Origin of the sequence: Fibrobacter succinogenes (genome assembly GCF_902779965.1) — a bacterium.
Classification (GTDB): domain Bacteria; phylum Fibrobacterota; class Fibrobacteria; order Fibrobacterales; family Fibrobacteraceae; genus Fibrobacter; species Fibrobacter succinogenes_F.
Map to the genome: position 1 here is coordinate 1 of NZ_CACZDK010000001.1, position 56342 is coordinate 56342.

Consider the following 56342-nt stretch of genomic DNA (forward strand, 5'->3'; position numbering starts at 1 on the left):
CGGACAGCTTCTTTCATGACTTCGGGGCCGATACCGTCGCCCGGAAGCACTGCAATCTTGTAATTCTTGCTCATTGTTAATCCTTGGTTTATAATTTGAACGGCTCAAAAATAGCTTTTTTAGCTAGAGTGAAAGGTTTCTTCGGGGGAAAGATTCTATTTTAAATGAGTGTTTTGGAAGAATGGAGACCTTATGCACATGTTGTTCCGTTTTTCGATGCTGCTTTTGCTTGCATTTGTCTTAGCCGGCGCGGCACCGCAGTACCCGTTCCCGCAAAACAAGCAGTACGCCTATGGGCAAATTTTCAACCCCGACCTGAAAAAAACGGAAACTGCCATTCAACAAAAGTTTGCAGACTGGCGCAAAAAATGGGTGACCGAGAACGTCGAGATAGACGGTGTCAAAACCGCATACATCAAAATGTCGGATTCTAAGATACTCCGCATTTCATCTAGGGATATCGCTTTTGGTATGTTGCTCTCCGTGTATATGGCCGATGCGTCCAACGACGCCCAAGCGCTATTCAACCAATTCATGAACTTCTACCGTTGCTTCGCTCTCGAGAACAAAGAACCGAAAACCTGCAAAAGTCAAAACTTCAAAATTATGGCAGGCGAGGTTTCCGAAAATGATTCCAGTTTAGTTCGTTTTATGGGCGTGTCCAACCCCATTGCCGACATGGATGCCGCTCTTGCACTTCTCTTGGCCGACAAGCAGTGGGGTTCCGAAGGTGCAGAAAAATACGCGACCTATGCAGAAACGCTATTGCAGGACATCTACAACAATGATGTAGATGCCAGCGAAAAGACACATATCAAGGCTTATTCGGACAATGATCCCGCATTTAGCCCTAGTTATTCCGCCTTTGCCAACTTTAAAATTTTTGCTGAATCTAGAGCGGCACTCAAGGATGCATGGAATACATTGGCAAATAATACCGCTGCAGAACTTTTCGCATGCCAAGATTCCTCGACGGGACTCGTTCCGCTCTGGTGTGATTATAGCACGCATAAACCGGTGAAGGTTATGGATGATTATTCTTATGAAGAAGGCCCTGGTTTCATTTACGATGCTTTGTTGGTCCCATGGAGAATGGCTACGGCGTATTATTGGTACGGCGACGAAAACGCCAAGAAAGTTAACGATAAACTTACCAAGTGGTTGTCATCTGCATCGTATGGACATGCTAGCTATATCAAAACCTATTATAAATTGGATGGTTCAAACTCGATTTACGGCAAGAAGGACGTCGCAGAAGCTAGCGGCGTTGGCCTAGCGTTTAGTTCTACGGACAAGTACGATCCCTATCTAGAAACGGTCTACGAATCACTGATGAACCTGAATACCAAAACGGCAAGAACGGAGACGGAACGTATTTTGGAACTGTTGCTCTTGACCGGAAACATGCCGGACTTGACACATATGGAAAATACGAAAAACATCGTAACCGCATCGGTTATGCGACAGCCTCAGATGCCTAAGGGTACGCAGGATTCTACGCTCAAGGTTTCCGGTTTCGGGAACTGGGTTACCAAATCGAACGGCTTTAACAAAATCACCATCTTCCCCGATTCCACCAAGAAACCGCTCTTTGCCGATAACGGAAAGGCTTTTGTCAAAGCCGAAATGCGTGCGGAGTCTAGCGTAGGCAAGGATTGCTCAGGAGCAGATTGTTACGTCTTTAGCGGACTCGCTCTTTATCTGGACGACAAGTACCAAGACCTGAGCGATGTAGATACCATCCGCATGACACTCAAGACGCAAGGCGTAATCGAAGTTTCTGCACTTTGCTACGGCAAAAACGAAGATGGGCTCGGGATTCCCTGTTGGAAAGGGGGCCCCATTAACCCCAGCGAAAATTTTACAACCTTAAGCTTCTGGATCGACAACCATGAAATAGAAAAAGAAACCATGGGCAAAGTCAAGGGCTTTGCTTTCGAACCCATGATGACTCCGGGTGGATACGCCTCTATCGAAATCCAGGATATCAAGTTCTTGAATAAAGATGGCAAGCTCGCCAAGGTTTACGATGAACTTAAAATCGATACCACGGCGTCGGAAATCAAGACCGTCACCGTGAAGCCAGTCCCTTCAAATAGCTTGAAGGCAAAGGTCCATGTTGCAGGGCATTTCGTGAGCGTCTCGAACGTGCCCAACGCTTCCAGAGTGCAGTTGTTCGACCTGCAGGGGAAGGTTGTTCTCGAAAGGGTCGTGAACGCAAACGAGGCTATCGAGATACCCCGCGCCGGTTCTTACCTGCTGCGGGTTGACGGCCGTTTTTATCCGGTAAGGATTAACCGTTAGCGCCGCGGCCCGAGTGTGCGGGCCCAATCTCCCTATTTATTTAGCCTGTGCAATCCGCACTTGCTTTACGGTGCCGTTCCTAGCGGAGCATGTAGATGCCCTGGACTTTGATATCACTTATCATGCTTATCCTAAACGCGGATATGTGCAACGGAAGTCCAGTCTTGTCGTAAGTGTCCCGAAATCGGAGAGAATTTCGCCTTCTATTTCAAAAAAGAATGTTTAATATTGACAAAAAACAATAATGATGTATCATCTTGATGTAAAATTAGGCAATTGGGATACATTTAATTCAAAAAATGATAGACTTAACTATTTTTTATTGCAGTTGTTGGATTAGGATCATGAAGATATTTTTTATGAAAAGAAACATGCATGCTATGGTTGTGGCATGCGGTATCACCCTTGGTTTGGCTGGGTTTTGTATGGCAGAAACTCCTCTTAAAACAATTCCCTGGAATGGTCATGTTGGGGCTGTAAGTTTTACCTTTGACGACGCTTACGCAAACCAGGTGCAGAACCTTAAACCGATATTGGAGGCGTTGCCGGATGTCCACGTGACATTTTTCCTCACGAGTATGGGGAATGGCTTGAAACAAAACGCTGCTGGGTTTGCCGCACTTGCAAAAGCCGGAAACGAAATGGGGAACCATACGCAGTCGCATCCGCACTTGACCGGAGTTGGTGATAGTCAATTGGAACAGGAAATTGTCAAGTTCGCAGACGAAATTGAAAGCGTTCTTTCGGAGCAGGGCGCAGATGTGAAGGTGGTTTCGCTGGCGACACCGTTTTGCGAGAACAACGACAAAATTAAAAGCGTGATTGCCACAAGACATTTCATCAATCGCGATTGCGGATGGCATGGACGCAACGATTGGGATACGGAACCGGACTGGATGAGCCTTCAGGCAAAAATCTGGACGCGCTCGGGGGCGACTGTTTCCGAAATGCTTTCGTCGTTGGACACGGCTGCGTTTATCGGCAATTTTGGGGGTGCGCAGCCTTGGGAAGTCCAAGTGAAGGGCGGTTCATGGCTTGTCGTGCTGAATCATGGTGTTACGGATGATGCGGGGGATGACTACGCCATCAATCCGTCGGACATCAAGAAAATTTTTGAACATGCTATTGAAAATAAATTATGGATTGCACCGTTCGGGACCGTTGGGGCTTATCACCGGGCTCATTTTGTGATCGATGCTGCAACTTCGATTGCAACGGAAGACGGCTTTACTGTGAATTGGAAAATTCCGAACGAACATATGCCGAAAAGTGTCCCGTTGCGTGTGAAAATTGATACGAAGAGCGTTGGTGAGAATGCCGTTGTGGTGCAAGCTGGTAAAAAGTTGATTCCTGAAAGCGATGGTTCCTATATCATCGAGTTCATGGCGAAAGAGCTCAAGGTGAGTAAATCTAATACGATTGACATTCCTCGCGATTCTTCAGCCGTGGGCGATTCGACGAATTCTCTTCCGAAATCAACCTCTGCAAATCGCGCTTACTCGAAATATACCGTATTCGACATGAACGGAAATTTCCTCGGCGAGACGACAGGTTGGAACATCCCTGCTAGTATTCCAAAGGGCGCCTACATTGTCCGTGCTGAAGCCGCGGGGCATAAAGCGGTAACGAAAAAACTGGTAAAGTAGTTTTGCTATAGCTCCAATTCCGTTTGCTCGTTCAGTAGCGCTTTGGGGATAGGCTTGTGAAGCATCCTGTAGGCGTTATGCGTTGCTACGCGGCCACGTGGGGTGCGAGAAATCAAACCTTTTTGGATGAGGTACGGTTCATAGACTTCTTCGAGCGTATCCGGTTCTTCGCCCATGGCTGCACTGATGGTGCCGAGCCCCACAGGGCCACCGCCAAACTTGTCAATCATCATGGCTAAAATCTTGCGGTCGGTGGGGTCGAGGCCTTCGCTATCGATGCCGAGCATTTCGAGCGTTTTGATGGCGGCGCGTTCGTCGATGATTCCTGTGCCGCGTACTTGCGCCACGTCTCTGCAACGTCTGAGAACTCGGTTTGCTACACGAGGTGTTCCGCGGCAGCGCCCACCGAGAATCTTGGCTGCATCTTCTGAAAGCTCAACGCCTAAAATTCGTGCGCTTCGCATGAGAATCTTGACGATATCTTTTTCGTTATAAAGTTCTAAGCGGTATTGCAAGCCAAAGCGATCGCGGAGCGGTCCGGTTAAAAGCCCGCTGCGTGTTGTGGCGCCAACGAGTGTGAAATGCTTGAGCGGAAGGTTTACGCTTCGTGCTGCCGGGCCTGAATCGAGCATGATATCAAGCCTAAAATCTTCCATAGCAGGGTAGAGGTATTCTTCGACAACGCGGTTTAAACGGTGGATTTCGTCAATGAATAAAATATCGTTTTCTTGTAAACTTGTAAGGAGCCCCGCAAGATCGCTCGCCTTTTCGAGCACGGGACCGCTTGTGATGTGGATGTTCACGCCCATCTCTTTTGCAATAATGCCCGAAAGCGTTGTTTTCCCGAGTCCCGGAGGGCCTGCGAATAAGCAATGATCAAGTGCGTCGCCGCGTTGTCTAGCTGCTTCAATGGCGATAGATAGGCTTTCTTTGATGTCGTCTTGGCCTGTAAATTCGCTCAAGCTAGGCGGTCGTAAGTTGCGGTCGGAATCGCCTTCGTCAAAAGAACATTTTTGCGGAGAAATTATACGTTGATCATCCATGGGGGAGTAGTTAGTGAGTAGTGGTTAATGATTCGTCTAGTTGCTAATTACAAATACTTGAGAGCTTCTGGGATAAGTGCTGCGGCATCTGCCGCATCTCCAAGAACCTCTACTGCCTTGACAACCGCCTTTTCCGCCATCGGGTCCTTCACGCCAAGCGTATGCAGAGCCAAAACAGCTTCCATCTTTGCTCCGGTGAGTGCGCCCATGCTGGTGATGCCTGACCCTTCGACGTTTCCGAGAGCCTGTAACATGGTTCCTGCTTTTTCTTTGAGCGTGAGCGTCATCTGTTCGCAAGTCTTTTTGCCTAGTCCCTTGATTTTGCCTAGCGCCGCCTTGTTGTCACTAGCAATCATGTTCAGTAGATCAGCTGGAGTGCTTCCGCTCAAAATTCGTTGTGCTAATTTTGGGCCCACGCCATTGACGTCGAGCAGCATGATGAACGTATCTTTTTCAGTCTTGTCGGCAAAACCGAAAAGCGTCATGGAATCTTCGCGCACTACAAGGTTCGTGTGCAAAATGACCTCAGTGCCCTCTTCGGGCAGCTTGCCTGCGGTGTACGCTGAAATGTTGATTCCGTAACCGACTCCTGCACATTCTACAACGATAAACGTGGGGGATTTCTGTACCAGAATGCCACGGATCCGCTCTATCATAATTTCTCCAAATTGCTCTTTTGTGCTACTGCTCAAATATACACTCTTTAAATAGCTCTGTCAAGTCAAATTGTATTTTTTCTCGAAAATTACGGTTCCGCTGCATTCTAACTGCGTTCTCGCTGCAAAAATAGCCTCGGCTCTGTCAAGTTTGGTCGTATGTTTGCGAACCTGCTACGGTTATGCTGCGGCGGTCAAATTGCCCTTTTTAGCCAAATTTCTGCAATTCTGCAGTAAAAAATAATTTCCGATGGGCTTACAAAATGGCTTTTTTGGCTATGGCGCCGAGACCGTATAAAATGGCCCGACAGAGCCCTTTAAATAGTTCTGTCAAGCGAATTTGTTTTTTACGAAAAATGCGTTTCCTTTTTATTTTTATTATTGCTTTGAGCAGACTTCGTTGTTTTATAGTGGACTGAATTTTTTTCACAAATAGATTTTTTTGTGAAATTTCGCAAAAGTTTTTAATTGCTATATGTGAGTATTTGCAAACGATTTTTTGAAAATTTGATAGTGTGATTTTTGTGATACTGTTTTTTCGGGATGATGTATTATATTTCGAAAAGTCCTGAATTTATATTGGGTGTGGTAAGCAAAAGTGGAATTGTTAGGGTGAAAATATGCTGATTATACGAATAAAGTTGTTTATGCAGCGTATTTCACGCCTGTATCGGAAATTATTTTTCTAAACAAAAATGTGCAAGTAAAAATACTTGCACATTCAATTTTTTTGTGAGCTTGCTGCTCAAACTCTGCGTTAGCAATTACTTATAAAATAAAGCGAACCCGCCAAAACGGAGCTTATAAGTAGTAGAACTTTTATGGCGAAAGAGAATAAGTCGCAAAGCGAACAATTCCGCACCGAAGGGAGGACCTGTGAGCGTGCGAGCTTATTCTCTGAAGCCTAGCAGTACTACTTATAAAGCAGTGCGAAAACCATGCCCGGGCGGAAGTACTTACCTGCGGTGTACTTCAAAGCCGTGCTGTGGAGCAGCGTGAAGAGCTCGTTCACATCGACCTTGTTGCTCTTGGCAATGGCGCCGAATGCCTTAGTGAAGGCGGCGAGATTGCGCGGGAGCTTCGGGCTGATGCGGGAGTCGGCGAGGAGTGCGCCCTTCTTCAGAAGTTCCTTGTGCATCTTGTCTGCGGCAGTTGCGCTGAGGCCGAACTTTGCAACGAGAGCTTCCGGGTGGAGGCGGCAAGAACCGTTGAATCCTTCCGGAGCAGCAAACGGCACGCGTGCTTCGTCATAGAGGTTTCCGATCATGGAGTTGGCGAGCACGGAGGCTTCCTTTTCCAAACCGTGGAACATCATGGCGGTCATGATGCTGTACTGAATGCCGATCCAAACGTCGTGAGCCTGGAAGTTGAATTCATCCAGCGGAGATCCGTCTTTATGGACAAGGTTTGCGGCACCGATGAGCGGGCTGTTGGCCTTATAGTTCGTATTGAAAATTCTGAGCAAGTTAGACTTTGCCTTTGCGCTGTCGGTAATCGGTTCGAGGTCGAGCAAGCGGAGGTAAGTGTCGGCAAGCATCGTATCGGCGAACACGTCGTCGCAGTCGTTGGCGATCTTTGCTTCCCAGCTCTTGGTGAAGGCTTCTTTGCACTGAGCTGTAATCCAAGCCTTCTTGAGGCCGCGGAGCTCGTTCTTGGAGAGGTCTTCGCCGTCCGGGATTTCGCCTGCGCAGAGCCATTCATTGATGGCCTTCACGCCAGCGTTCGGATCTTCCGGGAGTTCGAGCGATACCTTCACGGCTTCGCGGAGTTCAGCGTACTTTTCGACGTTCAAGTCTTTCATTTCCATCGGAGTGATGAAGAAGCGGAAGTAGCCTTCGTTTTCGTCCCAGAGCGATTCGGTGAATTCCTTGTTGGCGGCTTCGGACTTGGCGTTCCACTTGGTGGCCTGATCGTTATCGCCGAGGAGTTCTGCAATTTTTGCGGCTGCGCGGAGGCCTGCAATCCAGAGGGAACCGCAGTAAACGGAAATACCGTAGCTGCAGAGGTTGTCGAACGTGTCGTCCGTACCGTGGGTGAGCGGGAAGTTTTCGCCTGGGTTCACCATCTTTTCGAGGTATTCCATGGCAGCGTAAACAGCTTCCTTGCAGTCGGCGAGGCACTGCATGTCCTTCGTCTTGTGGTAGTGACGGTAGACCATGAGCACGTATTTCGGAGCGAGGTCCTTCCATTCCTTCACGTTGTGCCAGTCGTAGGCATCCGGTTCTGCGTCGAAGGGGCTACCGAGGTCGTGGATCACGGCGCCACGTACTGCGCGCGGGCCTTCGAGCTTCGGATCCGGGAGATCGGCGTAGGGGAGGTTCACAAATTCATGGTGGCGGCGACGGTTGTCGTTCACGGCGAGAATGGCATCGCCAAAGCTCTTCATCACGACGCCATCGAGACGCGGCATGAGGGCGAGCAAGCTAAAGCTGCCGTAGAAGTAAACGTCGAGAGAGTTGAAGAACGGATAGTCAGCGCATTCGCGAACCAAGAAGCGGTCTTCCTTGTCCCACACGGTGGCTTCGGCGAGGAAGCTGAGCGTGTTGATGGCGAGGCTCTTGAATTCAGTCTGCTTGGCGGCGGTCTTGTAGAGCTTTGCAACCGGCTTCTTCGGAACAAGGTTTTCAAATGCCTTGAGGCGATCGTCAAAAGTCTTGTCGGCGGCGAGAGCTTCCGTGAGGAGGGCGACCACGCGGCCATATGCTTCCGGGTAGAATGCTGTATATTTCTTGGCGGAGGTGAGCTTGTTCAGCTTGATTTCCGGGAAGTCGAGCACCATGTTGAACTGGAAACTGACCTTCTGCTTCGGCTTGAGCACGGCGGTAACGGCGATGGCGCCTGCAATTGTTTCACGTCCGCTATAGACATTCTTGACCCAGGAATTGGCAACGCGACCGCTTTGGAGAGCTGCCTTCAAGACGGACTTTGCATCGTCCTGGTAGAACATCGGCTTCACGGAAACGTTGAGGTTGTCCTTCTTGTTCCAAGCCACGCTCACGCCCATGCAACCGTTGAAGTCACTTTCGGCGAGAGCCTTTTCGTTATAAAATTCGATACCGCGAACGGAGCGGCCATCTTCGAGTTCCTTGTCGAACTGCACACCCTTCGGGAAACGTGCGGCCGGAACGAGAACAAAGCTAGAGTCCTGAACGCCCTGGCGGTCCTTCTTGGCCATGTAGCCCGTGATGCTGTCCTGAATCTGGACAATCGTCACTTCGCGGGTTTCCTTGGTGTTGTTTTCAAGTGTGAAGACGGTAGCGTTCACTGGGAGGCTGGAGAGACGTTCGTCGCCCGGAGTCACGTAGCTGGACTGCGTTTTGGTGATGGCGACACCCTTGCCTTCGTAAACGGTTTCGCTAACCGGATAGAGGGCGGTGTACTTCATCTTGGCGGCGTCATAGCCCGGCTGGCCGAGGAATTCGCTGTCGTTTGTCCAAGCGGCGGTGAGAGCGCCTTCGCGGGCAGCCTTTTCGCCAACCATGCCGTCGAAGAAATCGATGAGCACGGCGCGGTTGAGGGCGGCAACGTCCTTGCCTGCGGCAATCAAAGCCTGGGTGCGGTCGCTGAACTGGATGTGCCAGCGTTCAAAAGCGGCCTTGTTCGTTTCGAAGAAAGTCTTGTCGGCGAGAACCTTGTTGAGCTTGGCTTCGGCCTTCTTCTGGTCCTTCATGTCGGCATCGCCGAACACGCGTGTGCCATTAGCGTCGAGGAGCGGGAAGTTGTTGTTGTAGATGCCGAATGCGGCGAAGTTGCCAATCACGAGCGCAGCCTTTGCGCTGAGCACAGCTTCCTTGAAGAAGAAGTTGTTGAAGCGGAGGTCAGATGCCTTTTCGGTGCGAACCTGGACGCCCGGCATCACGTTCATCACGGGAGTCGTGCCGGCAGGCGTTGCGGTAAACGTAGAACCGATACCGCCCACGGCAATACCAGTCGTAGAAGGCGTGGTAGAAAGCGGGGTGTACCACGGCTGAATGAATTCCACAGCGAGACCCGGGGTCATCAGCTTCTGGACGGAGCCGGACATTTTTGCACCGGCAAGATATTCTTTAATGCTCATAATGAGGTCCGATATTTAAAGGTTTATACGGGGGGAAAGATAGTATTTTAGAGCTTAGAACTTAGAACTTAGAGCTTAGAAATTGGTTGATAGTTAATGCTTCCCCGTCATTCTGAACGGAGAAGGCGGAAGACAACCTCGAAAGGCGAGTGTTGCAGCCATGCTTGCATGGATATAACCGAGCCGAAGAGGTTGGGGCTTGCCCCATCCAGTAAAGTCTAGTATTGAAAAAACGAGAAATAACTGGGTCCTTCGTCACGTAGTTCCTCAGGACGACGTAGAATTTTCAGTCTTTTTACATGAAATGTTTTTGATTTGAATTATCTTTAGGGTATGACTAAGTTGATTGCACATATGCTCCCCGGTGTTTTCCTCATCGTAGTGTTTTCCCTGTTGAAAGCCTACGTTATTCCTGCACACTTGACCTTTGAATCGTGGTTCGTCTACGTCAACTTTTTCGTTTGGGTCGTCTGCATAACAGTTCCGTGCGTCATCTATTACCTCCGCACCCCACCTGGAATCGATCATAAGTAGGCTGTTTTTGGTAAACTATATTTGGCGTATGTCTAAATCTTGCGCCATGGTTGTTGCCTGCATCTTTTTTTGTGCATGCAGTGATATGTCTATGTTAAAGGGCCGCTTTGATGTTCCGGTCCAGCATAATTTCATCGGTGTAGGGAAGGAACTCCCGCAAAAATCATCTGTTAGCAATGTGGCTGTTTCTGCAGTTTATGTTCAGGAAGATTCCCTGCGGATTCGCGATCTTTATAACGAAAAAGATGTAAAAGATGGTTATTCAAACCCTACTAAAATTGATTTTGTATATAAATTAAATAACTTCCCAATTATGGTGTCTTATACGTACATTTATAAGGGCGAGTTGTGTGTTGCTGGTGTTAGTGCTAGTATCGGCAGGTACTTATTCGGTCGATTTATATTTGGTGTAAACGATAAAAACTATGAAGTCGGAATGTATGGAGACCTAGGCTATGGATTTGATCAGGGCTCCTATGATTATCGTTACGATAGTGGTGGCTTATTTGGTGGTGGACCTTATGGTGACTCGACATATTCGGACAAGTATATCGGACATTATGTGACTTCATTTGGTTTGTACGCGTCTTATTATTACGGACCTTTGGGCGTGACGTATTCTCCATCGGTTTATGCCCCATGGCAACGTAGAGATCTTCCTGTAAATGCTAAGGGTAATGTTGAATCTGAAGGCGCTTACGATATCAATTTTAAGTTTCCGCAAATCGTGAGCCAATATGTAGGTTTGTCGTTTTGGATTACGGATCATTGGAAAATTTCTGGTGGCGTGACGTTCTTGACTCCCGTTGATTTTAATGATTTTGCTATGACTGGGAATACCTCGGTTGGTTTTTGGTTTTAGGGGGTGTTTATGGCTCGTTTGCTTACCTTGTTTGTTTTTCTTTGCTCGATGTTTTTTGTTGGATGTGCAAGTACGACGACTGGAATTCTCAATGTATCGACGTCATCTGATGACGATGAATTTGTGGTACAAGTCGATTCCGTTGTTAAAATTGTAAAGGGCTCTCGCAGCGAGGTAAAACTAGATACAGGTGACCACTTTGTAACAGTTTCGTTTGCCGGAAAAACTGTGGTTGATACCCTGGTCCATGTGGAGGGACGTAGCCCGGGGGACTTGTTCCTGGCTTGGATGGGGGGGGGCTGCTGTTGGTGCGGGTATTATGACATTTGCCTGGAGTAAAATTTGGTTAGTTGTTGTTCCTGTAGCTGTGGGAATATCTACGTTATTTACAACATCGCCGGGAAAAGTTCAATTGCATGCCGTAAAACAGAACGATGAATCTCCTCAATTATATCAATCGGATCGGTTGTTTTTGCATATTTGGGACTTACATCCAAATTTGGGCATTTCAGAAAAATTTGGGGTTTCAAACGTGTTGCGTCCTGATGGATTGTGCTACGATCGCAAAGTGAAAGTTGTGTGGGTACAAAGTGAGGTGAATTCTCGTATATATCCTCTGGATTTAGGGAAGGATATTGAAGTTTGTTTACTAGATGTTGATGGGGAACACCTGTCTTGTGAGTCTTCTGATAATACAATGCTTGAAAAATATCCCTGTCGATAGATAATTAAACTATATTTGGCCCATGTTTAAAATTGGCGTCATGGCTTCCGGCGGTGGAAGCAACTTCAAAGCGATTATTGATCACATTGGTTCGGGTGACCTCGAAGCTCAGTGTAAGTTCTTGATTACGAACAACGCGGGTTGTGGTGCTGTGCATCATGCCGAGGAATATGGAATCCCGGTTTACCACATCTCGGGCAAAACGCATCCGGATCAGGCGGCATTTGAAGCGGCCATGCTTGAAGTTCTCGACAAGTACGATGTGGATCTTTTGATTTTGGCGGGTTACATGAAGGCGCTCCCGCTTTGCATGCTCAAGCGCATGCCGGACCGCATTTTGAACATTCATCCGTCGCTGTTGCCGAAGTTTGGCGGTAAGGGCTTTTTTGGACATCACGTTCATGAAGCTGTGCTTGCCGCGCACGAAACGGAATCTGGCCCGACGGTGCATCTCGTGAGCGAAGAAATCGACCGCGGTCGCATTTTGGCGCAAACTAAAGTTCCTGTGATGCCGGACGATACGCCCGACACGCTTGCCGCTCGTGTGCTGGTGCAAGAACACGCTCTGTACTGGAAGACTATTCGCGACTACGCCAAGTCGCTGGGTTTGCGTTAATGTCATCCTGAGGGCTTCTTGAACCGCGTCATGTTGAGAGGCTTCGCCTGTAGCGTCATCCTGAGGGGCTTGCCCTGAAGGATCCAGTAAAGTCTTGAAATTGCGAAACAAGAAATAACTGGATTTCTCACTACGTTCGAAATGACGAATGCAAATCGCAGAAAATGACGATGAAGCGTTTCGTGTTGCCGCCCGCGTCATCCTGAGCAACGCGAAGGATCCAGTAAAGTTTTAAAATGAAATTTAAACTGCCCGCATTTTTGGAAAACATTGAATCCCCGGTAGAAGGGGAGGTGGCGCTGCGCAAGTTTGCTGCAAATCCACTTGCGTTTGGCGGTGACTTGGACTTGTTTTCTGCGAGTGCGAATGGAGCGCTTTCTGGAAACGCGACGGAAAATTCTGCAATTGTTGTGGGCATTGACGAAGTAGGCCGAGGACCGCTTGCTGGCCCTGTTGTGGCATGCGCTGCCGTGCTTAAGTCCCCCGATGCGCTCTTGACGCTGAATGATTCCAAGAAGCTTTCTCGCCCCAAGCGCGAAGCGATGTTTGATGCGGTTAAGGATGCTTGTGCTTGCTATGCGATTGCTAGCGCGAGCGTCGAAGAAATCGACGAGATGAACATTCTCGAAGCGGATTTTTTGGCCATGCGCCGTGCGTTGCAAGCGCTCGGATTCCCGGGCCTCAACGAATCCGCCCCCGAAATCCCCATCGAAGTCAAAGGCTCTTTCGCCGAAGCCGCGGCTGCCGCTCGCAACGCCATCCGCGTCATCCTGACGCCGAAGGCAGAAGACAACTCAGAAGGCGAGTGTTGCGACCATGCTTGCATGGGCATAACCGAGCCAAAGAGTTGGGGCGTAGCCCCATCCAGTGGCGGTTTACCAAAAATTCTCATTGCCGTTGACGGCAACCTCAAAATCGACAAGATGCCGCAAGACATCCAGATGCCCATCGTCAAAGGCGATGGCCGCATCGCAAGCATTTCGGCTGCCTCGATTCTTGCGAAAGTTTTTCGTGACCGCTATATGGATAAATTAGAAGAACTTTATCCGGGTTACGGCTTTGATAAGCATGCCGGTTACGGCACCAAGGCTCACCTCGATGCTATCCGCCGCCAAGGCTTTACGCCTGCACACCGCAAAAGCTTCCACCCCAAAAGCCTGTAACGCATTTGGCTGAGCGCTGTTGCTTATCGCGTCATCCAGAGGGGTATGCACCGAAGGATCCAGTAAAGTCTTGTATTGTGAATACGAAAAATGACTGGATTCCTCACTTCGTTCGGAATGACGGGCGTGAGAGTTTCTCGTACAGTGTCATCCAGAGGGCTGAACGCCCGAAGGATCCAGTGAAGTCTTGTGTTACGAAACAAAATATAACTGGTTCCTTCGCGTTGCTCAGGGTGGCGAGTGCGCGGAATGTCCAGAGTGACTGAGACGCAATCCGAGAAATGACTGGGTCCTTCGTCACTGCGTTCCTCAGGACGACGATGATGATACAAAAGAAAAGAGACTCAGCTTTCGCCAAGTCTCTTTTTCTGCGGGTGCCAGGACTCGAACCTGGAGCAGTATGAAGACCGGCCGAGCCAACATTGCGATAAGAAAGTCTTGGCTCGTCCTCTCGCCAACACGACCGGTTGATACCGGTCGCTTATGGCTCACGGCGGCTCCAGTTTCTCGTGAAAATAAAAACAGAAAAGGCTAGTCTTTCGACTAACCTTTTCTTCTGCGGGTGCCAGGACTCGAACCTGGAGCCTTTTGGTTCGTAGCCAAACGCTCTATCCAGTTGGGCTACATCCGCGTTTTGTTTTGTTGTCTTCTCTCGTTGACGGGTCCAAATATAGAATAATCGAGAATAATGTCAAGGGTAAAAGGCAAAAAAAGTGAAAAAAATTAAAAAAAGTTTTTAGAGCGTGATTTAGACCCTGTTTTTGGTCCAATTTAACTCCATATAATTGAATTGAAATTGTTCTTTAGCTATTTTTGTCCCCAAACTTTTTTAGTGTTGATGAAAATGAATAAGTTCAAAGCATTCATGAAAACTTTTGGGTCGCTCGTCAAGAAGTATGGAGCTATCGTTTGGCTGAAAATTTGGAGCGTAATAAAGATTGCGTTCGCGAATAAGGTCTTCCGATGGTTCTTTATTTTTATGTGCCCGATTATCGTGGCGTTCATTGCGGCTTTTGTCGTCTATGTCCATTATTCGCCGCAATTGCCGTCGCTCTCGCAGCTCGAACAGATCAATCCGAGGCTGGTGACCAATATTTTTGACAAGGATGGTCAAATTGCTCATGAGTATTTCGTGGAACGCCGCGAATGGACTTCGATTGACTCGATTCCTCTGGATGCAATTCATGCGGTGATGGCGACCGAAGACCGCGCTTTCTATAAGCACTGGGGTATGAACGTTTGGGCGATCCCGTCTGCTATCATCGAGAGTGCCATGTCTGGCAACAAGCTTCGTGGTGCATCAACGCTCACGCAGCAGCTCACCAAGCTCTTGTTCCTCACGCCGGAACGTTCTCTTTCCCGTAAGATCAAGGAAATGATGACGGCTATCCGCATCGAACAGACGTACACGAAGGAAGAAATTCTTGAATTCTACATGAACGAAGTTTACCTCGCTGGTGGTAACTACGGTTTCCAGGCGGCTGGCAAGTTCTATTTTGGCAAGCCTCTCGATAGCCTTTCTATCCCAGAATTTGCGGTGCTTGCTGGTATGTTGCAGCGTCCGGAAACGTACCGCCCTGACCGTCACCCAAAGAATTCTCTCCGTCGTCGTAACACGGTGCTTTTTGCCATGTACGATGCTGGTTATATCACTCGCGATGAATACCACAAGTATGTTAGCACTCCGATTGAACTTGCCAAGAAGGAAGATGTCACCGGAACGGGTCTCTATTTCTTCGAAGAAATCCGCAAGTACATGGAAAAGAAGTATGGTGAAAATTCGCTTTATGCCGATGGCGTGTCCGTCTATAGTACGATTGACCCGGATATCCAGGCCTTCCTTGATAGTGTAGCCTATGTTCAGGTCGAAAAGGTGCGTCGCCGTATCAAGTACCGTGCTACGCGTAGACTCCAGCTCACGAAAAAGTACGACATGCCCGAAGATAGCATCGTTGCTCACTTCGACAGCGTCTATACGCTTTTCAAGAAGGAATATCTTTCTGCGGATACGGTGAAGAATAGGCGTGGTCAGTTTGCCCGTTTCCCGGACAGTATCCGTTATCACCATGCCGAAGTTGCTGCTATTATCATTGAAAACGAGACGGGTGCAATCCGTGCTATGGTAGGCGGTAGTGACTTTAACAAGTCCAAGTGGAACCGCGCTGTGCAGTCTTTGCGTCAGCCGGGGTCTTCGTTCAAGCCGATTGTCTATTCGACCGCAATGGACAATGGTGCAAGCCCTTGCGACTCCGTGAACGACCAGCCGGTGACAATCCCGGATCCGGATGACAAGAACCCGAACAAGGTTTGGCGCCCGGGTAACTTCGAACACGATTTCGAAGGTATGATGACGCTCCGCCGTGCGCTCTACAAGTCCAAGAACTTGCCTGCAATTTTGACTGGCATGAAGTATGGCCTTAGCAACGTGGTGAACTATGCCCGCAAGTTTGGTATCAAACGAGCCCCGCTCCAGGCCGTGCCGAGCTTGGCTCTTGGCTCTGTGGGGGCGACTCTTATGGAAATGACTTCTGCTTACACGGTGTTCCCGAACGGCGGTAACCGCATCGAACCGTACATGATCGAATCGATTGTAGACCGCAATGGTGAAATTCTCGAAAAGAATTCAAAGGTTGAACACGAAGTGTTGCGCCCGGCATCGGCTTACTTGATGGTCGATATGCTCAAGGATGTGAACATTCGCGGTACGGCGGCTCGCGTTTGGAATTCGGGCTTCCGCCATCCGAGCGGTGGTAAGACGGGTACGACGAACGACTACACGGATACGTGGTACATCGGCTTTACCAAGCAGTACACGATGGGTGTCTGGGTGGGTTCCGATACGCCGGGGACCATGGGTGCCGGTCATACGGGTACCGAAGATGCTCTCCCGATCTGGATGGCTACGATGTCCAAGCTGCATAAGGATTTGCCGAAGCTTCCGTTCCCGGTTCCGCCTGGCGTGATTAGCCGTGGTATTTGCAACCATACAGGCCTTGTTGCCGGTGAGTTCTGCTCCGAAAAGACCTATTGCCTTTACACGGCGGGGTATGGCCCGACGGAACGTTGCGATGGAAACCACTTTGGTTCTCAGACAAAGTCTGCGGATAACGCTACTTTGTTCAGCAACAAGGGCGTCGTAGAAAATAACCGCTACGAAGCTCCGCAGCCCAAGAAAAAGAAGGGCAAGAAGGATCCGGAACCGCAGCCTAAGCGCAATACGAGAAAGATGTTCTAGAGGTGGTGAGGTCGCCGATTCACGGCTTTGAGGTGTGAGGTCGGCGCGTCGTGCCTTTGAGTCTAGGACTTAAGTTTGAAATTTGTTAGTACAAGAGCCCGCCTTTGGCGGGCTCTTGTCATGAAAAGCAGCGGCCTTGCGCCGCATTTTTTTTGTATGTCGTAACCCCGGTTTTATACTGAGGTCGTCTTTGTACATCGTCATTTTGATGCTCTCTGCTCGTCATTCTGAAGGGCGTAGCCCTGAAGAATCCCCCGAAAGGCGAGAGTCGCAGCCATGCTTGCATGGATATGACCGAGTCGAAGGGGGAGGGGCGTAGCACCATCCAGTTAAGTCTTGATTGTACAGTAACTAGATCCTTCACGTTGTTCAGGATGACGTCTAGTGGGTTCTGTGACTGGATCCTTCGTCACTGCGTTCCTCAGGATGACGTTTGAAGGGGACTTCTGGATGCTGTCATAAGGTGACCCCGCAACAAGTGCTGGGGGACAGTGAGAGTACAAAAAATCCCGACTCATTGTTGTGAGTCGGGATTTCTGTGGAGTTAGAATATGAAATTCTAGTTATTAAATGCGCTATGTTCGCGCATTTAACATTCGCACCTAGCGGTCGTAGATTACATCATGCCGCCCATGCCCATGGACGGATCCATAGCCGGAGCTGCCGGTGCCTTCTGTTCCTTCTTTTCGGTGATCACGCAGTCAGTCGTGAGAATCATCGAAGCGATGGAGGAGGCGTTCTTGAGGGCCGTGCGGGTCACCTTAGCCGGGTCGATAACACCAGCCTTGATGAGGTCTTCGTAAGTGTCGGTCTTAGCGTTGTAGCCAAAGCCGTCCTTGCCTTCCTTGACCTTGTTCACGACAACAGAGCCTTCGAGGCCAGCGTTCTGGACGATCTGGCGGAGCGGTTCTTCGATAGCGCGGCGGATAATTGCTGCACCCGTCTTCTGGTCGGCATTGTCGAACGTGAGAGCGTCGATAGCCTTTTCTGCGCGGATGAGGGCAACGCCACCACCCGGAACGATACCTTCTTCGACAGCAGCGCGGGTTGCATGCATAGCGTCGTCGACGCGGTCCTTCTTTTCCTTCATTTCAACTTCGGTAGCAGCACCGACCTTGATCACAGCGACGCCACCGGCGAGCTTTGCCAAGCGTTCCTGGAGCTTTTCGCGGTCGTAGTCGCTCGTAGTAGCTTCGATCTGCTTCTTGATCTGGCCGATACGGGCCTTGATGGAAGCGGCGTCGCCAGCACCTTCGACAATTGTGGTGTTGTCCTTCGTGATGGTGATGGACTTTGCCTTACCAAGCACTGTAACCGGAGCGTCTTCGAGCTTAGCACCCGTGTCTTCGGAAACGAGCATACCGCCTGTGAGGATTGCGATATCTTCGAGCATTGCCTTGCGACGATCGCCAAAGCCCGGAGCCTTGACTGCAGCAACCTTCAAGGTGCCGCGCATCTTGTTCACAACGAGCGTTGCGAGAGCTTCGCCATCGACGTCTTCGGCGATGATGAGGAGAGACTTGCCCTGCTTTGCAACGTGTTCGAGCATCGGGAGCAAATCCTTCATGGTAGAAATCTTCTTGTCGTACAAGAGAATGTACGGATTTTCGAGAGCGACTTCCATGCTGTCCGTGTTGGTGACGAAGTACGGAGAGAGGTAGCCACGGTCGAACTGCATACCTTCGACAACGTCGAGGACTGTTTCTGCAGTCTTGGATTCTTCGATGGTGATGACGCCATCGTTGCCGACCTTTTCCATAGCGTTGGCGAGAAGTTCGCCAATTTCCGGGTCGTTGTTGGCAGAAATCGTTGCGACCTGGGCGATGTGTTCCTTGCCGTTGATCTTGACGGCCATCTTGCCGACTTCCTTGATTACGGCTTCGACAGCAGCGTCCATACCGCGCTTGATGTCCATCGGATTTGCACCGGCAGCGACGTTCTTCAAGCCTTCGCGAGTGATTGCCTGAGCGAGAACGGTTGCAGTCGTGGTACCGTCACCAGCAGCGTCAGAAGTCTTGTTGGCGACTTCCTTGGCCATCTGTGCGCCGAGATTTTCGTATGCGTCTTCGAGTTCGACTTCCTTAGCGACAGAAACGCCGTCCTTAGTGACGTTCGGAGCACCGAAGGAGCGTGCGATCATGACGTTACGGCCCTTAGGACCGAGAGTAACCTTAACTGCATTGGCGAGCTTGTCAACGCCCTTCATGAGGGATTCGCGTGCTGCCACATCAAACTTCAATTGCTTTGCCATTTTTGATTGTCCTTTTTAAAATTTTTGATTTAGTTAGAAGTTGGAAGTAGGAAGTTAGAAGTGAATTTTTCGCGGCTTCGCCGCCCGTTTTAGATGTGCCTACGGCACCATTTTTTATCCTGTCTACTGCCTACTGTCTACTACAAAGTAGCGATAACGTCGGATTCCTTGACGATGAGGTAGTTTTCGCCATCGACGGTAACTTCGGTACCACTGTACTTGCCGTAAAGCACCACGTCGCCAACCTTGACTTCCATAGCGACGAGTTCACCCTTGTCGTTCTTGCGACCCGGACCTACGGCCACGACCTTACCTTGCATCGGCTTTTCCTTTGCATTATCCGGAATGAAGAGACCGGAAGAGGTCTTCTGTTCGGCTTCTGCCGGCTTGACAACGATTCGATCTGCTAAAGGCTTGATCATTATTTTTATCCTCTTTTGGGCTTTGCCCTTTGTTAAATTGCTTGGTCCTATTGAATTTGGTTATGTTCCAATTTGGACCGTTTTTGTTTTCGACCCTTTTAGAGCAATTTCCGTGCCAAAGTTCCAATTCTATAGAATATGTGTGAAGAATGGTGCGCGACAATTAAAAACGTTTTGTTTTGAAACTGGAACATGCGACACTTTTTTTTGATGTGTTTAAAAATGAAACTTTATCATTTTCCCCGTGAGGGAAAAAATTGAGGTGTAAGGGGCCTAATTGGAGTTGTTTTCTGATTTCAAATGATTATAAATGTGTTTTTTTGTGTATGATTTTTTTATCTTTCACCTTACGTAAGGGTGTTTGAAAGCACTAAAATGTAAAAGGGTTTTTGAATGAAAATTGTTCTTCCTGTTGCTGGAAATGGCGTTCGCCTTCGTCCGTACACGGAAAATCTTCCAAAATGTTTGCTTCCTGTTGCTGGAAAGACAATCATAGATTGGATTGTCGATGATGCTCTTTTTTTGAAACCTTCCGAGACTATTTTTATAACGGGATATAAAGCTCCAGTTGTTGATGAATTCTTGAAGCAGAAACCTGAATGGGGTGCCGTTCGTACTGTTGTTCAGTCCAATCCGCAAGGTTTAGGAGAGGCTATAAGTCTTTCTCTTCCGTATGTTAACGATGACGAACCGCTTTTAATTATTCTTGGCGATACGCTGTTCGAAGCTGACTTGTCAATTCTTAGTAAGGCTTCTGAAAATATTCTCTATACGTTCAAGGTCGAAGATCCCAAGCGTTTTGGCGTTGCCGTGACGGATGCTGATGGCCGTATTGAACGCCTTGTGGAAAAGCCGCAAGAATTCGTTTCGGACGAAGCTATAGTTGGAATTTATTACATCAAGGATGTCAAGGCCCTTAAGGAAGCCTTGAATTACCTGATGCAGAACGATATCCGCACGAAGGGCGAGTTCCAGTTGACGGATGCGCTTGAACGTATGATTCAGGGCGGTTGCAAGTTCCGTACGGCTCCGGTTCAAAAGTGGTTGGACTGCGGCCTCGTTGAAACTTTGCTTTCGACGAATGCGCATATCCTTAAACGTAATGCTGAATCGGTTCCGCAGTTCGAGGGGTCCGAAATTATAGAACCCTGCCATATCGGAAAAAATGCGGTTATCAAGAATTCCAAGGTCGGTCCTAATGTGTCGGTTGGGGATAATTGTGTGATTGAAAATGCTGAAATCAGCAACGCAATCCTTTGGGATGGTGTTAAGGTTGCTAATCAGAAGCTTGCGGGCACGGTGGTTCACGAATAATTTTTGAAAGGCCTTTGCACAAACTGTGCGACCCGTACGAATCGCATTTAAAAAGGACATCGCAGCGCGATGTCCTTTTTGCATTCCTCTAGTAACTATTAACTAATAACTATTAACTAGTTACTAGTAACTGCGCCTCCGGCGCTACTGCACGTCTACAGTGACTTTGTACATCGACTTGTCCTTGAAATTGCGGAGGGCGTCTCTCGGAGCCGTGATGACCTTGAGGTTCTTCTTGGTGATGCCCGGCTGTGCGCGTAACACCTTGAGCAAATCGGCGTTTCGCTTTGCCGCCATTTGCGGAAGAACCTTCATCATGTAGTTCTTGTCGATTTCGGCGGAATGTTCCTTGACGTAAGCCTTGAATTCCGAATCCTTGTCCTTGATTTCTTCGATGGCTCTGTAGTCGAGTTCGTTCAGTTCGGTCTTGTTGTTTTTTTGTTTGTAGAAGTCAATCTTGAGCTGCTTGACTTTGTATTCCTTAGCCGTCTTTCTCGGGTTGTAATACTGCGTGAAAATCAACATGAGGTTTTGATCTTTCTGGATCATTTCCGTCATCTTGATGGCCTTGGCGTACTGCTCGCTTGTGAACGATTCTGTGTTTGCATCAATTAGCACTTCGTCGTTCTTGCCGAGGTCAAAGCCAAGGGCGCTTGCTCCTGCCATGGCGAGGTTTCCAACGAGTCTAAACGGAGACACGGCGACCTTCACGAGCAGGTTCACGACGGTCTTCCAAATAATCTTGCCGTAGGAAAATTCTGGGTCATCGAGGTTGCCTTTAACCGGCACGTCGAATTGAATCTTGTCATCCTTATCCTTCAAAATGTAAAGGCCTATCTTCATTGGAACGGTGTATTCCGGATCGATGTCATCGACCTTGTTGCCGACGGTGATATTGTAAATGTCGATAGTGTTCTTGCTATTGAGATTGCGTTCGACAATCTTGTTATCGCTAGCGAAGGCGAGTGTTCCGGCCTTAATGGGGTAGGCCGTGTAGTGTAGCGAGTAGTTCGAGAAATGCTTGAGCGCAAGGTTCTTGACGCTGATGTAAATGTCCATCGTGTTGAGGTTGCTGAGTGCGCCGTGGTACTTGAGCGCGAGGCTTCCGCCTTCGGGGAACGAGGCTGCGACATTCACGTTGCAAGGAGTATCGTAATTGATGTTTTGGCCGGTTACGGTAATGGCGCTCACTTTATAGTTAAACGGACGGATAATGGTGTGGTCGGTTGCTGTAATGTATGTGTTTTTGACCAAAAGCTTGTTGATTTTTGCCTTGAGTTTTTTGGCCTTGGCGGGCTTTTCGTTAGCGGCTTTGGCGACTTTCGTTGTGTCACTTGCGGCTTCATTTGCAGCTTCTGCAGGTGGTTCGGCGCTGGGTTCTGCTTTGGGTTCGGCCTTGGGCGTTGCTGCAAGGTTTGCGGTTTTATCAGCCGGAGTTTCGTCCTGGGTGATGGTTGAATCCGATGCCGCGGAATCGGCACTTGTCTTGCTCTTGCTCATCGGGGTAAGGAGTATGTCAAAATTTGTCTTACTATCCTTGTACAAGTCGATGTGGGCAAATGCGCCGTCTACGATGACAGAATCGATGAGGTAAGCGTTTTCGGTCAAGTTGGCCTTGTTGATGCCTACGATAACGTTTTCGGCGCCGAGTTTGCTTCCGCTCTTTTCGGTGAGGTCAATTTTATCGAGTGTAACTTTACCCTTGACATTCGAGGAGAGAATGCTGTTGATGTTTCCGGTGATGGTGATGTTTGCTGAAAGGTAACCCGAAAAGTCTTTGTATGTGATAAAATCGTTCAGGTACGGCTTGATGCAAGCGAGTGCGAATCGATGGAGGTTCAAGTAAATGTCGAAATTGTACGTGGCCATGTTGGCATCGACTTTTACGCTCAGGTCACCACCGTCTGCGAATTTGAGGCTTACATCGACGCCAGTGGCGTTATCTTCGAGGTAGACTGCCGGAATGTTGATCGAGAAATCCTTGAGGTGGAACTTGGAGCCAATCTTTGTGTCTTGGTAAATGATGTTGCCTTTTTCGAAGATGATGTTGCGGAGGCTGAGTTTGACTGGGAGGCCGGCTGCGATTTCTGCGGCACTTTTGCCTTCGCTATCCTGAACTTTCTTTTCTTCGGGGTGCTCGGCATAATAGATGCTATCTTTCTGAGCAAGAAAATCCAGAATGTCGCTGAAGTTGAATCGTGCGCCGTGCTGTGTGGTGCGCACATAAAGCGCTTTCATGTAGATGTCGCTAATATCTAGTGTTCCCGTGATAAGTTTCAGCGGATTGATGTTTATGCTGAACTTGTCGAATGCGACAAATTTTGTCTTGTCGTCGGCTTCCATGACTGCGAGTGTATCGACATCGAGAACATAGGTGAACGGGTTCAGGCTGATATCCTTGATGGTGATGCTTCGACCAATCATTTCTTTGGAATGTTCTTCGATGTAGCTGCGGGCGATTTTTGGCCCAATGAGGAGTGCTGCAAAGTAGAGGACGACGAGTGACCCCAAAACGATGAGGGTGATTTTGACGGGCTTTTTCAATTTCATAGTTGTAATCCCCTTGGCGTCCAAAGCCATGGTTAAAATTTCAACATAAAATAAAATAGCAAAATCGTATCTTTTGGCATCTTGTTGCAAAATATTGTATGTTGTTTACCGTAATAAACAATAAGGTTGCTTTTTTTAAGATTGTCCTAGACTAAAAAAGTTATTCTTAGGTTATGGACGCGAGAATACATTATTGCCAGCCGGGTTACGCCCTTTCATCACCCAAGACTTTTTTGATAGCTTTGGGAGAGAACGCCTCTTTTGCAGAGGTGAAATTCAAAATTTTGGACGCTTCGTCAAAGTGCGTTTTTGAAGGTGCTGCTGAAAAATTTTGCCAATGCAATTATACGGGTGAATTTTTGTACAAGGGTGATTTTTCTGCGGTTCGTGCTCCGGGGCAATACCGGATTGTTCTCGAAGATTTTAATGTTACTTCGCATGTCTTTGATATTTCGAATGAATGGCTTGCGCGTGAGACGAAGGCTAATATCAAGTCGTTCTATTATCAGCGGAGTGGCGTGGAATTGCCTGCAAAATTTGCAGGGGCTTGGGCACGCCCGGCGGCGCATTTGGACGACAAATTGGAATTCCACCCGACGATGAATCGTTCCGGAATTTGGAATGCTCACGGTGGCTGGTACGATGCTGGCGATTATGGCAAGTACATTGTGAATGGTGGCGTGAGTGTTGCTACGTTGATGCTTGCTTGCGAACTGCGAAAAAATTCTGATTTTGTTGGTGGCGCCTCGTTCAAGGAATCGTTTGAACAGCCTGTGAGTTTGCTCGACGAAATCCGTTTTGAACTCGATTTTTTCTTGCGTATGCAAGATGATGATGGTGGTGTTTTTTTCAAGGTGACTCCGTATCGTTGGGATGGCTTTGTGAGCCCAACGGAATCTGATGCATCGCAAAAACGCTACATTCTCGGAAAATCGACTTCATCGACTTTGAATTTTGCGGGCGCGCTTGCGCAGGCGCATCGCGTATATGCGAATGTCGATGCTGAATTTGCAACAAAGTGCTTGAAGGCGAGTGTTCGTGCATACTTGTGGGCCGAACAAAATCCCGAAGTGGATTGGCCGCACAACACGGAAGGTAGCGGCGGCTATGGCGATCCCGATTTAGGCGATGACTTTTTCTGGGCACGTGCAATGTTGTACCGCGCACTTGTTGATCGTAATGCTGCGGGGAATGCCGTTGCAGGTGATGATGCCGCTGGTTTTGCAGTTGATAATGCCGCGGATGGAAATGCTGCGGATCTGCTCAAGCGGATTGAATCGCAAATTCCAGCGGATATGGAAGCGTATTTGCCAACATATGGATTGCAATGGCGTTCAATGCAGAATTTGGCTTGGTTTGCGCTTGCAACAATGGATTGCAAGTGGACGGAAAAAGCGCGTATGGCGTTTAAGTACACGGCCGAAGAAATCCTCAAGTTGCAAAACGAAGATCCGTATAGCCTTTCGATCCGCAAGTTTATCTGGGGTAGCAATGGCGATATTGCAAACCATGCATTGACTTTGTATTTAGCGTATGAATGGTTTGGTGATGCAAAGTATCGCATTGCCGCCATGGAGCAAATTGAATTTGTTTATGGCAAGAATCCTGTGGATGTCTGCTTTGTGACGGGCTCTGCGTGGAATTCTCCGAAGTTCCCGCACCACCGCATTAGCCATTCCGATGGGGTAGTGGAACCTGTGCCTGGGCTTGTTGTAGGTGGCATCAATATAGATCGTCAGGATGCACATCGCAATCCGCATTATCTCGGGGATGCTCCGGGAATGTCTTATGCAGATGAACAATGCTCTTTTGCCAGTAACGAAGTCGCTATTAACTGGAGTGCGCCTTTGACGGCAGCCTTGTTGTTGTCTATTTCTTCTTTGCCTTAGCGTCTTTTCCTTGAGACTTTTCTAAGGCCTTGATAGAATCTCTAACAGCTTCTTTTTCTGATTCTGTCTTTATCTTGTCTTCAATTTTCGGAAGCAATTTTTGGAAATTGACGTTTGAGCGCATTTCACGCTTGTATTCTGCGTAAGATTTGATCGGCTTGTAATAAGAGGAATCGACGGCTTCGAGCGTGTCGACGTTGAACAAGTCGATATACGACATGAATAACGCTGCCCAACTGCGGAGCCAATCCTTGCGCGATTCTCTGTTGCTGTACCAGCAAGAGGCGTTATAAGTGACATGCTTGATATCTTTGGTCAAATAAATGGGGCTGTTCCCGGAAAGCTTTTGGAAAATTCTCTTGACGCGGTATGTGGAGGCGGCATCGGTCAAAAGAAGTACCGTGTCGGCCTTGTGTTTTTTTAGCCACGGGACGATTGAATAAGCTTCGCTAATTGTTGAAGGATCGTTATGCGGAACGAGGAATACGGCTTTTTCGCTAAACGAACCCAGCTTCATAAAATCTTCGGCGTAGAATTCGGAATTGCTTCTATCGCGGTAAACGCGGCGGCCAAGGAGTAGAACGGAATCGGCTTTGCCTTCTTTTAAAAGGTTGGCTGCAAAGTCGCTGCGTTCGAGGTCTGCGGTTTGCCCGTCAAGTACAGCAACCCATTTGACGTGTTCGAACGTGTCATCTTCGACAAGCCAATGGCCGCTCTTTTCGAAGATGGTGTACGTGATGATGGCGATTGCAAGTAAAACTAGCAGCGCAATTCCTACGCTGAAATTCTTTTTCTTTCGATCGTTCTTATCGGATTTTAGAATGTTTGACAAATTTTTACCTGCTTTTTCGTTACTATTATAGAAAATAATCGTTGTTGAAAATTTAATTTACTTGATATTTGCTAGTAACTTTGAACTCTTGAAGTGTTTTCCTAACTAGCAACTTCGAACACGTAACTTACCTCTTTAATTTAACCGAATACTTGTATAAAGCGGCGTCTTCGCCATCGGAATAATATTTTTTGCGGGAATTGTATAACACAAAACCGTGCTTCTCGTAAAAGGCGCGAGCTTTGGTGTTCCCAACACGGACTTCTAAGAAACATTGATCGCCGTCCTCTGTTAGCTTGTCCAAACCCGCCTGTAATAGCTGAGTGCCAATGCCCTTGCGCTGTTCGGATTCTTTCGTGGCAATGCTCAACAGTTCGGAATCAGAACCAAGCAAGTGGAAAATCGCGTAACCCAGGAGTTCGCCATGGGAATCGACTTTGCCGCATTCGCCGTCTCCATCTTCGCAGACAACGCAGTAGGCATAATTTGCTCGAATTTCAGAAAGGAACTGCTTTTCATCCCAATCCTGAAATGCAAGTTCTCCTTGCAATTCGAGAACTTGTGGCAAGTCGGATTCTGTCATCTCGCGAATTCGCATAGTTTTTCCCTGTTTACTAACCACCAATCACTAACCACTTCCTACTTCCTACTGACTACCGTCTACTGTCTACTAAACCTTCAACTTCTCGAAGTACGAGGGCTGGATGTAGTTTGCTTCTTGAATAAGCGAAGGCTTCACGGTTTCGAAAAGCGGAGACCACATGCTAAGCGGCTTATCGGTATCGAGTGTTGTCGCGATGTTTTTCTCTGCGAATGTTGCAGAAAGAAGTTCGTCGGCGAGGGCGGCTGCATCAACAACGGCGGTCTTCACAGAACTTTCTTTGAGTCGTGCGACGACTTCTGCGGTTTCGATAAAGCTTTCTTCGTTGTTCAGACGCAAATACCAGAATCCATTGCGCGCGCGAATGACCACCGCAACAGAATCGTCGGCAGAACCAGCAAAGCAGGCGAGGGCCTGTAATGTTGTCACGCCGTAAAGGTCGCGCTTTCCGCTAAAGCAAAGCCCTTGGCAGAACGCAACACCAGTACGCAGTCCGCTGAACGAACCGGGCCCGACTGTTACCATCACGCGCTTTACGTCGTCCAGTGTTGCACCGACTTTAGCGAGCAGAGAATCCAAGCTTGCGCTCAAGACTTCGCCTTTGCCAGACGGGTCCACGATTTCCTCGTAAACCGAGTCCGCACAAAGCGCCATTGAAATTCCCTTGCGGGAGGTGTCTACTATTAAGTTATAGTTCATAGTTACTAGTTCGTAGTTACTAGAACTTAGAGCTTGGAACTTAGAGCTTAGAAGAATGGTATTAGATAACAGGTATTAGGTGCTAGTTTCTTTATAATCGCGCCGTAAGTGCCTAACTAACCTGAACCCTAAAGCCTACAACCTATAACCTATCTAAGTTCTAAGAGCGAAGCGGTCTAAGTTCTGCCAACTGCGGCAACGCCGCTAACGTTTAATCTCCAAACTCTTGTCGATAATCAAATCAATGAGCTGGCTGTATGTGATGCCAACGCAGGCGGCCTGTTGCGGCAAAAGCGACGTCGGAGTCATGCCCGGGAGTGTGTTCGTTTCAATCGCAAAGAGTTCGCCGTCCTTCGTGATGCGAACGTCTGTGCGGCTGTAGCCTGCGCCACCCAAAGCGTAGTGGGCATTTTTCACGAGTTCCTGGATGCGGGCGGTGAGTTCTGGTGCAAATTCTGCCGGCGTGACTTCCTGGCATTCGCCGTTGTACTTCGCTTCGAAGTCGAAGTATTCGCGAGTGGTCATGCGCATTTCGGTCGGCGGCAACGGCTTTTCGCCTTCGATGTAGCCGCAGCTTGCTTCGCCACCTGCAATGAATTTTTCGCAGAGCAAACGGTTTGAATCTTTGAACAAATCCTGGGCAATCTTGCCGGCTTCGTCAATGTTCTTTGCAATACCGATGCCGATAGAAGAACCGCCCAGCGGGTCCTTGATGACAAGCGGGAATCCGAGTTCGTCTGCAACATTCACGAGCGTATCGCCAGTAAAGTCGTGCTTCCAGATGACGCGGTAAGGCGGTGTGGGAATTCCGTTTGCGCGGTAAATTTCTTTCGACTTGATTTTGTCCATTGCAAGAGCAGATGCCAAAAGACCGCAACCCGTGTACGGGATGTTCCAGTTTTCGAGCATGGCTTGGATGTGGCCGTCTTCGCCCCATTTGCCGTGCAGCGCAAGGAATGCGATATCGGCAGACGGAAGTTCCGAAAGCGCCGGGGACTTCTTCTTGTTTGCGGCAGTTCCTTCAAGGCTATGGAAATAGTTCGCAGAAAAATTTGCTTTCTGGTACGGGGAAAGTTCGCGGGAAGACCAGTGCCAGGTGCCGTCCTTGTCGATGAGGACCGGGTGGATGTTATACTTTTCCGGATCCATGGCGCGGACAACGCCGGTGCCGCTAACCACTGAAACATCATGTTCTGTAGATGGACCGCCCATCAAAACCAAAACGCGTAAACGGGACATAAAAACCTCTTTAAAATCTTTGCGTTTTAATCTAGTAAATTAGTTGTTGGTTATAGGTTATTGTGTTTTTACCATGAAAGATTTCTCTATCGAGTAATCTCAAAATGGAACTAAAAAATGATAAATAAAAGATTATTTTCCTTGCCGAAATGAACTAGCAAAATCTATATTGGAAAAAATACGTGTTTAAAGGAGGACTTATGAGAGTCTTTGTTACGGGTGGTACGGGATTTATTGGTCATTACGTAGTGAAAGCTCTTTTGGAAAAGGGGCATGAGGTTGTTGTTGCCACACGCCATCCGAACAAGGTGCCTACATTGAGGGCAAATGCAAATGTTTCGTTTGTCGAAGCGGCATTGACGGATTTTGAAAAAATGGGCGAGGGCCTGGTTGGCTGTGATGCTTGCATTCATGTAGCTTTGGGTTGGGGCGATACCCCGAGTGCCATGCTCATGAACGATACACGTGCTACGGTTATTCTTTTGGAAATGTCTGCTCGTGCTGGTTGTGAAAAGTTTATCATGACAAGTAGTACGTCTGCGATGGGGCGCGTTCGTTCTGAAATGCGCGAAACGACAAGCAACATGCCGATAGATTTGTATGGTGCAACGAAGGCAGCCGGCGAAGCTTATGTGCTTGGCTTTAGTCATGGTTACGGCAGCCAGTTCCCTGAAGTCAAGATGAAGCGTAATATCATTCGTCCGGGTTATACGTTTGGCAACCCGGCGTTCCCCGATGGCTGTTCGCAGCCGGATCGCCGCTTCTTCGAAATGGCTTACGCAGTCAAGGAAAATCGTGACATCCATATCATCAAGAATGACGGAACGCAGTTTATTCATGCTTCGCAGCAGGCTCAAATTTATATGAAATTGCTGGAGTCCGATTACAATGAAGAAATTTTCCTCGGCCTCGGTTCAGAATGGATTAGCTGGAAAGAAATTGCACAGAAGATGATTGCCCTCAAGCCGGGCTGTACGTCCAAAATTGTGGAAACCGATATGGGTTGGGGCGAAGAACCGATGCTTTACGATGTCCAGAAAATCAAGGATAGCTTTGGACTTGTGTTTGATGCCCATGACTATTTGGACGATCACATCCGCTGGACATTCGAAAATGTATAATTGAATCCACGGGACATATTGCATATAAAAAAGCGTCGCTTTTGAGAGCGGCGCTTTTTGCTTATCTGTAAAATCTTTTAGCGGCAAGCAATTAAGGCTATTAATCCCAAGACCATTGCAACTTTTATAATAGACTGTGCACGATGGTAATTCTTACGGTGGGCGCTAATGATTGCTATGGCAAAACATGGAGTGAGTGTGATACCCGTGATAATGAGGAATAAAGGCGGGTAATTGAATTGGTAAATCTGGTCCATGAAATAAACGGGAATCGGAAGTGCAAGCCAGGAGAGGATTATAAGGACTCCTGCAAGTCGGCGAGATTTCTTGCCGCCGGCGATAAGCGGGAACGTCATGATGCCAGCCTTGCGGTCGCCAGTCTTGTCTTCGAGATCCTTATATATTTCGCGAGCAGTTGTGAGTAGGAAAGCAAACGGAATTGCCGGGACGATGGCCCACATGTGTTCATCTGGATAAGCGCGTCCGGAGAAGTTGAAGTAATATTGTACTGCAAAGAGTAGCGGAGTGGCGCAGAGAAAACCGACAGTCATGTTTTTGACGAGTGGAGTGCGCTTGAGCTTGCGGTTGTAGGTGATGAGCAATGCGCAGAGCCCTGCGAAGAACCACAGCGGGAATGTTAAGATGACGGCACCCATCCAGCCGAATGTGAGGGCGTGGTCCCAATCTTTGACAATCCCCATAAATTTGACGCATTCAATAATGGTATTGGTAAGACCGCAAAGAAGCGTGAATATCGCAAGAGCTTTCCATGCCCTTCTGGCGTCTCTAATTTTTATTTCGCCAGTGACAAGCGGTCGCTCAGGGCGGTTTATCTTGTCGCTTGGTAAATCAAGAACGTCGTTCTCGATGTTGGCGAAACCGATTGCTGCTGCAAATCCCAATGCTTGTATAATAAGAATGGGGATGGAGGGGATATCGTGAAGCAAAATGTAGCCCACGATGAGTGTTGTGATAGCTATCACAATGTTGATGGGACGAACCATCTTGAATAGAGTATGTAGTGTAGATCGCATAGAGCTAATATATATAAATCGTGTTAGGAAGTAAAATTTTAAAGCATATAATTATTCTAAATACATCTATAAAAAACATAACTGTGATCTAATATCTATCTTTGGGGTATGCCTTTTTTCACTAAAAGTAATTTAGAAGATCTGAGAAAGGAAGCGGACCAGCTTTCTATTTGCGTTGAGCATTTTCTGTATGCGGCAGAACACATTCCCGAAAGCGACTGGAAAACGAAAGGTTTTTACGACAATTGCATCGAAAAATGCAATGGAAGACTCAAGGCTATCCATTTTTTAATGGAATCTATTCGCCGAGGCCGTCCGGTAACTGAAGAGGAACTGGAAGAATCTAGGGAACTCGAAGACGAAAAACTTTCTAAATTGACAAAAAATGCGAAGTAACGATTTTGATTCTCTCGAAAATGAAGATGCTCCGTTGAAGAGCGTTCGTACGTCGCGGCGCGAACACAGAAGCCGCCGTATTGACGTGATGCGGGAATTGGAATCGGGGGTGGTGGATGAACGCCCGATTAAGGAACGTTTCAGCCGCGAATTCAAAAAGGCAAAAATCAAGCGCATCAAGAATCCGGTCGAAAATATCGGTGAAGAAAATTGCGTGGAAGGCCTCGTGCTCGAAGTGCACCGCCGCACCTGCGAAGTGCGGTTAGACGAGAGAACGGAGCTTCGCTCCTACAGACTAGAGATGAAAGATTATAATCAGAATGAAAACTCTCTCTCGTCTCTCGTCTTTCCACCCCAAATCGAAGCAACCTCACTTCCTATTTCCGACTTCCTACCGTCTACTGTAACAGCCATGTACCGTGCGACGACGTCCAAGACGCTTGGGGAATTCCCTGCGGTGGGCGACCGTGTTTTGCTTGGACTTGTGAACGATGGCGATGATGAAGGCGACGGTGTCGGTTCGCAGAAGTATTGCGTTGTGCGTGTGCTCCCGCGAAAGAGCGAACTCAAGCGCCCGGGACCGCGCGATAGCTTTTACAAGCAGCAGACGCTTGCGGCCAACATCGACCAAGTTGTGATTGTCGCCAGCGTGACTCAGCCGGATTTCAACTACGGCTTCATGGACCGCTTTTTGCTTGCCGCCAACTTGAACGACTTGCCATTTGTGCTGGTGCTTACCAAAATGGACTTGCTCCCGAATGGCGAAGCTGACCTTTCAAGCGACATCCGCGACTTTATGAAAATCGTCGACAAGGTGATTCCCGTGAGCGTTAAAAGTGGCGATGGTCTTGAAGTCTTGCGCAATGAACTGGTCGGGAAGTCTTCAGTGTTTAGCGGAATGAGTGGTGTAGGCAAATCGACGCTCATTAACGAACTTGTTCCCGATGCCGAACTGCGTACGGGGGATGTCCGTGAACGCGACGGCAAAGGTCGCCATACGACGACGTCTTCGAGCTTGTTTGATTTTCCCGGTGGCGGTTACGTCATTGACACTCCGGGCATCCGAAGCATAGGCCTCATGGATTTGGAACCGGAAACGCTTGCCAAAATTTTTCCGGGATTTTTTGATGACGACCACTTTACATGCAAGTTTAGCAACTGCAAACATCTCAAGGAACCGGGTTGCGCGGTGCGTGCTGCCGTGGAATCGGGTAAAATTTCTGAAGCGCGTTATGCAAGTTACGTACGAATCTTAAATTCAGGAAAATAGTTTTATGTCAGAAAGTGTGGTGAAAATAACGCTCATCGCTTCGATCATTTTGATGGGCTATAATATTTCTGAGTTTGCGACCAGCTTTAAAACGGTCAGTGAAAAGATTAGCGAGTTCTTGAGCTTGGCTAAGGAAAATGCAGCTTCGGATAAGGATTTGCGCTTGACCAATATCGTCTCGTCTTGCTTGTTGTCTATTGGCTATGTGACTCTTGTTTATTTCTCGGATATAGTGATTTGGATTGTCGCTTTGGTAGTTCTCAAGCTGTTTTTTACACTGCTTCTTTCCGATAAGCTTTTGATTCAGGTCTTGCGCGAAGGGACTCTTTCTAAAAAGAGCTATCTCGTCTCGAAATTCGATGCACTTTTTAATGCCGTTATGGGCTTTGCTTTTGCTGTAATATTGGTACTCTAAGGTAAAAAAATGAACGTTATTTCCTCGAAATTGTTTATGCGCGTAATGGCCATCATTGCGTTTGCGCTTGTGGCTGCTACATCGTCGTTTGCTCAAGGGCTTCCCATGGGTTCGGCCAACTCTTCGACGGGGGCGTTTAATCCGCTTGGGCAACCGTCTGGCGGAAGTGCCATGAGTATGCGACTTCCTTTGATTTTGGGCGGTTCCTTTGGTATCGGTTCTGGTGCCGGAGTGGGCGATGGTCATGATGTTGGAATTTGCCAAATCAAGCCGATGATCGGGGCTTGGATTCCGGGAATTGCGTTCTTGCGTTTAGGCTATGGATTCTCGGGTTACGAAGAAACGGATAGCGAAAACCATAAGAACGAAGTTGAAACATCGGACTTTAGCGTTGATTTGGGCGCTCATCTTTTTAGCGAATTTTATGTGATGGGTTCTTATTCCAGAGTCAGTGCACTTAGTGAAAATGGTGACATCGCTTGGAATGAATGGAGTGTTGGCTTTGGCACATTCTGGATTGTTTTTTCAAGAACGTTCTTAACGCTTGATATTGGCTACCATTGGGTTCGTGAACATTATGATCCGTTCATCGATAAAAGTGTAAAGGGTGGGCGTTTCCAGATGAATCTTGGATTTGCTGTTTTTGTGTATTAGTTTGTTAAAAATATTAACGAGTTTGTGATGAAGAATGTTGCTGTTTTAGGTGGTGCTTTTGACCCAGTCCATAAAGACCACATGCGTGTGGCTAGAACTTGTCTGGATCGTGGATTTTGTGATGAAGTTTGGTTTATGCCGAGCCCCGATCGTTGGGATAAGACGCTGAATGCAAGCCCCGAAGACCGCTTTGCCATGCTCGAACTTGCATTTTCGGGGGACAAGCGATTGGTGCTTTCGGACTTGGAAATTCAGCAAGGCGATTACCGCGGTTCTTACGTTTTCTTGATGAGCCTCAAGGAAAAATTTCCGGATATCAATTTCCGCTTGCTGACCGGAGCCGACACTTACGAAGGCATTCCGCATTGGCGCGACCCGCTTAATTTTTACGGAACGAACTACAATGGTCATTTGTTGCTCCGCGATATTGAATTGATCGTGTTTGCCCGTAACGGCTACCCGCAACCGGATGTAGAACAACATAATCGTAAAGGGTATGCTCCGCTTTATTGGCTTGGGCCCGAACAGGGCTTTAACGGCGTTTATTCGAGCACGGCTATTCGCAGGGAACTTTTGCTGAATCGTAGCGTTTGTCCGCAAGGACTGGAACCCTCGGTCTATGATTATATCATCAAGCACGATTTGTACAGGGAATAAAAATGGGCAAGGCTCCATCGGACATGTTCTTTGAAAGCGAGGTGCGTCCGGAATACGAAGGGCGCCTTTTGCTTGATTCCCTCAGCGACCGCTTCACGTATCACAGCCGCGAAGACTGGATTGACCGCTTGTCGCGCGGGCTCGTGACGATTAATGGGGTTGTAGCGAATGTGGAAACGATTGCGCATCGCGGCGACAAGGTTGTGTATCACGTCGAAAATTACAGCGAGCCCGAAGTCCCGACGGATTTCGAAACCGTTTTTGAAGACGATGAATTTATTCTAGTTGCAAAGCCTGCGGGTGTTCCTGTGCACCATACGGGCCGCATTTTCTACAATACGTTTGCTGCAATTATCCGCCGTGAATTTGATTCTGAAACGGCAACTCCTATGCATCGCCTGGACCGCGATACGGGTGGACTTATCTTGTTTGCAAGGTATGGCGAAACGGCTGCTCGATTCCAGAAAAATCTCGACCGCATTTTGCTCCGCAAGTTCTACCTTGCTGTGGTGCGCGGAAAATTTCCAGAAGGTGAAGTTGAATGCCATATGCCATTGCGCGAAGATCCGGAAGACCCAATCCGCTTACGCATGCACCACCGTGAAGGTGGCAAGGAATGTTTTACGCGCTTTAAGCTCGTGCGTCATTTGGATTGCCCGGAAATTGCCCCCGAACTTTCTCTTGTCGAAGCGGAACTCATTACGGGCCGTAAGCACCAGATTCGCGCCCACCTCGCTGAGATGGGTTACCCGATTGTGGGCGACCGCTTGTACTATCGTGATGGTGAATTTTATCAGAAGCTCGCGCAGGGTGGAGAACTCACTGACGAAGACTTGAAGGTGTTGGGTGCACGAAACCAAATGCTTTTTGCATACAAGGTCGAACTCCAGCTCCCGTATTGGAACGAACCGCGCACCTTCGAAAGCCACGCGTTCCCTGCTGATATGGCTAAAGTGCTTGCGGAATAACGCGCTCTACGTGTCATCCTCCGTTAGGAGGATCCATACAGTTCTGTTTACGCTTGTATATTCTTTGAACCGAGTCAATGAGCTTGGGCCCCGCCCGCAAGAATTTTTCTTTGCTTTTTAAAGCTTTAAATATTGATTTTAAGCTAAAAATCTCGATTTTACGTTATTTTTATCAAAATTCTAAATTTTTTAGTCCAACTTCTTTGTATCTTATTGCACATGAATTTTTCATTCCTTCCTAAAGTATTGTTGTGTCTAGGGCTATCGGGCGTTTTTGCCGTGGCTCAAGAAACGGTCGAAAGCGTTCGCCGCCAAATCAAGGCGGTTGAAGCCGAAACGGCCCGCGAAAAATCAATGCACGACGCCGAAAAAAAGCGCCATGCCGAATTCGTCGAAGTCGGTCGCAAAAAAGTGCAGAACCTCTCGGCGCAGAATAAGACCTTGAAGGCCGAAATTGATTCGCTCAAGGTCGAACTCAAGAAGATTTCGAATGCGCGCGCCAAAACAAATGGCTCGATCCGTTATTTTGAAGGTCGCAAGACGAAGTACGCAGACTCGCTTGCTACCGTTATCGATTCGCTTGTGCCGTTCTTCGAATCGGATTTCCCGTACCGCACGGATGAGGCTGTCAAGAACATTCAAGAAATCGCAAGCATGCTGCACAAGGGCGTTATCGAAACGGATGATGCTTTGAACCGTACGATGGAAGTCTTTTACGACCGCATCCGCCTGGGTTACACCACCGAAGTTTGGAAGGGCTTTTTGCAGGTGGATACACGCAACGTGGCAGGAACGTATTTGCGTTACGGCGCAGTCGCTTCGATTTTCGTGAGCAACGACGGTAACGATGTCTTGTTCCTTACAAGAAATGGAGCTGGCTACGCATGGAAGAACGTTTCCGAAGACCTCACAATGCGCACCATCCTCAAGGATGTGATGAAAGTCGCCGAAGGCAAAACCGCCCCGAGACTTGTAACCATCCCAGTCTCTTTCCCGAAGGAGGCTAACTAATGATTTTTAGACGAAAGACGAAAGACGAAAGAATGTCATTTAGTAGCCCGTCATTCTCGACCGAAGGGAGGGAATCCATTATTTCTCGTAATACACTTGTGACGGGGTCCAGTGCACGTCTCCTTTTACCTCTTGTAGTAGCTGCATTTGCAATTTTTGCTCCGGCTTCTTACGCTCAGCAGAACATGACTGTCGATGCCGTCAAGAAGCGCGCCGAACTCAACAGTGCCAAGGCCGACCTCGAAGAAGCTCGCCGCAAGCGCGATATGGCAGTGGCTGCCCGCTGGAAAGACCGCGAAACGTTCAACAAGGAACGCGAACTCTTTAACGACAAGTATCAGCTCGGCAAGGAACGCGTGGACGCCTTGATGTCCGAACGCACCCGCTTGCTCGAAGACGTACGTGTGGCTCGTGAAGATTTGGCTCAGGTCAAATTGCAGGCCGAAAAGGCTCGTGCTGAATACCTCTCGCTTGCTGCTGGCCCGGAACGTTTGGAAATGCTTGCCAAGTTCCAGGAACAGGGCGTGCCGTTCAAGGTGGCTGAACGCGTCGAAGCGCAGAACAAGGTCAAGAAGGAAATGGGCCTTTACAGGGATAATCCGCTCCGCATTGCCCGTGCGATGCTCGATGTTGCTAAAAAAGAAATGAAGTTTACGCGTGAAGTTCGCACCGAAAAGGCGGATCTCATGTTCGGTAGTTCCGTTGCCGAAGGCGACCGCATGCGTTTGGGCGGCCTCTTTGCCATGCAGATGGCGAAAGTTACCGATGTGAATGGTTTCCATCCGTCGGCTTTGATGCTCCCGGTTGCAGGTGAAAAGAAGCGCGTTTATAGCTGGCAAGAAAATCTCACGCCCGAAATGCGCAAGGATGTGGCCAAGGCTTTTGCTGGCGCAAACGATTCTGCTTTCGTGATGGTGCCGGTTGATGTGCTCCTCAGTACGGAACTTTCGAGCGAACTTGCAAACCATCAGGAAACCACGTGGAAAGAAGACTTTGCCGAATTCTTCCACAACGGCGGCATCTTGATGTACCCGATTGCAACGCTCTTTATCCTCGGTATTATCATATTCCTCGTGCGCTTTGTATGGCTTATTGTGCTTGGCTTTGGTGGCCGTAGCGCTCGTGCTGCAACAAAGGCGCTCGCTGCTGGCGACGTGAAGCTTGCGACTGCAGAATCCGTGAAGGCCCGCGGCGAAGTGGGCAAGGTGCTGCGTTCCGTTTTGGGCAAGAATTTCAAGGACCGCGCAAGTGCTGAAAAGTCCCTCGAAGTCCTGTTCGCAGGTGAAGTGCCGAAGCTTGAAATGGGCCTCAGCTGGATTTCCGTGTTTGCGGCAACGGCTCCGCTCCTTGGTCTCTTGGGTACCGTTATGGGTATGATCGAACTCTTTAACGTGATTACCATGCATGGTACTAGCGACCCGAAACTTTTGGCTGGCGGTATTTCCATTGCCCTCGTGACGACGGAAGCGGGCCTTATCGTCGCTATCCCGCTGCAACTTTTGCACACGCTCCTCGTGAACATTTCGGATATGGTTCGTACCCGCATGGAAAAGACGGGCCTTGCTGTGCTCAACGCAATCTGGATTAAGGAAAAGTAATGGACGAATATTCCGTCATCGAAGCGACCATGAGCATCCTGCTGCGCGGCGGCTGGGTGTTGCTTCCGTTGTTCCTCATCGGGTGGCTTGGTTGGTTTTTGATGTTTGAACGTTACGGCTATTACTTGATGCTCAAGGGGCGTTCGACTTCGACGTTCTTCAAGGACTTGGATGCGTTTGGCGAAGAAGCTGCGTTTGCGCGATTGAAAAAGCGCCGCTTTGGGTATTTCCTTGCGTTGGTGGAAAATATTCGTGAGTACCGCAAAGACGGGCCTGTGGCGGTGCGTAATGCTATGCTTGCAACGCGCCATAATTTGGATGTAAGCCTTTCGAAATCGCTCAAGACTATTGCAACTTGTGCTTCAATTGCTCCCTTGCTTGGCCTCTTGGGAACCGTATCGGGCATGGTGCATACGTTCGAAACGATTCAAAAGTTCGGTTTTGGTAACCCGGTTTTGCTTGCGGATGGCATCTCCGAAGCTCTCCTCACGACGCAGGCGGGGCTTTTGGTGGCGTTCCCGCTGATGCTTGTTTATAACTATCTCGAAAGTCGAGTAGATTCTATTGGTGATTATGCCTGGGGCGAAGCGCTCAAGTACGAAGAACGCTGCTTTGCCAAGGAGGTTGAATGAGTTTTATTCGTAAACGCACTCGTGGCTCTGGCGGCATTGATGTTTCGCCGATGCTCGACATGGTGTTCATCCTTTTGATCTTCTTTATCGTGACCTCTACGTTTACCCGCGAAACGGGCGTGGATGTGACAAAGCCGAAGGCTAGTTCTGCAAAGGAACTCGCTAAGGAAAGCATTTTGATTGGCGTGACCCGCCAAGGAACGATCCACATCAACGAAACCCAGGTGAATCTCTCGACGCTCCAGACCGTGCTCCGCCAGATGATGGCCGAAGCGCCGGACCGTCCGGTGATTATCGTAAGCGATCGCGATGCCCCCAACGGCGTTGTCGTTGACATCCTCGACGAATGCAACCTCGCCAAAGTCCGCAAAGTTTCCATCTCCGCGAATAAGGAGGAGTGAATTTAGTAGACAGTAGACGGTAGGCAGTAGACAGTGAGTCTAACTTCCTACTTCCGACTTCTAACTTCCTACTGCTTATGCTTGATTTTTGTGCTAAATATTTCCGTTTTCCGGTGGCGTTCGTGCTCTCGTTTGTCGTGGGCGCGGTATTCTTCCTTGCAATTCCGGTCATCAATGTGTTGTTTTTTGACAAGGGCGTCAAGACGGAAAAGCCTTTGGAAACGGTAACCGAAGTCGAAGTGTTGGTGAGCGAAAAGAAGCAAGAAGTCAAGCAGAAGGTTATCCGCACGGTGACGAACCCGAATCCGTTCAAGGTCTCGGCGCACATGGGTGTTTCCCGTAGCCAGAATTTCCAAATGGACTTGTCACTGGCTCGCGGTGCCGCTGGCGATGGCGTTGCCGTAGATGCAGGCTCGATGGAAAACGTAATTTACGAAGCTGGCGAAGTGGATGAACAGGCTCAAGTGCTCCGTGAAATCCAGCCGAAATTCCCGGAACGTGCCAAGAAAATGGGCGTCTCGGGTTACGTGAAAGTATTTATTGTGATTGATGTGAACGGCGATGTGGCTCAGGCTCAGGTGCTGACGCAGGACCCGGCTGGCTATGGCTTTGATATCGAAGCGCTCAAGGCTATTCGCCAGTGGAAGTTCTCACCGGCGCAGTTACGCGGCTTCCCAGTAGCGCAGAAAGCTACAAAGGAGTTCCGTTTTGTTAAGTAATTTTAATTACAAATTTGGATCTTTTTTTAGAACGCTGTTGGTTCTGCTTAAATGCGGGCGGGGCCCCAGCTCGGAGTTGCGAAGGCCGCACGGGCCCCTCCCTGCACCCTCCCCATCCTTGGCCGACGCGAATGCGGTGATGAAATGTTTATCTCAGAAAGGAACGTCTTTAAGAGACTGTCATTCCCGACTTGATCGGGAATCTCCTGTTCCTTTTGCAAAGAAACGCTTCCGACTTCCTACAGTCTACTTCCTACTGCTCTTTTTTCTTGCACTCCCGTTGCATGCTGCTGACGATTTCTTCTTCAAGGCGAACGAACTTTACGACCAAGGGCGTTACAAGGAATCGGTGAAGTATTATCGAGCCGCAATTGACGATGGACGCTATGAACCGTTTGCGTGGTTCAACTTGGGCAATGCCCTTGTGCAGCTTGGCAAAAAAGAAGTCGCGATGGTGGCGTACAAGCGTACTGTCGAACTGCTCCCGGATTTCGTGAAGGCTTGGATGCTTCTCGGCGACCTCTATTATCTTGCTGAATCTCCGGGTGATGCCATTGCTGCCTACAACCGTGCTATTGAACTCGGGACGGAAACGGACCACATCCATTTTGCCCTTGCGGAATGTTATATGAAGGGAAGCGACTGGACGCTTGCGCAAAAGCATTTTGAACGTGCGCTGGCGCTAAACCCGGACCGCATGGATGCTTGGTACGGCCTTGCCGAAGTCTATGAAAAGCTTGGCGATTACGAATATGCGGTGAAGACGCTCAAGAATGCGCTCCAGATGACAGCGACTGCTGGCGCCGATGTGCATTACACGCTTTCGTATTACTACCGCAGCATGGATTCCACGCGACTTGCCTTGAACGAAATGGAAAACGGCATCATGATGGATCCCGAAAATGTCTCGGCTCGCCGCTATCTTGCACAGATGTACGTCAAGAATGAATCCCCGTGGATGGCGATTTTCACGCTGGAAGAAGGACTCCGCCACAAGAAAGGCATCGCTGATTTGAACCTTGATTTAGGACAAATTTACTTTACGCAAAAACGCTACGACGAAGCTTTCGAATGCTACATGAAGGCATGGCGTGCCGGTAATTCTCAAGGCCGCATCGGTGCTGAAAACGTCGGCCACATATTCTCGAACGCCGGCGATACCGAAAAAGCCGAAGCCCTCTACGCCCGCATCCGCGATAAGAAGTAACTCCAACATTGTCTTCCCGGCCTTGTGCCGTGATCACCATATTTCTCTCGCATTGTCGTCCTGACCCTGTAAGGGGAAGGATCCAGAGACATTTTTTTTGATACGATAAATTTCACATTTTGCGAAATTTGATTGGATTGTATCTAAGTCCTCAGTAATTCAACCCAAATGCCCATAGCGGAATGGTGTTGAGGAATCCGTGTTCGATATCATCCTTTACAACATAGCCTTTCTCAACAGATTCAATCTGCTTGCGCTTCTTGTTCTTGCCACCAACCTCAAAGGTCATGCCGTCTATTAAAAAATCCGATATAGGCGAAGATGCCACCCTATTGTTCACTCGCATCAACGAATAGAAAGCCGTTTCACGCAAATTACCGACATCGGGCCTCTCTCCCGATTGAGCAAAACAAAGTGTCGGGTTTGATAAATAAATCTTGTCCACCTTTTCCAAAAGAACCATTTTGTCATTGGCATGGCGCAATCTAGAAATCAGCCCCGCCTTTTCCATATAAACAAAATAATCTGCTACAGTACCACGATCGGTGTCAATGGCCCGGCCGATTTCTGAAAAATTCGGTTTAAATGGGACGCTGCGGGCTATGATGAAAAGAAGCCTTTTCAACTTTACAGAAGTCGCTACGTTCATGTTTGCGTATGTGGGAATATCGACTTCCAGAGTTTGATTCACTACATTATCCAAACGCGTATAGAAATCGTCTTCTCTAAAAAATGGATAATAGCCCATCTTGAGATAATTCATCCACAACGGAATCGGATGCGAGATGTCGGCGGGCAGGGCATACGAATTGGAAACAATTTTTGACAACGGAACAGGCTTTATGTTTGTTCCAAGCGTAAAGTTCAGATACTCACGAAAAGACATCCCTTCCAAGTTATAAATAAGGGCACGCCGGCTTAAGTCGGCCTCTGTCCCCTTCGTGATATCTAGAACAGATGAACCAGTCACAACAATATGCAAATCGGGCAAGTTGTCGTACATCATCTTGACTTCTGTGGACCAGTTCTTGTACTTGTGGACCTCGTCTATATAAAGGTACTTTCCATTCAGCTTGTGGAATTTAGAAGCAACATCGTACAGCGTGTTGTTCGTAAAGTAAATACTGTCGGCACTCAAATAGAGCGAATCTGATTCCGTTTTTGTCAACTTGATATGCTGAAGCAACAAAGTTGTCTTGCCGACTCCCCTTGATCCCGTAATGACAATCAACCTGGAACTCCACTTGATTTTATCGTGAAGATAGCGGACGAATCTCGTGTCAACTCTCGCTAGGCGGTTCGTGTATATTTCGAAAAGTGCTTCCATATTGCGGGCTCCTTTCCCCTAAAAATAAGAAAAATGCGGAATAAAAACAACACTTTTTGTAAAAAATGCGGAATGGAAACCGCGTTTTGACTGAAACTGTATATTTTTTCGTCATAAACAGATTTCAAGAATTTTCCTGTTCGCTGCTTTAGGGCTGTTGAGTTCGGATTCAATATAAGCCATGATTTCGTCCAAATCCTCGGAAGCCTTTGGCGAAAATACAACCGAAGGCTTTTAAACCTCGTATTTCTTCCGCACGTCGGCTGCGGAAAGCCAGCCTCCCTGCTCGGCGGAGCGCTCGCCATCGGCGAGAGCCTTCTGGAGTTTGAGTGCCGCAACCATACGCTCGTATTCCTTGATGTCGATAACGACATAGCGTCCCCGACCGTTCTTGGTCAGGAATACAGGGCATAAGGAACCTCCTTTCTCAAAATGCAAAATTTTAAGTAAAATTTCTAGAATGATTTTAAGAAAATGTTTTGAAAGCGGTTTTTCCGCGGAATAGGTTATATTTATGAACAAGGTTTATTGAACAAGGACAACTCCAAATGAAAAACGCTGAATATAAAACGTTCTCCAAAAAAAATGTAATAGTCTTTGTCATAGTTTTTATGGTTGCCTTGATGCTTGGCTTTCTTTTGGGCCAACTGACAAACCTCGATTCTTCAAAAAAATAAAATACAGACGCCTTCGATAAATTTATCGAGTGTGGCGGAAAATAAGATCGATTCTCTTCAAGTTCAAAAAACGGATATCCAGTGCTTTGTCGAAGCATTAATTATTTCGATTTATCCGAATACGGCTCTCCGCTTAAATAATTGTAAATCGGCACATGTTTATGTTATGGAAAATGGATTCAAAAAATTGATGGCTAAGGACAATGGCAAGGATGTTTTAGATGCTTTGACTAATTATCTGGATTCCAATGTGAATTTAGGCGATTTTGAGTTTTACATCAACATACTATTATATCAGTTGTCTCTTGAAAATGGAATAATAGGAGGTGGTTCAAAAAATTGGATCCTGTTTCCGCAAAATTTATTGATTCCTTATGAATCCATATATCCAGAAGCATATTATTATTTGGCTTTAGGTTATCTTCAGACATATTCTTCAAAAAATAATTGTAAAATTGCATTAGATTTTTACAGTGAATATCGTAGGTTGGGTGGAAATATTGAAATTAAACTTGAGGATTTTTGCAAGAATTAGAATTTTGTGGAGTAATCCATCACGAATATGGCGGTTTTTATTGAAACTGGTCTAAACAGGAAATGAACAGATGAATTTGAAAGTCCTTAAACGAACGTTCGCAGAAATAACAAAAAGCATAGGGCTCGAAACGAAATTTGGGGGCTTTGTAAAAGAGACTGAAGAAGTCATTATCGTTCTTTCATTCCAAAAATCAAATTATTCTTCTCAGGTATATTTAAACATCAAGCTATATATTCAAGGCGTCTTTGGAAAGAATTACCAGCTTTCTCGAGAAATGGTTGTCAACGATGTGGGGGATGTCTTTCGACGCGCGCCCAAAGATTACGATCAAATTTTTGATTTGGGCTCCGATTTACCTGATAATGAACGAATCGAATATTTGAAAAAGTTTATTGATGAATTTTTAAGCGGATTTATTCAACAGGCTTCAACTGTAAAAGGTATTATGTTATTGGCGGAACAGGGAGAACTGTTTTTGTTTCCTGCGGTAAAAAGTGAACTTGAAAAAATTTCCGAGCGGAATAGGTTATATTTCTAAATACGGAATTTTTTGATGAAGGTCTAAACTTATGGATTATGTGATTATGAGACCTCGCCTTGTGTGGCGACTGCTGGGCCTTGGTGGCTTGTACTGGATTATATTTAGCGATGGCTTTGCATATTTGCAAACGGAAAATGGAATTTTTCCTTATCTGGCAATTCTTGCATTTATTGCGCTTTTCTTATTTTTGGCATGTCAATATTTTGTTGTTACAAAGGAAGGGCTTCAGCGAGGTTTAACTTTTGGATACATGATAAATTTTCTTCCCAAAAAACGTATTATTCCATGGGAAGATTACGCATATATTAATGTTTGGTTCGTTTTCCCCTTTTATGAAATTGACGCTTTTAAGGGTCAACCAACGTATCGCAATTGGTGTTCTTTTTTGTTCATATCAAATTTTCTAGACCTTATAATATTCATCAACAAAGAAATTCCGCATAATAAAATGGATCCCGAATACAGAGAAAGATTTAGACAACTCGCCAAAAAGTATCGAAAACTGAAAAAAAAACACAGAATATTATATTGGATTTTGAATAATGTTTAATTCTTAAGGTCTACATGCTAAAATCTGCTCCCATAAGAATAATTCTCGGGTTTCTCTCGGCGGTAGCTTTTTTCGGCCTGTTTTATCCGTTTTTCGTTTATCTTGTGTTCGGAATATCTAGTGGCAATTTTTATTACCATTGGGATCGGTCAAAACATGTAAAATTCGATCGCGAAAATCGAGATGATATTTTTGAGGGAGGGCCGGCTAAATTAAGGGTCTGCTTTGTTGAAGGAAAGCAATGTTCTTTTTCATATGAAACGGATGAGGGGCGCGATGTGTTGGCTTTTTGCCCGGAAAATGATAAATGCTATATATCTTTATTCAAGGGTGCTTTTTCTTTTTTCCCTGAGAAAAACTATGAAGTCGGAAATAGGAATGTTACAGAAATAGATTCGTTTCGTGTAAAACTTCACGGATTTGCGACGCCTTTTTTAGAGAATCCAGGATTTTACTTTTTTGCCATGGCTTTTTTTGCTATCGCCATGGGCCTTTGTTTTCTTGGAATTAAGAACGGAATAAAAAAAGTGGACTACAGGGCGTCTCTATTTTTCTTCGTGGGGTTGGGGTTATTGATTTGGTGGGTTGTTTGTTATGCCGATTCGAAAATTCTTTTCTTGCACTTTTTTGTTCTAACAGGAATAGATGCTGCGGTAGGGGGTGTTCTTTATAGGCTGTTCAGAAAGAGGGTGTTAACAAATGATTAACCTGTTTAAAACAGCCAATTTGTCGAATGTTATTTTTTCAATCGTTTCGATAACGATGTGCTTTTTGCTGTTCCTGTTCTTGAAATCGAATGGCTTTGTTGCGGCGGATGTTTTTGATATGCAAAATGGGGAAGGGGAATCCTGATGAAGAAAAAAGCAAAGAAGGAAGCAAATAAAAACCCCTTTAGAATCATCATTGGGGTAATCTTGTTGATAAAATGGATTTGCTTTGATTGGATTATCGAACGGTTGTTCAGTAAAAGAAGCAAATATCTAATATTGAAAAATTTTGACAAGTCCTTTGAAATTTCAATTGATTTATTTAATGAGATTTGTTCATATCCAACAATTGCGTTAAAACCTCATCGATATCACTGCCATACCAAGATATACTATGGATATAAAAGATTTGCTGCAAAATCTATTTCGAAAGCCAATTTAAAATCAATGGTCGGTGCTTGGATAGAAAATCCTAATGATCCATGGAATCCACTGATAGACATCTTCAACGGGGCCCCTTCTACTTACAATCGTTTAACTATTCGCTTTGAAGACTCTGAAATTCCAAAATTCGTCAATTATTTGAAGAATACGTTTATTGCTGATTACGGTTATGTTTGTGAAGCCAGAAGTTATCAGAGCAAATGTATCTGGAATACATCGCGAGGAAGCTCTGCTTGGCAAACCGGCGACTCTAAAAAAGTTTGTGAAGGTTTCTTGAAGGATGTCTATACAGTCAATATTTTGAATTCCGCCCATGTCCAAGACTCTCTGATTAATAAAATCAAAGAAGATGAACGGATGGGTAAAATAGATTCATCCGTTGATGGATATATTATATGGAACGTTGACCCTTCGAACATTCGCTACGCCCGCCGTGTCTGCAAGAAAATGGGATTGTTGATATGAACGAGTGATATATGTTATTAATCAAAAAGATAAGCGGAGGATGGTATGATTGAAAAATATAAAGGTATGACGGTAAATGAACGACTGTATCTAAGCGGTTTAATGTGCGAATTCGATGAATTTGTCCGGACAAAAAATGTTGATGGATTGAAAAATATTCTTGATAAAGTCGAAATTACAGACGAAACTTTAAAACGTTCGATTATTGAAGGACTTGGATTAAAATATTAAATTTAGGATTAACGGATTGATTGTAATTGTGTGATAAAAAAATGAATAAGTCGGCAGTCATAAAGATTTTTCTCGGCGCCCCTGCTGTGGTCTCCTTTTTGGGTTCCTTTGTTCTCACGTTTCTTGCGCTGCTTATTCCACTGCGCCCGTATGATTGGGGTCCTCCTGATGGTCTCTCGTTGCAGCCTGATGACGATTGTGCCTGCTTTATTTTTGTGTCGTGTTTTTTAAGTACAATTCTATTGGGAATCTCTTTGATAAGTTTGAAATTCGCGAAAATTGGCATCTCCAAGAAAATGGCGACTAAAATCGTGTATATGTTTTGGATTGTAGTCACGCTGGCAAGAATGTTTTACGTACTCCCATATTATCATGGTTGATTATGAATGAAAAAGAAACTTACCCAACCCAACGGAAGTGGATCAGAATCCTTTTTCTGCTTGTGCCGTTGTGTCTTGTCGTGCTGTTGATGGCCTTCTCGAATGCTCTTTTAAACTGTTGGATGCTCTTGATTGAGCCTAATTACATCATTCCAAAAGAATCGAATATCTTCCAATTTGATGTGAACCAGATGAACGAGGGCTCCGGTGACTGGTGGATATATGGTCAAGACAATAAAAACTACTATTACTATATCGGCCACGACTCATTGCCGTATATTACTTTTTCGAATGGTGCCGCTCAAATATGTAGTGGCTTCGATAAATTGAACGTTAATACATGGTGTGGTAAAATTACCGAAGCATTCAAAAGCAGGGACACGACCGTCACCTACGCAGAACTTTTCGACGATGGGTATCACGCTCTCCTGTATCGTTCAAATTATCCTGAATTGCTGTTTTTTGTCAAGATGTCGGATTCTAGTTTGTATGAGCTGGATAGCATTGTAGATTTCTATAATGACTTTGCCGTTTACCGGACGGAAAAGGATTATATAGAAAAAGAAGGCGATGTATTTAAACAGTTGAGTGACAAAAATAGAACTAAAAAAATGATGGAATACGGAGTGATTATAAATCCTGTCATGGGTAGTTTTGCGGGGGAACTGTTTATTGTTGGAGACAACGATGTTTTTGAGCTATCGTTGTCTAGACGGTCATTCAAAAAAATAATTCGTTATCACATGGCCTTGGATATATTTGAAAAATGTAGTGACAATATGATTATGAGACTTCCGCACCGTCAAACAAGCATTTCCTCATCAGCTATTAGAGTATCTTTCCAAGATAGCAGCTTCTTTGAACTTGCTTCAAATGGCTCGTTGAACATACAAGTTGTTGACAGCAAAAGTTGCCTTAGGGTGAATGGCGAGTACAACCAGGTCCGCTACGATTACGCGGAAGGCAAAAAATGCAATGTGGGTGTTCCTTTGTGCGAACCATTCTAATAGGGCGTAACCATAATTAATCACACCCTTTTTTGCGGTCTTGCCAGACGCTTTGGTTGAACAGCTGGCCTTCGGAGAGTCCGTACTTTTCTTCGACGCCGGCCTTTGAAATGGCTGTGTCGATGTCGAGCTTGCCACGGATGGCTTGCGTGTAAATGTCGATTTTGCGGCGGACAGATTCGGGTTCTTCGTCCAAGAGTTCCAGACGGTAGCTGCTTACGTTTTGGGCGATGAGCCTTGGCAATAGCTTGAGGGCGGATTGCGGCTTGCCAACGAAAAGCGTGTTGCGGCATTCGGCATCGGATTGCAAGAAGTGGCGTTCGCCTTTGTGGTCGAGAATTTCGACTTTATGTTGTGTACAAATCTTTTTGCATTCGGGGAAGCGACGACCAGTCGTGAGGGCACGTGCGAAGGCACAGTATTCTGAATGGAACGCTGGCATGTACTGGTGCAGCGCAAGTTCGAGCTTGCTTCCATCGATGTCCTTGAGCAAATCGAAAAGTTGAGTGCTGTTGAGGTCCCACGACGGATGCAATTTTTCGAGGCCTTGAGCCAAAAGCCAATCGTATGTGGCACTGTTGGTGGCGTTCAGGCTATAGTCGCCGACCATCGGGATTCCGGAATCCTTGAGGAGCGCGAGCGAACCGAGGTTACGCACGAGTGCAAATTCCGGCATGAGCGTGAGAATTTGTTTGATGTAATGGTTCTCGCCGGGCTTGTGGATGCGGAGTGTGGCGATGCCGGCTTCGAATCCGAGCTTGTGGATGCGTTCGAGCGGTTCATCGTATTTAACGCCCCAGTCAAAATCCATGACGACCTTGTCGATGTCGAGGCCTTGCAAAGCGTTGATTTGTTCGGGACGGCGAACGAGAACAGTGATGTTCATGCGGCGGGGTGTCGCGCGGTTTTCTGTTGCGATTGCGGCGTTGTCGCTGTTGGATTTGCTCGCGATTTTAACGGTGCTGTGTAGAAATGCGCGGCCGTTTTCTGCAGAAGGTGCAAGCTCTTTCCACTGCAAGCGTTTTTCGTCAAATGCTTGTACGGCTTCTTGGCGGAGCGTACGCAAAACTTTGCCGGGGAGGAATGCGTTTGCAGGCAACTTGATTTCGAGCTTGTCGAGAACATACGCTGTTGCTGAAAGCGCGGAAAGTTCTTTCTTGGCGATGGCTTGGAGTGCGTCGGGAGCGACTTCGTTGCGTGAGGCTTCGAGAATGGCGCCTTCGACGGTGACCGCGCTATTGTCGCTTGGAGATTGCTTCGCTTCGCTCGCAATGACGTTGCTTGATGTTGCTTGTGCTGTAATCGTGAGCTTGAGCGGTTCGCCGATTTTCCCTTCGAGTGTCATGCACACGGGAATGTGCTTGGCGAAACTCTTGTCGGTAAAAGTCTTGTGGAGTTCTTTTTCGAGAGCGGGGGAGTCGTTGCGGTACGCCTTCATGCCGTAGGTGACTTTGCGCAAGTTGAATTCTCGACCGAATTCCAGACGGACTTGCCATTTTGCGGACGTCTCGGAGCGCATGTTGTTTCCGCGCGCATTTTCCCTTGCGTTCCCGGCGCATCTCGAATTATGCGAAAACATTTCCGATTTTGCGGAATGTCTCGAATTTTGCATCGCGGCACTCTCGCTGTACGAATTTCGGGCGAATGTTGACTTGTACAGTCGGCTTCCCGTTTGACGCGGCTCGGGCTCTGCCTTATATTCCTCAAATAAAATCCCGTCGCCCGGCAATAAAGTGCATGGAACAGGCTTGTCTTCAAGTTCTACAATCACGCCGTTGCGGTCTACTTGAACGACGGTTCCGATAAATTCACCGTGGTGGTTCGAGAACGATCCATCGACGAGTTCCTGGTGGTTCACGCCATCGAGCCAGCCTGTGTTGAGTCCGCGCGAGAACAAAACTTCAAGCGGTTCCAAGTCCTGCGCAGTTAGGCGATTTTTTTCCAGCGCCTTGCGGTAGGCGTGCGAAACGGCGGCCACGTATTCCGGGCTTTTTAAACGTCCTTCGACCTTGAGCGATTCCACGCCGATTTCCCTGAGTTCTTCAAGCTTTGGGAGCGCACACAGGTCTCGCGTGCTGAACAAGTAACGCGCCTTCGGGTCTTTCCATTCCTTGCCGTCCACAAAAATGCGGTAGGGGAGGCGGCAGCTTTGGGCGCACTGCCCGCGGTTTGCCGAGCGCCCGCCAAAGTTTTCGCTGGTGAGGCACTGGCCCGAATACGAAACGCAAAGCGCCCCGTGGATGAAAACTTCCAGTTCCAGGTCGGTGAGGCTCTTGATTTGCGCAATCTGCTTTGCGGAAAGTTCGCGAGCCAAGACCGCTCTTGAAAATCCGATGTCCTTGACCAAGTTCACGGCTTCGGAACTCGCGAGCGTCATTTGCGTACTCGCATGGATTTCCTGTTCTGGACTGATGGCCTTGATGAGCCTTGCAAGCCCGATGTCCTGGATGATGAACGCGTCCGGCTTTAATGCAATTAGGCGTTCCAAAAATTCCGGCAACTCCTGAATTTCACGCTCGAAGATGAGGATGTTCATTGCAAGGTACGTCTTTACGCCGCGAAGCCTTGCGTAGCGGATCATTTCTTCGACATCTTCAAATGAAAAATCTTCGGTTCGACCGCGAGCGTTCCAGTGGGGCACACCATAGTAAACCGCGTCCGCCCCGTTGTTGATGGCGGATTCCAGCATGTCGCGCGTACCGACAGGCAAAAGAAGTTCAGGATTGTTCATGTGCCCAAAAATAGAATTTATTGGGTGACTTTAAAAAAGTACGTCATGCCGACGCTTTTATTCATTAAGAAATGTTTATTACACTTCTTCTAAATTGTAGCCGAATTGCACGATGGCGCCGGAATTAGCTTCACGGAAAATACGCTGGTGGGCGAGCCCTTCTAAAATGGCGTTGTCGAGCGTGTCTTGATTTTGCGCCGCATCGCTTCCGAGCGCAATGGAGGCAACGGACTTTAAAGCCCCCTTGAACCCCTCGTGGATAACTTTGACGTAGGTATATTCTGGATCCATTTCAAGAACGGCATCGTGGATATGTTTGTCGTTGTATTCAGGATCGCTATCGAATTTAATTCCCGAAGAGGTTCGAATCGAAACGGAACCGCAATAGCCGTCTTTTTTGAATTTCAACCATTTCTGTCCGTGTTGCATAAAAACCTCGATAAGTCTTTGCAAAAAATAATTCTAATTTTGGGATATGTTCAAGAAAATCGTTGTTTTGTCGTCTTTAGTTTGCATTTCCATGTTGGGTTTTGCTGGTTGCTCTAACCAAGATGCTGAGTATAAAATTGCAACACTTACCGAAGAAAACTCCCGTCTGGCACGCCAAGTCCAAGTTCTCAAGGCTACTTTGGATTCATTGAACGCCCACAACAAGGCTGTGGATCATTCCCTCAAGTCACTTGACATGAAATAAGTGCAAAATTCTTTCAATTTTGACACATTTATGTCAATTTTGTGCTCTTGAACATTGAATTTTTTTCTAAATTTGCGTCCGTGATTGGCCCCGGTTTGTCGCCAAGGCGAAAACCAATTCTGCTTCCGACGTGAAGCCCCCGCGACCGTCAAGTCTCCGAGGAGGCGCTAGTAAGATGGTCTTTAGTTAACCCAAAATTCCAATCACCCCGCATGCAGGTTATTTTCCAGCCTGCACGTGTGGTTCAACCCTTACTTTATGAGGTGCCCGAATGGAATACATCGCTCTCGCACTTTCACTTGTTGCAGTGATTTTGTGCATTGTTATCCTGACTAAGGTGAACAAACTCCTTACCATGCTTCGTACCCCGATTTTCAAGAAGCTCACCCCGGACATGAACTTGAAGCCGTCCGCTCGTCGCCCGATCAGCGCACAGGAAATGGCTCAACGCGGTGAACGCAACAACAAGGAAAATCGTCAGAACAAGGAACGTCCGGCTAACAACAATAAGGACAATCGCAACCAGCAGGCTGCTGCTCAGGCTCCTGCAAATCGCGAACGCAACGAACAACATCAGCGTCCGGAACGTGGCCCGCGCCGCGAACGCCGTCCGGAACGCCCGCATCGTGAAGCTAACGTTGAAGCTACTGCTGCTGTCGAACAGGCTGCAGCTCCGGCCGCACCGGCTGCTGAAGCCCCGGTCGCCGAAGCTCGTCGCCCGCTCGCTCCGCGTATTCCGGTTGAAACTCCGGCTGCTCCGGCTGTCGAAGCTGCCCCGGTCGCTCCGGTTGCTGAAGCCCCGGCTGAAGCTGCCGCCGAAACCGTTTTTGATCCGTCCAAGGTCCGCTATGGCCGCCGCAACGTGATCAAGAAGGCTCCGGAACTTTCCGAAGAAGCTTAATTCTCACGAATATTGCTTTTGCAAAAAATTCCCAGTCCAAATGGATTGGGAATTTTTTTTGTGAGTTTTCGTAATGGCCATTGCAAGAAAGAATGTCGATAAATTCGCCATTGATTCTTTTGAGCGTTTTTTTTTGTCCTGGGTTTGCCAGTAGAGGTAGTCTTCCCAAGCTTTATCGGACCAAATTTTCTTCATTAGTCGTCAACCTCAATGAGTTCATGTTCGATTGTTATCATTTTTCTTTCTCGTTTGGGGTCTTCTGTTTCTTATTCATTTGTGATTTCCTTGATTTATTGTTAAAACGTTTTTGAATACAAAAGTTTCTTTCATCTTTTAAAAAAAATAAAATGTAATGTCATATTATGTCATTGTGAAAATGAAAAAATAGAATGTCATAATATGTCAGTCTGTGAATCTATATTTGAAAAAGTCCTAAACGAGGTGCTCTTTATGCAGAAAACATTTTCACAATTTCAACTCAAGCAGATTCTCTCCTCGTCCAATCCAAATGCCGAAATCGAATTGCATAAGGACGAATTTTTTGACTTTATTGATCGTTACATGGTGGGTTGCGAGCATAAGAATTTCCATTGCGAAGGCGATGTCTGGGAACATACGAAACTTGTAATCCAAAATGTCGTTGCAGAAGAACACGATTGGATAGATGTGTTGGCAGCGTTGCTTCACGATGTGGGGAAGAAAAATGCTCTAGAACGCAACGATGGCAAGAATATGCAGGGGCATGAAATTGAAGGGGCCCGCATTGCTTTTGACTGGCTTGTGAAAATGGGCTTTGACCGAGAAGCCCGAGAGCAGGTTCTTTGGATTATTCGCAATCACATGAAAGCTTTGGATTTAAAGGTCATGCATTCCAAATACAATATTTGGCAGTTGGTGAAACATCCTCTGTTTTGGCGGTTGCAACGCTTGGCTCGTGCCGATTGTAAATCGACTTTGAACGTAGATGGCAAACCGAGGGATTGTTTTGATGATTTTTTGAAACGCCCGATTGTTGCGGAGTGTCTTGAAAAAGAAATGCCTGCCGCAATTGTTGAGGCTGAGGTTTTTGCTTCGCAAAAATGGGATGATTTTCGCTTGGAAAAGGCTCTTGCATTTTGCCATAAGATGCAAATCAATGGGGGAGTTGTCTCCAAAGAAAGTTTAATTCGTGCCGCCATCAACTCTATAGGAGGTAACAATGGTTGATAACTTTAAGATTATTCGATCGATGCTCAAGTTCGAGAATCCTGGCGATTGCTATTACGTTCAGCTGCTCCGCAGGCAAAGTGACGATCCGAAAATTGGGGGCGTTTCAGACCCTGCGTATCACGGTAATATGCATAGTCGCTCTATCAAAGATTACTTTATTTCATCGCTGGAGCATTTTGACGATGTTGAAAAAGAAATCAAGACGATTTGCGAAGTATTTAATGTGCGGGCTTACATTCGCTTGAACAAGCGGACGTTCAAGGATATTTCGATGGTCATCTTCAAGCATATCACCGAAGAAATTTGTTCCGGTGAAACGTTTGCTCCGCCGCTTCATTTGGTGGCACGAGCCGCAGGCCGTGCAAATGGCGCTGGCAAATCGAAAACTTGGATTGTCGATGTGGATGCGGAGTTCGTTCCGTATAAGCAGGCGATTCGTGAAATGATCGAAAAGTGTGAGCCGTTCCAGTCGGCAAATGATATTGTAGAAATCCAGACGAAAAACGGATTTCACCTGATTGCGAAGCCTTTCAATACTTTAAGAATGGATGAGCTTTGGCAATTGTTCTGCTCTGAAAATAAAATTGATTTGCCGCGTTTCGACATCCACAAGGACAATCCGACAATTCTGTATGTGAAGTAGTTCATTACCAATATCAAAAAAACAAACCCCACCAGAGGAGGGGCTTTGCTTTGCGCGGTTTCGAATTGCGGTGCAGTTCCTATCGCGGCTTTTCAACCAGCGGTGTGCCGCATTTTTAGAACTCGATGAGTCCCTTGGCTTCGTCGGCGAGGATGACCTTTGTTGCCATGCCGACGAAAAGTCCGTGGCCGACAATACCGACAATGTGTTCCAGGTCGCGGGCGAGCTTGTCTGCATCGGCGATGGGCGGGAACTTTGCATCGGCGATGAGGTTACCGCTGTCGCTGATTACCGGACCGTCCTTGCCAGGAGCGCCCATGCGAACTTTGACTTCGCCACCGAGCTTTTTCACGCGTTCGGTCACGACGGCGATTGCACCCGGAATGATTTCGAGAGGTACGGCGAACTTGGTGCCGAGCTGCTGCACGGCCTTGCCGGAGTCTGCGATAATCACGTAGTTGTCCGTCATGGAAGCGACAATCTTTTCGAGGAGGTGTGCTGCACCGCGGCCCTTGATGAGGTTGCGGTTCGGGTCGATTTCGTCGGCGCCGTCGATAACCATGTCGAGGTGGCTGACTTCGCCCATTTCCTTGAGCGGGATGCCGAGGCTACGGCATTGGAGCGTTGTGCTCCAGCTGGTGGAGACGCCTGTCACGTGGATGCCTTCGGTCTTGATGCGTTCTGCAAGGCGGTTCACCATGTGTGCCGCCGTACTGCCAGTGCCGAGACCGACTGTCATTCCGTCCTTAATCATGTCCGCAGCACGAACGCCTGCAGCCTTCTTGAGTTCATCCATCGATGCCATTAGCGCCATCTCCTTTCGTTTGAATCAAAATTGTCGTCGCCCATGCGATTGTCGTAACTGTCGTAGTTATCGTAGCCGTCGTAATCGTCTTCGTCCGGGAATCCGGATTCCTGTTCGGTAAAGCTTGCGTCTACGATGTCTATGACTTCGACGTTAAATGTCAAATCCTTGCCCGCAAACGGGTGGTTCCCGTCCACAATCACGGTGTCTTCGAGAATTTCCTTGATGGTGTAAATGCCGTCGCACTGGTCATCATCGCCATCCAGGTTCAAGTCGTCTACAAATTCTTCAGCGGTGTCCGGCAGCTGGAATTCGCGCATGTCGTTGTCCTGGAACATTTCGAGTTCCATGCCGAGCCAAAGCTCGCCAACTTCGCGCAGTTCTTCCTTGGGCACTGTGAGGATGAGGTCCTTGCGGTATTCTCCATAACCCAAATTAGCGGGTATGTTTACGGTGAACTTTTCTCCCAAGCGGCGTCCGTTCAATGCGTCTTCGAGCCCGGGAATGATGTTGTTGTATCCGTGGATGTACACGAACGGCTGTGAGGCGGGGACTTCTTCAAGAATCCTTTTGCCTTCTCTGAGGGTGTAGGCGATGCTCACCTTCATTTTGTCTTGGATGACTACCATACGTGCCCAAATTTAGTAACTTTTACCAATTTCGCCACTTATATATTTTTGTTTTTCTAAATTGCAAGTATGCTTTACGGTATTTGTTCTGATATCCATTCCAATGCCACCGCATTTAAGGCTGTTTTGGAGTCAATGCGGGATAACGGCGTGGAACGGAAGGTGTGCCTTGGGGATATTGTGGGTTATGGTGTCGATACAGATGAATGTGTCGACTTAGTTCGTGAAAACATGGATTTTTGCTTGATCGGGAACCACGATAGCGTGGCGGTCAAGAATGAATCGAGCGAGGGGTTCAATCCTTATGCAAAACAGGCGATTGAATGGACGCAAAAGCATCTGTCCAAGGAGTCTGTTGCGTATATCCGTTCGCTCCCGTACATTCACGAAGAGAATGATATTTGTTTTGTGCATGCGTCGCCGTTGTCTCCGGCGGATTGGGTCTACGTGACCGACCTCGAAGATGCGCTGAACGCCTTTGACCATTTCTCGGAGCGTTATTGCTTTGTGGGCCATACGCATAGCCCGGTCATCATTGCGAGCCGTCCTTTGGCAATTCCGAAGATTCTCGACGAGTACGAGTACGTGATTGCAAATACGGAGCGCTTGCTAGTGAATGTCGGCAGTGTGGGGCAACCTCGTGACCGCGACCCGCGTGCCTGCTGGTGCCTGCTCGATACCGAGACCAAGTGCGTGCGACTCATCCGCGTGGAATACGATATCCGCGAGACGCAAAGCCGCATGAAAAAGCAAGGATTGCCCTCGTTCCTCATCGACCGACTATCGGTAGGGAGATAGCTATGGGGTATGAGCACGGGCTCTCTTTGAGGAATGGGATCGCTCATAAAAGTTTGCTTTGAAAATTTAAGTAGGGATTAGATGTTTAATTTACGTTTGCTCATAGCTCATACCTCAAAGGGCCGTAGGCCCGACCTCATAGCTCTATGAAATGGATTCTAGCTGTTTTTGGTCGTGCGGGCTCTCCGTTAATTGCGGAAGAGGTTGATAAGTATGTGAAGCGTTTGCGCGGTTCTGCTATGCCGCTCGAAGTGGTGGAGCTAAAGGAATCCAAGCTCGACGACCATGCCCAGGCGCTCGCTCAAGAAGCCGCTCTGTTCGAGAAAAAATTCCCGCGCAACGAAT

At 47.5% G+C, this 56342-nt stretch carries 56 protein-coding genes, 1 tRNA gene and 1 pseudogene (1 of these 58 running past the window's edge); 38 read left to right on the plus strand and 20 right to left on the minus strand.

What is annotated here, in order from left to right; translation table 11 throughout:
• A partial coding sequence (locus tag HUF13_RS17515) for a hypothetical protein (protein ID WP_369697067.1) occupies window positions 1-74 on the minus strand: 74 nt, incomplete at its 3' end.
• Between the two features lie 118 nt (window positions 75-192).
• Here HUF13_RS17515 and HUF13_RS00005 point away from each other — a divergent pair.
• Window positions 193-2304: a glycosyl hydrolase family 8 gene (locus tag HUF13_RS00005; protein ID WP_173473228.1), complete on the plus strand. Its 2112-nt coding sequence runs from the start codon at window positions 193-195 to the stop codon at window positions 2302-2304.
• Window positions 2305-2729: 425 nt separating this feature from the next.
• Window positions 2730-3950, plus strand: a complete 1221-nt coding sequence (locus HUF13_RS00010; RefSeq protein WP_290924038.1) for a polysaccharide deacetylase family protein — start codon at window positions 2730-2732, stop codon at window positions 3948-3950.
• Window positions 3951-3955: 5 nt separating this feature from the next.
• Here HUF13_RS00010 and ruvB read toward each other — a convergent pair whose 3' ends face one another.
• The 3 genes from ruvB to HUF13_RS00025 form a co-directional block, all read right to left on the minus strand.
• Window positions 3956-4993: a Holliday junction branch migration DNA helicase RuvB gene (gene ruvB / locus HUF13_RS00015; protein ID WP_173388310.1), complete on the minus strand. Its 1038-nt coding sequence runs from the start codon at window positions 4991-4993 to the stop codon at window positions 3956-3958.
• Window positions 4994-5040: 47 nt separating this feature from the next.
• Window positions 5041-5649, minus strand: coding sequence for a Holliday junction branch migration protein RuvA (gene ruvA / locus HUF13_RS00020; protein WP_173473229.1), 609 nt, complete (start codon window positions 5647-5649; stop codon window positions 5041-5043).
• A 913-nt stretch (window positions 5650-6562) separates the two neighbouring features.
• A complete protein-coding gene (locus tag HUF13_RS00025; protein ID WP_173473230.1) occupies window positions 6563-9706 on the minus strand; it encodes a GH116 family glycosyl hydrolase in 3144 nt (1047 codons plus the stop codon).
• A 333-nt stretch (window positions 9707-10039) separates the two neighbouring features.
• Here HUF13_RS00025 and HUF13_RS00030 point away from each other — a divergent pair, with 333 nt between their 5' ends.
• From HUF13_RS00030 to HUF13_RS17190, 6 genes are all read left to right on the plus strand, one after another.
• Window positions 10040-10240, plus strand: coding sequence for a hypothetical protein (locus tag HUF13_RS00030; protein WP_173473231.1), 201 nt, complete (start codon window positions 10040-10042; stop codon window positions 10238-10240).
• 28 nt (window positions 10241-10268) lie between these two features.
• On the plus strand, window positions 10269-11102 hold the full coding sequence (locus tag HUF13_RS00035) for a hypothetical protein (protein ID WP_173473232.1): 834 nt from the start codon (window positions 10269-10271) through the stop codon (window positions 11100-11102).
• A 9-nt stretch (window positions 11103-11111) separates the two neighbouring features.
• Window positions 11112-11441 carry a hypothetical protein gene (locus HUF13_RS00040; RefSeq protein WP_173473233.1) on the plus strand — a complete coding sequence of 110 codons (330 nt, stop codon included), beginning with the start codon at window positions 11112-11114 and terminating at the stop codon, window positions 11439-11441.
• Window positions 11422-11826: a hypothetical protein gene (locus tag HUF13_RS00045; RefSeq protein ID WP_173473234.1), complete on the plus strand. Its 405-nt coding sequence runs from the start codon at window positions 11422-11424 to the stop codon at window positions 11824-11826. The genes HUF13_RS00040 and HUF13_RS00045 overlap by 20 nt, the downstream gene beginning before the upstream one ends.
• Before the next feature lie 22 nt (window positions 11827-11848).
• Entirely contained in the window at window positions 11849-12442 is a 594-nt protein-coding gene (purN, locus tag HUF13_RS00050; protein WP_173473235.1) for a phosphoribosylglycinamide formyltransferase, read from the plus strand.
• Window positions 12443-12678: 236 nt separating this feature from the next.
• Window positions 12679-13605: a ribonuclease HII gene (locus HUF13_RS17190; protein WP_304038654.1), complete on the plus strand. Its 927-nt coding sequence runs from the start codon at window positions 12679-12681 to the stop codon at window positions 13603-13605.
• Between the two features lie 557 nt (window positions 13606-14162).
• Here the strand turns inward: HUF13_RS17190 and HUF13_RS00065 are convergent.
• A tRNA-Arg gene (locus tag HUF13_RS00065) sits at window positions 14163-14236 on the minus strand.
• 213 nt (window positions 14237-14449) lie between these two features.
• Here HUF13_RS00065 and HUF13_RS00070 point away from each other — a divergent pair.
• Entirely contained in the window at window positions 14450-16840 is a 2391-nt protein-coding gene (locus HUF13_RS00070; protein WP_173473236.1) for a penicillin-binding protein 1A, read from the plus strand.
• Between the two features lie 616 nt (window positions 16841-17456).
• On the opposite strand, the gene groL is transcribed toward HUF13_RS00070, so the two are convergent.
• The gene (gene groL, locus HUF13_RS00075; protein ID WP_173473237.1) at window positions 17457-19091 is read right to left on the minus strand and encodes a chaperonin GroEL; all 1635 of its coding nucleotides are present in this window, start codon (window positions 19089-19091) and stop codon (window positions 17457-17459) included.
• Window positions 19092-19231: 140 nt separating this feature from the next.
• The gene (gene groES, locus HUF13_RS00080) at window positions 19232-19522 is read right to left on the minus strand and encodes a co-chaperone GroES (RefSeq protein WP_366520311.1); all 291 of its coding nucleotides are present in this window, start codon (window positions 19520-19522) and stop codon (window positions 19232-19234) included.
• Between the two features lie 384 nt (window positions 19523-19906).
• Here groES and HUF13_RS00085 point away from each other — a divergent pair, with 384 nt between their 5' ends.
• The gene (locus HUF13_RS00085) at window positions 19907-20827 is read left to right on the plus strand and encodes a sugar phosphate nucleotidyltransferase (RefSeq protein ID WP_173473238.1); all 921 of its coding nucleotides are present in this window, start codon (window positions 19907-19909) and stop codon (window positions 20825-20827) included.
• Between the two features lie 144 nt (window positions 20828-20971).
• Here the strand turns inward: HUF13_RS00085 and HUF13_RS00090 are convergent, their stop codons facing one another.
• Window positions 20972-23377, minus strand: coding sequence for a DUF748 domain-containing protein (locus HUF13_RS00090; RefSeq protein ID WP_304038655.1), 2406 nt, complete (start codon window positions 23375-23377; stop codon window positions 20972-20974).
• A gap of 173 nt (window positions 23378-23550) precedes the next feature.
• Here HUF13_RS00090 and HUF13_RS00095 point away from each other — a divergent pair, with 173 nt between their 5' ends.
• Entirely contained in the window at window positions 23551-25266 is a 1716-nt protein-coding gene (locus HUF13_RS00095) for a glycoside hydrolase family 9 protein (protein ID WP_173473239.1), read from the plus strand.
• Here HUF13_RS00095 and HUF13_RS00100 read toward each other — a convergent pair.
• The 4 genes from HUF13_RS00100 to HUF13_RS00115 all read right to left on the minus strand — a co-directional run bounded on the left by HUF13_RS00100 (window position 25247) and on the right by HUF13_RS00115 (window position 28637).
• Window positions 25247-26098, minus strand: coding sequence for an ElyC/SanA/YdcF family protein (locus HUF13_RS00100; protein ID WP_173473240.1), 852 nt, complete (start codon window positions 26096-26098; stop codon window positions 25247-25249). The genes HUF13_RS00095 and HUF13_RS00100 overlap by 20 nt on opposite strands.
• A 127-nt stretch (window positions 26099-26225) precedes the next feature.
• Complete coding sequence (locus tag HUF13_RS00105; RefSeq protein ID WP_173473241.1) at window positions 26226-26696, minus strand: GNAT family N-acetyltransferase; 471 nt, start codon at window positions 26694-26696, stop codon at window positions 26226-26228.
• Between the two features lie 72 nt (window positions 26697-26768).
• Window positions 26769-27398, minus strand: coding sequence for a tRNA (adenosine(37)-N6)-threonylcarbamoyltransferase complex dimerization subunit type 1 TsaB (gene tsaB / locus HUF13_RS00110; RefSeq protein WP_173473242.1), 630 nt, complete (start codon window positions 27396-27398; stop codon window positions 26769-26771).
• Between the two features lie 204 nt (window positions 27399-27602).
• On the minus strand, window positions 27603-28637 hold the full coding sequence (locus HUF13_RS00115; RefSeq protein ID WP_173473243.1) for a D-alanine--D-alanine ligase: 1035 nt from the start codon (window positions 28635-28637) through the stop codon (window positions 27603-27605).
• Window positions 28638-28837: 200 nt separating this feature from the next.
• On the opposite strand from HUF13_RS00115, the gene HUF13_RS00120 reads away from it, so the two are divergent.
• Complete coding sequence (locus tag HUF13_RS00120) at window positions 28838-29758, plus strand: NAD(P)-dependent oxidoreductase (RefSeq protein ID WP_173473244.1); 921 nt, start codon at window positions 28838-28840, stop codon at window positions 29756-29758.
• A 77-nt stretch (window positions 29759-29835) separates the two neighbouring features.
• On the opposite strand, the gene HUF13_RS00125 is transcribed toward HUF13_RS00120, so the two are convergent.
• Entirely contained in the window at window positions 29836-30792 is a 957-nt protein-coding gene (locus HUF13_RS00125) for a geranylgeranylglycerol-phosphate geranylgeranyltransferase (protein ID WP_173473245.1), read from the minus strand.
• A gap of 108 nt (window positions 30793-30900) precedes the next feature.
• Between HUF13_RS00125 and HUF13_RS00130 the strand changes: the two genes are divergently transcribed.
• The 12 genes from HUF13_RS00130 (at window position 30901) to HUF13_RS00185 (ending at window position 40720) form a co-directional block, all read left to right on the plus strand.
• Entirely contained in the window at window positions 30901-31188 is a 288-nt protein-coding gene (locus HUF13_RS00130; RefSeq protein WP_173473246.1) for a hypothetical protein, read from the plus strand.
• Complete coding sequence (gene rsgA / locus HUF13_RS00135) at window positions 31178-32458, plus strand: ribosome small subunit-dependent GTPase A (protein ID WP_173473247.1); 1281 nt, start codon at window positions 31178-31180, stop codon at window positions 32456-32458. The genes HUF13_RS00130 and rsgA overlap by 11 nt, the downstream gene beginning before the upstream one ends.
• A 4-nt stretch (window positions 32459-32462) precedes the next feature.
• Window positions 32463-32873, plus strand: coding sequence for a hypothetical protein (locus HUF13_RS00140; protein WP_173473248.1), 411 nt, complete (start codon window positions 32463-32465; stop codon window positions 32871-32873).
• Window positions 32874-32882: 9 nt separating this feature from the next.
• Window positions 32883-33527 carry a hypothetical protein gene (locus HUF13_RS00145; RefSeq protein WP_173473249.1) on the plus strand — a complete coding sequence of 215 codons (645 nt, stop codon included), beginning with the start codon at window positions 32883-32885 and terminating at the stop codon, window positions 33525-33527.
• A gap of 27 nt (window positions 33528-33554) precedes the next feature.
• Window positions 33555-34184 (plus strand): nicotinate-nicotinamide nucleotide adenylyltransferase, encoded by a 630-nt coding sequence (locus HUF13_RS00150; protein ID WP_173473250.1) that lies wholly within the window; start codon window positions 33555-33557, stop codon window positions 34182-34184.
• Between the two features lie 2 nt (window positions 34185-34186).
• Window positions 34187-35152 (plus strand): RluA family pseudouridine synthase, encoded by a 966-nt coding sequence (locus HUF13_RS00155; RefSeq protein ID WP_173473251.1) that lies wholly within the window; start codon window positions 34187-34189, stop codon window positions 35150-35152.
• 219 nt (window positions 35153-35371) lie between these two features.
• Window positions 35372-36163, plus strand: a complete 792-nt coding sequence (locus HUF13_RS00160) for a DUF3450 family protein (protein WP_304038656.1) — start codon at window positions 35372-35374, stop codon at window positions 36161-36163.
• Entirely contained in the window at window positions 36163-37761 is a 1599-nt protein-coding gene (locus HUF13_RS00165; protein ID WP_304038657.1) for a MotA/TolQ/ExbB proton channel family protein, read from the plus strand. Before HUF13_RS00160 ends, HUF13_RS00165 begins: the two co-directional genes overlap by 1 nt.
• A complete protein-coding gene (locus tag HUF13_RS00170; RefSeq protein ID WP_173473252.1) occupies window positions 37761-38393 on the plus strand; it encodes a MotA/TolQ/ExbB proton channel family protein in 633 nt (210 codons plus the stop codon). Before HUF13_RS00165 ends, HUF13_RS00170 begins: the two co-directional genes overlap by 1 nt.
• Complete coding sequence (locus HUF13_RS00175) at window positions 38390-38794, plus strand: biopolymer transporter ExbD (protein WP_173473253.1); 405 nt, start codon at window positions 38390-38392, stop codon at window positions 38792-38794. The genes HUF13_RS00170 and HUF13_RS00175 overlap by 4 nt, the downstream gene beginning before the upstream one ends.
• A 77-nt stretch (window positions 38795-38871) precedes the next feature.
• Complete coding sequence (locus tag HUF13_RS00180) at window positions 38872-39513, plus strand: energy transducer TonB (RefSeq protein WP_173473254.1); 642 nt, start codon at window positions 38872-38874, stop codon at window positions 39511-39513.
• A gap of 139 nt (window positions 39514-39652) precedes the next feature.
• On the plus strand, window positions 39653-40720 hold the full coding sequence (locus tag HUF13_RS00185) for a lipopolysaccharide assembly protein LapB (protein ID WP_304038658.1): 1068 nt from the start codon (window positions 39653-39655) through the stop codon (window positions 40718-40720).
• 151 nt (window positions 40721-40871) lie between these two features.
• On the opposite strand, the gene HUF13_RS00190 is transcribed toward HUF13_RS00185, so the two are convergent.
• Together HUF13_RS00190 and HUF13_RS00195 are read right to left on the minus strand one after the other, a co-directional pair.
• Window positions 40872-42047 (minus strand): ATP-binding protein, encoded by a 1176-nt coding sequence (locus HUF13_RS00190; protein ID WP_173473255.1) that lies wholly within the window; start codon window positions 42045-42047, stop codon window positions 40872-40874.
• Between the two features lie 234 nt (window positions 42048-42281).
• A complete protein-coding gene (locus tag HUF13_RS00195) occupies window positions 42282-42485 on the minus strand; it encodes a type II toxin-antitoxin system Phd/YefM family antitoxin (protein WP_173473256.1) in 204 nt (67 codons plus the stop codon).
• 270 nt (window positions 42486-42755) lie between these two features.
• Here HUF13_RS00195 and HUF13_RS00200 point away from each other — a divergent pair, with 270 nt between their 5' ends.
• The 8 genes from HUF13_RS00200 (at window position 42756) to HUF13_RS00235 (ending at window position 47587) form a co-directional block, all read left to right on the plus strand.
• The gene (locus HUF13_RS00200; protein ID WP_173473257.1) at window positions 42756-43259 is read left to right on the plus strand and encodes a hypothetical protein; all 504 of its coding nucleotides are present in this window, start codon (window positions 42756-42758) and stop codon (window positions 43257-43259) included.
• Between the two features lie 70 nt (window positions 43260-43329).
• The gene (locus HUF13_RS00205; protein ID WP_173473258.1) at window positions 43330-43800 is read left to right on the plus strand and encodes a DUF4304 domain-containing protein; all 471 of its coding nucleotides are present in this window, start codon (window positions 43330-43332) and stop codon (window positions 43798-43800) included.
• Window positions 43801-43831: 31 nt separating this feature from the next.
• On the plus strand, window positions 43832-44353 hold the full coding sequence (locus HUF13_RS00210) for a hypothetical protein (RefSeq protein WP_173473259.1): 522 nt from the start codon (window positions 43832-43834) through the stop codon (window positions 44351-44353).
• A 14-nt stretch (window positions 44354-44367) separates the two neighbouring features.
• Window positions 44368-45060 (plus strand): hypothetical protein, encoded by a 693-nt coding sequence (locus HUF13_RS00215; protein ID WP_173473260.1) that lies wholly within the window; start codon window positions 44368-44370, stop codon window positions 45058-45060.
• Window positions 45053-45205 (plus strand): hypothetical protein, encoded by a 153-nt coding sequence (locus HUF13_RS00220; RefSeq protein ID WP_173473261.1) that lies wholly within the window; start codon window positions 45053-45055, stop codon window positions 45203-45205. The genes HUF13_RS00215 and HUF13_RS00220 overlap by 8 nt, the downstream gene beginning before the upstream one ends.
• Complete coding sequence (locus HUF13_RS00225) at window positions 45205-45969, plus strand: hypothetical protein (RefSeq protein WP_173473262.1); 765 nt, start codon at window positions 45205-45207, stop codon at window positions 45967-45969. Before HUF13_RS00220 ends, HUF13_RS00225 begins: the two co-directional genes overlap by 1 nt.
• Window positions 45970-46014: 45 nt before the next feature.
• A complete protein-coding gene (locus HUF13_RS00230; protein WP_173356204.1) occupies window positions 46015-46200 on the plus strand; it encodes a hypothetical protein in 186 nt (61 codons plus the stop codon).
• Between the two features lie 382 nt (window positions 46201-46582).
• Entirely contained in the window at window positions 46583-47587 is a 1005-nt protein-coding gene (locus HUF13_RS00235) for a hypothetical protein (protein WP_173473263.1), read from the plus strand.
• A 16-nt stretch (window positions 47588-47603) separates the two neighbouring features.
• On the opposite strand, the gene HUF13_RS17195 is transcribed toward HUF13_RS00235, so the two are convergent.
• Both HUF13_RS17195 and HUF13_RS00250 read right to left on the minus strand, forming a co-directional pair.
• Window positions 47604-50318, minus strand: coding sequence for a U32 family peptidase (locus tag HUF13_RS17195; protein ID WP_304038659.1), 2715 nt, complete (start codon window positions 50316-50318; stop codon window positions 47604-47606).
• A 78-nt stretch (window positions 50319-50396) separates the two neighbouring features.
• Window positions 50397-50747: a hypothetical protein gene (locus tag HUF13_RS00250; RefSeq protein WP_173473264.1), complete on the minus strand. Its 351-nt coding sequence runs from the start codon at window positions 50745-50747 to the stop codon at window positions 50397-50399.
• A 46-nt stretch (window positions 50748-50793) separates the two neighbouring features.
• Here HUF13_RS00250 and HUF13_RS00255 point away from each other — a divergent pair, with 46 nt between their 5' ends.
• Together HUF13_RS00255 and HUF13_RS00260 are read left to right on the plus strand one after the other, a co-directional pair.
• A complete protein-coding gene (locus HUF13_RS00255) occupies window positions 50794-51012 on the plus strand; it encodes a hypothetical protein (RefSeq protein ID WP_173473265.1) in 219 nt (72 codons plus the stop codon).
• A gap of 271 nt (window positions 51013-51283) precedes the next feature.
• Entirely contained in the window at window positions 51284-51913 is a 630-nt protein-coding gene (locus HUF13_RS00260) for a hypothetical protein (RefSeq protein ID WP_173473266.1), read from the plus strand.
• 109 nt (window positions 51914-52022) lie between these two features.
• On the opposite strand, the pseudogene HUF13_RS17520 reads toward HUF13_RS00260, so the two are convergent.
• Window positions 52023-52108 (minus strand): annotated as a pseudogene (locus tag HUF13_RS17520) (type II toxin-antitoxin system YoeB family toxin); the annotation flags it as partial.
• Between the two features lie 255 nt (window positions 52109-52363).
• Between HUF13_RS17520 and HUF13_RS00265 the strand changes: the two are divergent.
• A complete protein-coding gene (locus HUF13_RS00265) occupies window positions 52364-53119 on the plus strand; it encodes an HD domain-containing protein (protein WP_173473267.1) in 756 nt (251 codons plus the stop codon).
• On the plus strand, window positions 53112-53765 hold the full coding sequence (locus HUF13_RS00270; RefSeq protein WP_173473268.1) for a hypothetical protein: 654 nt from the start codon (window positions 53112-53114) through the stop codon (window positions 53763-53765). Before HUF13_RS00265 ends, HUF13_RS00270 begins: the two co-directional genes overlap by 8 nt.
• Window positions 53766-53880: 115 nt before the next feature.
• Here HUF13_RS00270 and rpiA read toward each other — a convergent pair whose 3' ends face one another.
• Window positions 53881-54570 (minus strand): ribose-5-phosphate isomerase RpiA, encoded by a 690-nt coding sequence (rpiA, locus tag HUF13_RS00275; protein ID WP_290922233.1) that lies wholly within the window; start codon window positions 54568-54570, stop codon window positions 53881-53883.
• On the minus strand, window positions 54570-55199 hold the full coding sequence (locus HUF13_RS00280) for a peptidylprolyl isomerase (protein WP_173473269.1): 630 nt from the start codon (window positions 55197-55199) through the stop codon (window positions 54570-54572). Before HUF13_RS00280 ends, rpiA begins: the two co-directional genes overlap by 1 nt.
• Before the next feature lie 69 nt (window positions 55200-55268).
• On the opposite strand from HUF13_RS00280, the gene HUF13_RS00285 reads away from it, so the two are divergent.
• Window positions 55269-55997: a metallophosphoesterase gene (locus HUF13_RS00285; RefSeq protein ID WP_173473270.1), complete on the plus strand. Its 729-nt coding sequence runs from the start codon at window positions 55269-55271 to the stop codon at window positions 55995-55997.
• Window positions 55998-56143: 146 nt separating this feature from the next.
• Window positions 56144-56342 carry the beginning of a 23S rRNA (pseudouridine(1915)-N(3))-methyltransferase RlmH gene (locus tag HUF13_RS00290; RefSeq protein ID WP_173473271.1) on the plus strand. Its footprint extends 263 nt past the window's final position, so 199 of the gene's 462 nt are visible here — the first part of the coding sequence; the start codon lies at window positions 56144-56146; its stop codon lies beyond the right edge, outside the window.

Bases quoted from the DNA above. Each gene is read 5' to 3' on its own strand.
- HUF13_RS00005 (WP_173473228.1), top strand. From the start codon at position 193: ATGCACATGTTGTTCCGTTTTTCGATGCTGCTTTTGCTTGCATTTGTC.
- HUF13_RS00010 (WP_290924038.1), top strand. From the start codon at position 2,730: ATGGCAGAAACTCCTCTTAAAACAATTCCCTGGAATGGTCATGTTGGG.
- ruvB (WP_173388310.1), bottom strand. From the start codon at position 4,993: ATGGATGATCAACGTATAATTTCTCCGCAAAAATGTTCTTTTGACGAA.
- ruvA (WP_173473229.1), bottom strand. From the start codon at position 5,649: ATGATAGAGCGGATCCGTGGCATTCTGGTACAGAAATCCCCCACGTTT.
- HUF13_RS00025 (WP_173473230.1), bottom strand. From the start codon at position 9,706: ATGAGCATTAAAGAATATCTTGCCGGTGCAAAAATGTCCGGCTCCGTC.
- HUF13_RS00030 (WP_173473231.1), top strand. From the start codon at position 10,040: ATGACTAAGTTGATTGCACATATGCTCCCCGGTGTTTTCCTCATCGTA.
- HUF13_RS00035 (WP_173473232.1), top strand. From the start codon at position 10,269: ATGTCTAAATCTTGCGCCATGGTTGTTGCCTGCATCTTTTTTTGTGCA.
- HUF13_RS00040 (WP_173473233.1), top strand. From the start codon at position 11,112: ATGGCTCGTTTGCTTACCTTGTTTGTTTTTCTTTGCTCGATGTTTTTT.
- HUF13_RS00045 (WP_173473234.1), top strand. From the start codon at position 11,422: ATGACATTTGCCTGGAGTAAAATTTGGTTAGTTGTTGTTCCTGTAGCT.
- purN (WP_173473235.1), top strand. From the start codon at position 11,849: ATGTTTAAAATTGGCGTCATGGCTTCCGGCGGTGGAAGCAACTTCAAA.
- HUF13_RS17190 (WP_304038654.1), top strand. From the start codon at position 12,679: ATGAAATTTAAACTGCCCGCATTTTTGGAAAACATTGAATCCCCGGTA.
- HUF13_RS00070 (WP_173473236.1), top strand. From the start codon at position 14,450: ATGAATAAGTTCAAAGCATTCATGAAAACTTTTGGGTCGCTCGTCAAG.
- groL (WP_173473237.1), bottom strand. From the start codon at position 19,091: ATGGCAAAGCAATTGAAGTTTGATGTGGCAGCACGCGAATCCCTCATG.
- HUF13_RS00085 (WP_173473238.1), top strand. From the start codon at position 19,907: ATGAAAATTGTTCTTCCTGTTGCTGGAAATGGCGTTCGCCTTCGTCCG.
- HUF13_RS00090 (WP_304038655.1), bottom strand. From the start codon at position 23,377: ATGAAATTGAAAAAGCCCGTCAAAATCACCCTCATCGTTTTGGGGTCA.
- HUF13_RS00095 (WP_173473239.1), top strand. From the start codon at position 23,551: ATGGACGCGAGAATACATTATTGCCAGCCGGGTTACGCCCTTTCATCA.
- HUF13_RS00105 (WP_173473241.1), bottom strand. From the start codon at position 26,696: ATGCGAATTCGCGAGATGACAGAATCCGACTTGCCACAAGTTCTCGAA.
- tsaB (WP_173473242.1), bottom strand. From the start codon at position 27,398: ATGAACTATAACTTAATAGTAGACACCTCCCGCAAGGGAATTTCAATG.
- HUF13_RS00115 (WP_173473243.1), bottom strand. From the start codon at position 28,637: ATGTCCCGTTTACGCGTTTTGGTTTTGATGGGCGGTCCATCTACAGAA.
- HUF13_RS00120 (WP_173473244.1), top strand. From the start codon at position 28,838: ATGAGAGTCTTTGTTACGGGTGGTACGGGATTTATTGGTCATTACGTA.
- HUF13_RS00125 (WP_173473245.1), bottom strand. From the start codon at position 30,792: ATGCGATCTACACTACATACTCTATTCAAGATGGTTCGTCCCATCAAC.
- HUF13_RS00130 (WP_173473246.1), top strand. From the start codon at position 30,901: ATGCCTTTTTTCACTAAAAGTAATTTAGAAGATCTGAGAAAGGAAGCG.
- rsgA (WP_173473247.1), top strand. From the start codon at position 31,178: ATGCGAAGTAACGATTTTGATTCTCTCGAAAATGAAGATGCTCCGTTG.
- HUF13_RS00140 (WP_173473248.1), top strand. From the start codon at position 32,463: ATGTCAGAAAGTGTGGTGAAAATAACGCTCATCGCTTCGATCATTTTG.
- HUF13_RS00145 (WP_173473249.1), top strand. From the start codon at position 32,883: ATGAACGTTATTTCCTCGAAATTGTTTATGCGCGTAATGGCCATCATT.
- HUF13_RS00150 (WP_173473250.1), top strand. From the start codon at position 33,555: ATGAAGAATGTTGCTGTTTTAGGTGGTGCTTTTGACCCAGTCCATAAA.
- HUF13_RS00155 (WP_173473251.1), top strand. From the start codon at position 34,187: ATGGGCAAGGCTCCATCGGACATGTTCTTTGAAAGCGAGGTGCGTCCG.
- HUF13_RS00160 (WP_304038656.1), top strand. From the start codon at position 35,372: ATGAATTTTTCATTCCTTCCTAAAGTATTGTTGTGTCTAGGGCTATCG.
- HUF13_RS00165 (WP_304038657.1), top strand. From the start codon at position 36,163: ATGATTTTTAGACGAAAGACGAAAGACGAAAGAATGTCATTTAGTAGC.
- HUF13_RS00170 (WP_173473252.1), top strand. From the start codon at position 37,761: ATGGACGAATATTCCGTCATCGAAGCGACCATGAGCATCCTGCTGCGC.
- HUF13_RS00175 (WP_173473253.1), top strand. From the start codon at position 38,390: ATGAGTTTTATTCGTAAACGCACTCGTGGCTCTGGCGGCATTGATGTT.
- HUF13_RS00180 (WP_173473254.1), top strand. From the start codon at position 38,872: ATGCTTGATTTTTGTGCTAAATATTTCCGTTTTCCGGTGGCGTTCGTG.
- HUF13_RS00185 (WP_304038658.1), top strand. From the start codon at position 39,653: ATGAAATGTTTATCTCAGAAAGGAACGTCTTTAAGAGACTGTCATTCC.
- HUF13_RS00190 (WP_173473255.1), bottom strand. From the start codon at position 42,047: ATGGAAGCACTTTTCGAAATATACACGAACCGCCTAGCGAGAGTTGAC.
- HUF13_RS00205 (WP_173473258.1), top strand. From the start codon at position 43,330: ATGAATTTGAAAGTCCTTAAACGAACGTTCGCAGAAATAACAAAAAGC.
- HUF13_RS00210 (WP_173473259.1), top strand. From the start codon at position 43,832: ATGGATTATGTGATTATGAGACCTCGCCTTGTGTGGCGACTGCTGGGC.
- HUF13_RS00215 (WP_173473260.1), top strand. From the start codon at position 44,368: ATGCTAAAATCTGCTCCCATAAGAATAATTCTCGGGTTTCTCTCGGCG.
- HUF13_RS00220 (WP_173473261.1), top strand. From the start codon at position 45,053: ATGATTAACCTGTTTAAAACAGCCAATTTGTCGAATGTTATTTTTTCA.
- HUF13_RS00225 (WP_173473262.1), top strand. From the start codon at position 45,205: ATGAAGAAAAAAGCAAAGAAGGAAGCAAATAAAAACCCCTTTAGAATC.
- HUF13_RS00230 (WP_173356204.1), top strand. From the start codon at position 46,015: ATGATTGAAAAATATAAAGGTATGACGGTAAATGAACGACTGTATCTA.
- HUF13_RS00235 (WP_173473263.1), top strand. From the start codon at position 46,583: ATGAATGAAAAAGAAACTTACCCAACCCAACGGAAGTGGATCAGAATC.
- HUF13_RS17195 (WP_304038659.1), bottom strand. From the start codon at position 50,318: ATGAACAATCCTGAACTTCTTTTGCCTGTCGGTACGCGCGACATGCTG.
- HUF13_RS00250 (WP_173473264.1), bottom strand. From the start codon at position 50,747: ATGCAACACGGACAGAAATGGTTGAAATTCAAAAAAGACGGCTATTGC.
- HUF13_RS00255 (WP_173473265.1), top strand. From the start codon at position 50,794: ATGTTCAAGAAAATCGTTGTTTTGTCGTCTTTAGTTTGCATTTCCATG.
- HUF13_RS00260 (WP_173473266.1), top strand. From the start codon at position 51,284: ATGGAATACATCGCTCTCGCACTTTCACTTGTTGCAGTGATTTTGTGC.
- HUF13_RS00265 (WP_173473267.1), top strand. From the start codon at position 52,364: ATGCAGAAAACATTTTCACAATTTCAACTCAAGCAGATTCTCTCCTCG.
- HUF13_RS00270 (WP_173473268.1), top strand. From the start codon at position 53,112: ATGGTTGATAACTTTAAGATTATTCGATCGATGCTCAAGTTCGAGAAT.
- rpiA (WP_290922233.1), bottom strand. From the start codon at position 54,570: ATGGCATCGATGGATGAACTCAAGAAGGCTGCAGGCGTTCGTGCTGCG.
- HUF13_RS00280 (WP_173473269.1), bottom strand. From the start codon at position 55,199: ATGGTAGTCATCCAAGACAAAATGAAGGTGAGCATCGCCTACACCCTC.
- HUF13_RS00285 (WP_173473270.1), top strand. From the start codon at position 55,269: ATGCTTTACGGTATTTGTTCTGATATCCATTCCAATGCCACCGCATTT.